General features: G+C 65.3%; 51 protein-coding genes, 2 tRNA genes and 1 other RNA gene. 42 read left to right on the forward strand and 12 right to left on the reverse strand.

The window, feature by feature from the left end; genetic code table 11:
- The 4 genes from V7Z98_RS06520 to tssH all read left to right on the forward strand — a co-directional run.
- A partial coding sequence (locus V7Z98_RS06520; RefSeq protein ID WP_334157407.1) for a DUF2345 domain-containing protein occupies window positions 1-569 on the forward strand: 569 nt, incomplete at its 5' end.
- A gap of 5 nt (window positions 570-574) precedes the next feature.
- On the forward strand, window positions 575-1,903 hold the full coding sequence (locus V7Z98_RS06525; RefSeq protein WP_334157408.1) for a hypothetical protein: 1,329 nt from the start codon (window positions 575-577) through the stop codon (window positions 1,901-1,903).
- Between the two features lie 10 nt (window positions 1,904-1,913).
- Window positions 1,914-2,912 (forward strand): hypothetical protein, encoded by a 999-nt coding sequence (locus V7Z98_RS06530; protein ID WP_334157409.1) that lies wholly within the window; start codon window positions 1,914-1,916, stop codon window positions 2,910-2,912.
- A gap of 165 nt (window positions 2,913-3,077) precedes the next feature.
- Window positions 3,078-5,780 carry a type VI secretion system ATPase TssH gene (gene tssH, locus V7Z98_RS06535; protein ID WP_334157410.1) on the forward strand — a complete coding sequence of 901 codons (2,703 nt, stop codon included), beginning with the start codon at window positions 3,078-3,080 and terminating at the stop codon, window positions 5,778-5,780.
- 66 nt (window positions 5,781-5,846) lie between these two features.
- On the opposite strand, the gene ssrA is transcribed toward tssH, so the two are convergent.
- The 5 genes from ssrA to V7Z98_RS06560 all read right to left on the reverse strand — a co-directional run bounded on the left by ssrA (window position 5,847) and on the right by V7Z98_RS06560 (window position 9,835).
- Window positions 5,847-6,208, reverse strand: a transfer-messenger RNA (tmRNA) gene (ssrA, locus tag V7Z98_RS06540).
- A gap of 69 nt (window positions 6,209-6,277) precedes the next feature.
- Window positions 6,278-6,949: an HAD family hydrolase gene (locus V7Z98_RS06545; RefSeq protein WP_334157411.1), complete on the reverse strand. Its 672-nt coding sequence runs from the start codon at window positions 6,947-6,949 to the stop codon at window positions 6,278-6,280.
- On the reverse strand, window positions 6,942-7,637 hold the full coding sequence (gene ubiG, locus V7Z98_RS06550) for a bifunctional 2-polyprenyl-6-hydroxyphenol methylase/3-demethylubiquinol 3-O-methyltransferase UbiG (protein ID WP_334157412.1): 696 nt from the start codon (window positions 7,635-7,637) through the stop codon (window positions 6,942-6,944). The genes V7Z98_RS06545 and ubiG overlap by 8 nt, the downstream gene beginning before the upstream one ends.
- Window positions 7,638-7,735: 98 nt before the next feature.
- Window positions 7,736-8,413 carry an OmpA family protein gene (locus tag V7Z98_RS06555; RefSeq protein ID WP_442951821.1) on the reverse strand — a complete coding sequence of 226 codons (678 nt, stop codon included), beginning with the start codon at window positions 8,411-8,413 and terminating at the stop codon, window positions 7,736-7,738.
- Window positions 8,414-8,497: 84 nt separating this feature from the next.
- Window positions 8,498-9,835, reverse strand: coding sequence for a TRZ/ATZ family hydrolase (locus tag V7Z98_RS06560; protein WP_334157413.1), 1,338 nt, complete (start codon window positions 9,833-9,835; stop codon window positions 8,498-8,500).
- Between the two features lie 220 nt (window positions 9,836-10,055).
- Between V7Z98_RS06560 and gyrA the strand changes: the two genes are divergently transcribed.
- The 30 genes from gyrA (at window position 10,056) to rpoS (ending at window position 40,150) form a co-directional block, all read left to right on the forward strand.
- On the forward strand, window positions 10,056-12,665 hold the full coding sequence (gene gyrA / locus V7Z98_RS06565; protein ID WP_334157414.1) for a DNA gyrase subunit A: 2,610 nt from the start codon (window positions 10,056-10,058) through the stop codon (window positions 12,663-12,665).
- Window positions 12,662-13,798 (forward strand): 3-phosphoserine/phosphohydroxythreonine transaminase, encoded by a 1,137-nt coding sequence (gene serC, locus V7Z98_RS06570; RefSeq protein WP_334157415.1) that lies wholly within the window; start codon window positions 12,662-12,664, stop codon window positions 13,796-13,798. The genes gyrA and serC overlap by 4 nt, the downstream gene beginning before the upstream one ends.
- Window positions 13,799-13,820: 22 nt before the next feature.
- Window positions 13,821-14,900, forward strand: coding sequence for a prephenate dehydratase (gene pheA / locus V7Z98_RS06575; protein WP_442951822.1), 1,080 nt, complete (start codon window positions 13,821-13,823; stop codon window positions 14,898-14,900).
- Window positions 14,901-15,011: 111 nt separating this feature from the next.
- On the forward strand, window positions 15,012-16,106 hold the full coding sequence (gene hisC / locus V7Z98_RS06580; protein ID WP_334157416.1) for a histidinol-phosphate transaminase: 1,095 nt from the start codon (window positions 15,012-15,014) through the stop codon (window positions 16,104-16,106).
- A gap of 98 nt (window positions 16,107-16,204) precedes the next feature.
- Entirely contained in the window at window positions 16,205-17,071 is an 867-nt protein-coding gene (locus V7Z98_RS06585) for a prephenate dehydrogenase (protein ID WP_334157417.1), read from the forward strand.
- A 67-nt stretch (window positions 17,072-17,138) separates the two neighbouring features.
- Window positions 17,139-19,103, forward strand: a complete 1,965-nt coding sequence (locus V7Z98_RS06590) for a bifunctional 3-phosphoshikimate 1-carboxyvinyltransferase/cytidylate kinase (protein ID WP_334157418.1) — start codon at window positions 17,139-17,141, stop codon at window positions 19,101-19,103.
- A 167-nt stretch (window positions 19,104-19,270) separates the two neighbouring features.
- Entirely contained in the window at window positions 19,271-20,962 is a 1,692-nt protein-coding gene (gene rpsA, locus V7Z98_RS06595) for a 30S ribosomal protein S1 (RefSeq protein WP_293263667.1), read from the forward strand.
- A gap of 76 nt (window positions 20,963-21,038) precedes the next feature.
- The gene (locus V7Z98_RS06600; RefSeq protein ID WP_293263668.1) at window positions 21,039-21,323 is read left to right on the forward strand and encodes an integration host factor subunit beta; all 285 of its coding nucleotides are present in this window, start codon (window positions 21,039-21,041) and stop codon (window positions 21,321-21,323) included.
- A 149-nt stretch (window positions 21,324-21,472) separates the two neighbouring features.
- On the forward strand, window positions 21,473-21,769 hold the full coding sequence (locus V7Z98_RS06605) for a LapA family protein (protein WP_293263669.1): 297 nt from the start codon (window positions 21,473-21,475) through the stop codon (window positions 21,767-21,769).
- 6 nt (window positions 21,770-21,775) lie between these two features.
- Window positions 21,776-22,945, forward strand: coding sequence for a lipopolysaccharide assembly protein LapB (gene lapB, locus V7Z98_RS06610; RefSeq protein WP_334157419.1), 1,170 nt, complete (start codon window positions 21,776-21,778; stop codon window positions 22,943-22,945).
- Between the two features lie 76 nt (window positions 22,946-23,021).
- A complete protein-coding gene (locus tag V7Z98_RS06615) occupies window positions 23,022-24,347 on the forward strand; it encodes a UDP-glucose dehydrogenase family protein (protein WP_293263671.1) in 1,326 nt (441 codons plus the stop codon).
- Between the two features lie 30 nt (window positions 24,348-24,377).
- A complete protein-coding gene (gene rfaE1, locus V7Z98_RS06620) occupies window positions 24,378-25,322 on the forward strand; it encodes a D-glycero-beta-D-manno-heptose-7-phosphate kinase (protein WP_293263672.1) in 945 nt (314 codons plus the stop codon).
- 9 nt (window positions 25,323-25,331) lie between these two features.
- A complete protein-coding gene (gene rfaD, locus V7Z98_RS06625; RefSeq protein WP_334157420.1) occupies window positions 25,332-26,327 on the forward strand; it encodes an ADP-glyceromanno-heptose 6-epimerase in 996 nt (331 codons plus the stop codon).
- Window positions 26,320-27,219: a cysteine synthase CysM gene (cysM, locus tag V7Z98_RS06630; RefSeq protein WP_293263674.1), complete on the forward strand. Its 900-nt coding sequence runs from the start codon at window positions 26,320-26,322 to the stop codon at window positions 27,217-27,219. Before rfaD ends, cysM begins: the two co-directional genes overlap by 8 nt.
- A gap of 11 nt (window positions 27,220-27,230) precedes the next feature.
- Window positions 27,231-28,037 (forward strand): 3'-5' exonuclease, encoded by an 807-nt coding sequence (locus V7Z98_RS06635; RefSeq protein WP_334157421.1) that lies wholly within the window; start codon window positions 27,231-27,233, stop codon window positions 28,035-28,037.
- Window positions 28,038-28,104: 67 nt separating this feature from the next.
- Window positions 28,105-28,181 (forward strand) — tRNA-Val (locus V7Z98_RS06640).
- Between the two features lie 174 nt (window positions 28,182-28,355).
- Entirely contained in the window at window positions 28,356-30,275 is a 1,920-nt protein-coding gene (gene thrS, locus V7Z98_RS06645) for a threonine--tRNA ligase (protein ID WP_334157548.1), read from the forward strand.
- A 46-nt stretch (window positions 30,276-30,321) separates the two neighbouring features.
- On the forward strand, window positions 30,322-30,843 hold the full coding sequence (gene infC / locus V7Z98_RS06650) for a translation initiation factor IF-3 (protein WP_293263866.1): 522 nt from the start codon (window positions 30,322-30,324) through the stop codon (window positions 30,841-30,843).
- A gap of 117 nt (window positions 30,844-30,960) precedes the next feature.
- Window positions 30,961-31,158 carry a 50S ribosomal protein L35 gene (gene rpmI, locus V7Z98_RS06655; protein ID WP_054622068.1) on the forward strand — a complete coding sequence of 66 codons (198 nt, stop codon included), beginning with the start codon at window positions 30,961-30,963 and terminating at the stop codon, window positions 31,156-31,158.
- 17 nt (window positions 31,159-31,175) lie between these two features.
- A complete protein-coding gene (gene rplT, locus V7Z98_RS06660) occupies window positions 31,176-31,535 on the forward strand; it encodes a 50S ribosomal protein L20 (protein WP_293263676.1) in 360 nt (119 codons plus the stop codon).
- A 130-nt stretch (window positions 31,536-31,665) separates the two neighbouring features.
- Window positions 31,666-32,709: a phenylalanine--tRNA ligase subunit alpha gene (gene pheS / locus V7Z98_RS06665; RefSeq protein ID WP_334157422.1), complete on the forward strand. Its 1,044-nt coding sequence runs from the start codon at window positions 31,666-31,668 to the stop codon at window positions 32,707-32,709.
- 78 nt (window positions 32,710-32,787) lie between these two features.
- Entirely contained in the window at window positions 32,788-35,154 is a 2,367-nt protein-coding gene (gene pheT / locus V7Z98_RS06670; protein ID WP_334157423.1) for a phenylalanine--tRNA ligase subunit beta, read from the forward strand.
- 12 nt (window positions 35,155-35,166) lie between these two features.
- Complete coding sequence (locus V7Z98_RS06675; protein WP_054622072.1) at window positions 35,167-35,472, forward strand: integration host factor subunit alpha; 306 nt, start codon at window positions 35,167-35,169, stop codon at window positions 35,470-35,472.
- Window positions 35,456-35,809: a MerR family transcriptional regulator gene (locus V7Z98_RS06680; RefSeq protein WP_334157424.1), complete on the forward strand. Its 354-nt coding sequence runs from the start codon at window positions 35,456-35,458 to the stop codon at window positions 35,807-35,809. Before V7Z98_RS06675 ends, V7Z98_RS06680 begins: the two co-directional genes overlap by 17 nt.
- Before the next feature lie 64 nt (window positions 35,810-35,873).
- A tRNA-Pro gene (locus tag V7Z98_RS06685) sits at window positions 35,874-35,950 on the forward strand.
- 377 nt (window positions 35,951-36,327) lie between these two features.
- Window positions 36,328-36,645, forward strand: coding sequence for an H-NS histone family protein (locus V7Z98_RS06690; protein WP_293263680.1), 318 nt, complete (start codon window positions 36,328-36,330; stop codon window positions 36,643-36,645).
- A gap of 172 nt (window positions 36,646-36,817) precedes the next feature.
- On the forward strand, window positions 36,818-37,558 hold the full coding sequence (gene surE, locus V7Z98_RS06695) for a 5'/3'-nucleotidase SurE (protein ID WP_334157425.1): 741 nt from the start codon (window positions 36,818-36,820) through the stop codon (window positions 37,556-37,558).
- Window positions 37,559-37,581: 23 nt separating this feature from the next.
- Window positions 37,582-38,214: a protein-L-isoaspartate(D-aspartate) O-methyltransferase gene (locus tag V7Z98_RS06700; RefSeq protein WP_334157426.1), complete on the forward strand. Its 633-nt coding sequence runs from the start codon at window positions 37,582-37,584 to the stop codon at window positions 38,212-38,214.
- A gap of 161 nt (window positions 38,215-38,375) precedes the next feature.
- Window positions 38,376-39,161, forward strand: a complete 786-nt coding sequence (locus V7Z98_RS06705) for a peptidoglycan DD-metalloendopeptidase family protein (RefSeq protein WP_334157427.1) — start codon at window positions 38,376-38,378, stop codon at window positions 39,159-39,161.
- Window positions 39,158-40,150 (forward strand): RNA polymerase sigma factor RpoS, encoded by a 993-nt coding sequence (rpoS, locus tag V7Z98_RS06710; protein WP_334157428.1) that lies wholly within the window; start codon window positions 39,158-39,160, stop codon window positions 40,148-40,150. Before V7Z98_RS06705 ends, rpoS begins: the two co-directional genes overlap by 4 nt.
- On the opposite strand, the gene mltB is transcribed toward rpoS, so the two are convergent.
- The 4 genes from mltB to V7Z98_RS06730 are packed head-to-tail and all read right to left on the reverse strand — an operon-like array spanning window position 40,110 to window position 45,383.
- Window positions 40,110-41,288, reverse strand: a complete 1,179-nt coding sequence (mltB, locus tag V7Z98_RS06715; protein WP_334157429.1) for a lytic murein transglycosylase B — start codon at window positions 41,286-41,288, stop codon at window positions 40,110-40,112. The two genes, rpoS and mltB, sit on opposite strands and share 41 nt — an antisense overlap.
- Window positions 41,285-43,330, reverse strand: coding sequence for a transglutaminase TgpA family protein (locus V7Z98_RS06720; protein WP_334157430.1), 2,046 nt, complete (start codon window positions 43,328-43,330; stop codon window positions 41,285-41,287). Before V7Z98_RS06720 ends, mltB begins: the two co-directional genes overlap by 4 nt.
- The gene (locus V7Z98_RS06725; protein ID WP_334157431.1) at window positions 43,327-44,418 is read right to left on the reverse strand and encodes a DUF58 domain-containing protein; all 1,092 of its coding nucleotides are present in this window, start codon (window positions 44,416-44,418) and stop codon (window positions 43,327-43,329) included. The genes V7Z98_RS06720 and V7Z98_RS06725 overlap by 4 nt, the downstream gene beginning before the upstream one ends.
- Window positions 44,415-45,383 carry an AAA family ATPase gene (locus V7Z98_RS06730; RefSeq protein ID WP_442951819.1) on the reverse strand — a complete coding sequence of 323 codons (969 nt, stop codon included), beginning with the start codon at window positions 45,381-45,383 and terminating at the stop codon, window positions 44,415-44,417. The genes V7Z98_RS06725 and V7Z98_RS06730 overlap by 4 nt, the downstream gene beginning before the upstream one ends.
- Before the next feature lie 328 nt (window positions 45,384-45,711).
- Between V7Z98_RS06730 and V7Z98_RS06735 the strand changes: the two genes are divergently transcribed.
- The 3 genes from V7Z98_RS06735 to bamC all read left to right on the forward strand — a co-directional run bounded on the left by V7Z98_RS06735 (window position 45,712) and on the right by bamC (window position 48,888).
- Window positions 45,712-46,638, forward strand: a complete 927-nt coding sequence (locus V7Z98_RS06735) for a histone deacetylase family protein (protein ID WP_334157432.1) — start codon at window positions 45,712-45,714, stop codon at window positions 46,636-46,638.
- Window positions 46,639-46,763: 125 nt separating this feature from the next.
- Window positions 46,764-47,642 carry a 4-hydroxy-tetrahydrodipicolinate synthase gene (gene dapA / locus V7Z98_RS06740; protein ID WP_293263689.1) on the forward strand — a complete coding sequence of 293 codons (879 nt, stop codon included), beginning with the start codon at window positions 46,764-46,766 and terminating at the stop codon, window positions 47,640-47,642.
- 121 nt (window positions 47,643-47,763) lie between these two features.
- Complete coding sequence (gene bamC, locus V7Z98_RS06745) at window positions 47,764-48,888, forward strand: outer membrane protein assembly factor BamC (RefSeq protein ID WP_293263868.1); 1,125 nt, start codon at window positions 47,764-47,766, stop codon at window positions 48,886-48,888.
- Window positions 48,889-49,032: 144 nt separating this feature from the next.
- Here the strand turns inward: bamC and V7Z98_RS06750 are convergent, their stop codons facing one another.
- A complete protein-coding gene (locus V7Z98_RS06750) occupies window positions 49,033-50,661 on the reverse strand; it encodes a HAMP domain-containing methyl-accepting chemotaxis protein (RefSeq protein WP_334157433.1) in 1,629 nt (542 codons plus the stop codon).
- Between the two features lie 317 nt (window positions 50,662-50,978).
- Between V7Z98_RS06750 and V7Z98_RS06755 the strand changes: the two genes are divergently transcribed.
- The 5 genes from V7Z98_RS06755 (at window position 50,979) to V7Z98_RS06775 (ending at window position 56,057) form a co-directional block, all read left to right on the forward strand.
- A complete protein-coding gene (locus tag V7Z98_RS06755; RefSeq protein WP_293263691.1) occupies window positions 50,979-52,325 on the forward strand; it encodes an NAD(P)/FAD-dependent oxidoreductase in 1,347 nt (448 codons plus the stop codon).
- The gene (locus V7Z98_RS06760) at window positions 52,322-53,386 is read left to right on the forward strand and encodes a chorismate transformation enzyme, FkbO/Hyg5 family (protein ID WP_334157434.1); all 1,065 of its coding nucleotides are present in this window, start codon (window positions 52,322-52,324) and stop codon (window positions 53,384-53,386) included. Before V7Z98_RS06755 ends, V7Z98_RS06760 begins: the two co-directional genes overlap by 4 nt.
- A 2-nt stretch (window positions 53,387-53,388) precedes the next feature.
- Window positions 53,389-54,282 (forward strand): MipA/OmpV family protein, encoded by an 894-nt coding sequence (locus V7Z98_RS06765; RefSeq protein ID WP_334157435.1) that lies wholly within the window; start codon window positions 53,389-53,391, stop codon window positions 54,280-54,282.
- Between the two features lie 112 nt (window positions 54,283-54,394).
- Window positions 54,395-55,237: a lysophospholipid acyltransferase family protein gene (locus V7Z98_RS06770; RefSeq protein ID WP_334157436.1), complete on the forward strand. Its 843-nt coding sequence runs from the start codon at window positions 54,395-54,397 to the stop codon at window positions 55,235-55,237.
- Window positions 55,238-55,283: 46 nt separating this feature from the next.
- Window positions 55,284-56,057 carry a glycosyltransferase family 2 protein gene (locus V7Z98_RS06775; protein ID WP_334157437.1) on the forward strand — a complete coding sequence of 258 codons (774 nt, stop codon included), beginning with the start codon at window positions 55,284-55,286 and terminating at the stop codon, window positions 56,055-56,057.
- 37 nt (window positions 56,058-56,094) lie between these two features.
- On the opposite strand, the gene V7Z98_RS06780 is transcribed toward V7Z98_RS06775, so the two are convergent.
- Together V7Z98_RS06780 and V7Z98_RS06785 are read right to left on the reverse strand one after the other, a co-directional pair.
- Window positions 56,095-56,385 carry a cytochrome C oxidase subunit IV family protein gene (locus V7Z98_RS06780; RefSeq protein ID WP_334157438.1) on the reverse strand — a complete coding sequence of 97 codons (291 nt, stop codon included), beginning with the start codon at window positions 56,383-56,385 and terminating at the stop codon, window positions 56,095-56,097.
- 10 nt (window positions 56,386-56,395) lie between these two features.
- On the reverse strand, window positions 56,396-57,004 hold the full coding sequence (locus V7Z98_RS06785) for a cytochrome c oxidase subunit 3 family protein (RefSeq protein ID WP_293263697.1): 609 nt from the start codon (window positions 57,002-57,004) through the stop codon (window positions 56,396-56,398).
- Between the last annotated feature and the right edge of the window lie 365 nt (window positions 57,005-57,369).

Consider the following 57,369-nt stretch of genomic DNA (forward strand, 5'->3'; position numbering starts at 1 on the left):
GGCGGTCGATCTCGCTGTTTGTGCAGGGCGTGAAGGACAAGACCGCCATCAAGCTCTATGCCGCTCAGGGGAAGATCGACGTGCAGGCTCAAAGCGCGAGCGTGGACTTGGTCGCCCAGCAGGAACTGGCCTTCACCGCCGCCACCCAGGACATCACCGCCAGCGCCGGCAAGGAACTGATCGCCACCTCCGGCGGCGGCTATTTCAAGCTAGCCGGCGGCAACGCCAACTTCCATTGCCCTGGCACCCTGTCGATCAAGTGCGCCAAGCTGGATTTGTCGGGAGGGACGAGCATAACGCCCCTCATGCCCCAACTCCCTGGGGCAGCAAAACGCTATGACGAACAGTTTCAGGCACTGGACCTGACCGGTAGCAGAGGCATCGCCAATCTGCCCTACCGCGTCACCCTCAGCGATGGTCGGGTCATTAGCGGCATCACAGACGAGGAAGGGCGTACACAACGTATCTACGGAGGCTCGCCCCTCCCCGTCGAAATTACCTGGGGCGGCCTGGTCGAAGGGCTGATCGAAGAAGACCAGGACCATTCCTCTATTGATGAGTGCTGCTAACTGCCATGAATAAGCCTGAAAAGAAATCACCTGCAGCCAAACAGTGCGATGCCAAAGGGCTGCTCAATGAGCAGGAGAACTCCTGTGTTACTCAGCATCTTCCTGCGCAGGTTGCAGTAACTTACGAAATTCATTTTGATCAGAAATTGCGCCTGCCTTACGCTTTCTATTGGAACGGTGTCAAACAGCCGGAAAACAAGGTGCTCAAACCGAAGCAATCCACTGCAATCCTCACCATCCAGGCACTAGTCAAGGAAGGGGACAAGATTGGCCTTTATCTAGGTAGTGACGCTTCTCCCGAATTCAGGCAGGAACTGCTTTATCCCCTGACTGTGGGCAAAAAAGACATCAAAGCCATTATCAGAACTAAGGCAAAGCCACAGGACGATATCGCCGAACTAAAACCGATAGACACTGAAAAAAATAGCAAGGAAGAACGCTATGAAGGATGGCTCACCGGTGATATTTGGATGCGTTTCAGTCACCGATACAGTACGAAAGAAGCGACTGCTCACCTCCTGAATTCTGGAGAAAAAGATGCTGGCATTGCTAAAGCAATGGTTGATTTGTACGGTGGCTCTGTCAATATCAAAATAGGATATGGCGTGCAATTTGACAATAAAAACAAGTGTCAGATTGTTTTTCAAACAGGATCAGATGCCAATTGCCAGGAAAATATAAAAAAGGGCTATGACTTCGCCCGAGAAGGCCTATCCCGTGTCCATCCTCGTACCTGGATTGCTTTTCTGCAGGCCGCGAGGGATTGCGCCATATCATCTATGGAAATTACATCTGGTTGGCGCCCAATGTTCGGTAGTGCGACACACCGAATCGGTCTTGGTCTGGATATAAAATCTGTCAAAAAAGTCGATGGAAGCACTGCAGTTTTCGATAAAAAAAATAACCAACTTTGGCAAACCGATGAAGAGAGAATGGCCCATGCCGAATGGATGGAATCTGAACGAAAACTAGCGGAAGCAAAAATTTCTCTTGTTAATGCGAGAAATAATGTAAAAAAAGCAAATGGTGAGGTTGGGATTCAGGGTGCGAAACAGCGAGAAGCCCAAGCAAAGGATATATATGATGAAGCAAATAGAGAAACTAACCAAACAAAACAACGGTTTGAAAAAAAACATAAAAACTCTACAACTGGAGATTTTGAGCAGGCATTGACGAAAAATGCTTTAATTAAGCAAATTTTTGATCCGTTACTAATGGATGCCGATACCCATGACCAGCAAGAAGCTGATGCAAACTTAAACCAGTCTGCCAACGAAAAAACGCATCAAAACCACTTGCATATTACTGCAAGTGATACATATTTATTGCCGTGAGGGTTGCTTCATGCGCCTTGTCTTGGTCTCGCTTTTGTTATTGTTTTGTTCATTCAATTCCTGTGGTGCAGCATATGATATTGAATGGTATCGTTGGCTCAATGGTTACCCTTGGCTTGCACGCTACATAATTGTAGTAGCAGAACGCTATGATGGGGTGCTTAATGTTTCCCGGATGGCAAACAAAAAATCAGATGAAAAGAAGTCTCCAGAATTTCGAAGTTATGAAGACTTATTCGATCCGATATTTCCGCTGCAAAATTTGCCGTTTTCCAATCAGGAGCTAAATATCTACGGCGATAACTATGATAAATACGGCCAATTTGGAATCCAGGTCATTGAATTTGATAATACTGGTTTAGTACTGACGCCCAATCGTTCTCCACAGCCACTTCGCGCCAAACAAACTCTGGATGGAGAAAAACAGCGCATGGTTATGTTGGTGGCGGGTGAAGGGAAGCCAGGTGACTACTGGTATTGGCTAGGGCAGTGGTTTGATGGCTTTCCGTCTGGTGACGGTGGTGACTTCACTCCAGCTCTATGCCACCCCCACTGGGACGACGGCCGCTACGCCAAAAATAGTAGTGATGCCTATTTCCATCCCAAGCAGAAGTTCGACCGCAAAAAGGTGGAGGCGGACATCGGTCTTTTCGGCTGCCGCGAGTGGACCTACCAGCTTTACCGTCGGCCGCCCCATATGGGCCTGCAGGAGTTTCCCCCGGGGCCGCCCTATATCGATGTCACCAGCTACGGTGGCAAGTACGGCGAGAAAACCCGTATCGGCGATTTTCTCGGCTGGGCCCAGTTCGACGACCCGCCTCGTCCCGTCATCGGCAAGCACGGCAAATACTGGGTTTGTCTGCACGAATGTCCCGATGGGGAAAAGCCTGGACTGATTCCGGACATCAAGGAGTGGACCGGTAAGCGCGGCTGGCCTATGCCTAAGCCCACGCCCACTTTTCCCGACAGCAAATTCAAGAATCCCTACAAGCCGGAGAACCCAGATTAAGGGCGACTGTATGGATGCTATAGAGGGGTATCCCTTAGGCATTTTGGGCAAAGCGCCCGTAATGAAGTCAGCTACGGGCATCGGTAGATGCGTCACATAGCGATTGCTGCGTTCCATTGAGCGAAGCTCGAAATAACCAAATTTACTTTCATAAAACAACGCTCCATGACCACTAACCTCAAATCCCTGATCGGCAAACTCACTCCTGCCACACGCCGGGCACTGGAATCGGCGGCAAATATCGCCTTGTCCCGCACCCATCATGAAGTCGACATCGAACATGTCCTGCTGGAAATGCTGGGGCAGGCGGAGGGTGATCTATCTCCCATGCTGAAGGCGCTAGGCGTGCAAGAGGAGCGTCTGCGAGAGGAGTTGATGGCTGGCTTGGCCGGCTTGAAGAGTGGCAATACCCGCAATCCGGTCTTGTCGGAGCGCATTCCGCGCTGGTTGGAGGCTTCCTGGCTGCTGGCCAGCGTGGATTATGGGGCGCCGTGCTTGCGCGGGGGATTCCTGCTGCTCGGGCTGTTGGCGACTCCGGAGTTGTTCCGGGCGGTGGAGTTTTCCTGCCGCAGCTTGTCCGGGGTATCGCTGGCCGAGTTGAAGGCCCAGCTTCCGGCACTGCTTCGTCATGCGCCTGAAGGGCGGGATCAGGGAGGGGCGCCTGGCGAGGCGAGTGCCGCCTCGCCAGGCGTTGATAGTGCCGCGGCTGTGGGCCCCATGCCCAATCTGGATCGCTATACCGTTGATCTGACGGCTCAGGCCCGGGCAGGAAAAATTGATCCGGTGCTGGGGCGGGAATCGGAAATCCGCCAGATGATCGACATCCTGCTGCGCCGCCGGCAGAACAATCCGATCCTTACCGGGGAACCGGGCGTAGGCAAAACCGCCGTGGTGGAAGGGCTGGCCCTGCGTATTGCCGCAGGCGAGGTGCCCGAGCCGTTGCAGAACGTGGCCTTGCGCACCCTGGATCTGGGGTTGCTACAAGCGGGGGCTAGCGTGAAGGGGGAATTCGAGAATCGCCTGCGCGGCGTTATCGACGAGGTGAAGGCCAGTCTGGTGCCGATCATCCTGTTCATCGACGAGGCTCACACCATGATCGGTGCCGGTGGACAGGCGGGCCAGAACGATGCGGCCAACCTGCTCAAGCCCGCCTTGGCCCGGGGCGAATTGCGCACCATCGCTGCGACGACCTGGGCCGAATACAAGAAGTACTTCGAGAAGGATGCCGCCTTGGCTCGCCGCTTCCAGGTGGTGAAGGTGGAAGAGCCGGATGAGGAAACGGCGATCCAAATGCTGCGCGGCGTGGTGGCGACCATGGAAGCCCACCATGGGGTGCGCATCCTGGACGAGGCTGTGGTGGAAGCCGTCAAACTTTCGGCGCGCTACATCGCCGGCCGTCAGTTGCCGGACAAGGGGGTGAGCGTGCTCGATACCGCCTGTGCCCGGGTGGCGTTGTCCCGCGCAGCCAAGCCGGCGGCGGTGGAAGACCTGACCCGGTTGGTGGAAAACGTGGACCGGGAAATTGCTGCCCTGAGCCGGGAGCAGGACGAGGCTGCCCACGGTGGCCGGATTGCCGAATTGCAGGCCCGCCGCAGTCTCCTGTCGGCGGAATTGGCGGTGCAGCAGGAGGCGCTTGTCCGGCAACAAGCGTTGATCGACGACATTCAAGCTGCCCGCCAGGCGCTGGCGGCCATGCCGCCGGCTACGGTAGAGCAGCCTGCCGCCAAGGGCAAACGCAAGGGCGGTGAAGTCAGCGATGCTCGCGGTCAGGCCCGGGAAAAACTGCTGGCGGCCCAGGCTGCGCTGCGGGAATTACACCAGTCCGATCCACTGGTCTACGACTGCGTGGATGGGGCGACGGTGGCCGAGATTATTTCTTCTTGGACTGGCATTCCCCTCGGCCGCATGCTGGCCGACGAGATCGATAGCGTCCGCAACCTGCAGTCCCTGCTGGAGCAGCGTGTCATTGGCCAGAACCATGGGCTGGAGTTGATCGCTCGACGTCTGCGCATTGCCCGGGCCAATCTGGAAGACCCGGGCAAGCCCAAGGGGGTTTTCCTCTTGGTCGGCCCGTCCGGCGTCGGCAAGACAGAGACGGCTTTGGCCCTGGCCGACGTTCTCTATGGTGGCGAGCGAAATCTGGTTTGCATCAACATGTCCGAGTATCAGGAGGCCCACAGCGTTTCCGGCCTCAAGGGATCGCCCCCAGGGTATGTGGGCTATGGTGAGGGCGGCGTGCTGACCGAAGCCGTGCGCCGGCGGCCCTACAGCGTGGTTCTGCTCGATGAGGTGGAAAAGGCCCACCCGGACGTGCTGGAGCTTTTCTTCCAGGTTTTCGACAAGGGCGTGCTGGAAGACGCGGAAGGGCGGGAGGTGGATTTCCGCAACACGGTGATCCTGCTGACTTCCAACGTCGGTACCGACCTCATTATGCGGGCAGTGGAGCACGGCGTTACGGTGGAGGGGAAATCCCGGGCGCCGACCCCATCGGACCTGGCCGAACTGCTGCGGGCCGACTTGCAAAAGGCGTTCAAGCCCGCTTTCCTAGGTCGGCTCAATGTGGTGCCCTACTATCCGGTGCAGGACGAAGTCCTGAAGCGGATCGTCCGTCTCAAGCTGGACCGGGTGAAAGCCCGCATCATGGCCAACCACGGTGCCGAACTCGATTATGGCGATGCCCTGGTGGAGCTGGTGGTGAGCCGGTGTACCGAAGTCGACAGCGGAGCCCGCAATGCCGATTCGATCATTGCCGATGCTGTGCTGGCCACCATTTCGGATGCGGTGTTGGAACGGATGGCCAAGGGGGAACCCGTCGGCAAGGTGAGCCTGAAAGTGAAGAAGGGCCAACTCTCGGTTGCCGTTGCCTGATTTGGGTAAAAGGGCTGATATCTTCGGCCAAAGAAAAAACCCCAGCCGGTTGGCTGGGGTTTTTAATGGTGGAGGCGGGGGGGATCGAACCCCCGTCCGCAAGCCCTCTACAGGCAGTTCTACATACTTAGTCCGGTCTATTGGGTTTTAGCCGTGACGCGCCGGCCGAACAGGCTCGCTTCAGGCGATCCGCTAGGTTTTCGTGGTTGGCCATGCGGCAGAGCCGACCCTTATCTGATGTGAATGACTCTGCTGCCCCTTGCGGGGCCCGACCCATCAGCGTGCCGGTGCAGAGCTCGCCGGGTTAAGCGGCGAGAGCGAAACGCTCGTCGTTGGCGTTTAGTTGTTTCCAGATGGATTTACGAGGTCACTGGTCCTCGGTATGCCCTGCTCTGCTTCGCAACCCACGTCGAAGCCAGGTCGCCCCCAGAAAACGCTGGCTGCGATGCTATGCAGCCGTTTCAGGTCGGTTTTGCAGATGAAAACCAATGGATAGTCTAGCACGCCAAGCCGAACAAGGTGGCGATTTCGTCCGGATGATCCACCAGGTGGTCGGCCCCCCATTCGACTGGATTGCCGCCGTCACCCAGGTAGCCGTAGCGGACGGCTATGGTGCCCATGCCAGCCGCCTTGCCGGCCAGGATGTCGCGCAGGTCGTCGCCGACATACCAAGTGGCGGCGGGCAGGGCGCCCACCTGGGTGCAGGCGAACAGGAGCGGATCAGGGGCCGGTTTGGGGCGCTGGGTGGTGTCGCCGGAAACGATGCAGGCAGCTCGCTGGTCCAGTTGCAGCGCTTCGAGGAGGGGGAGGGTGAAGCGGGCGTGCTTGTTGGTGACCACTCCCCAGGGGATGGCGACGGCTTCCAAGGCGGCGAGAAGGTCGGCGATGCCGTCGAACAGTTGGGTGTGGCGACAGATGGCGGCAGCGTAGTGGGTGAGGAAACGGGCCCGGTAACGCTCGAAGCGCGGATCTTCGGCGGTCATGCCGTAGGCGGCGAAGAGCAGGCCCCGGGCGCCCTGGGAGGTGTAGGGGCGCAATGCCTCGTCATCGATCAGCGGCAGGCCGTCCTCGATCCGCAGACGGTTGGCGGCGGCGCCCAGGTCGGGCGCCGTGTCGGCGAGCGTGCCGTCCAGGTCGAAGAGGACGAGGCTAGGGCGCGCTTCAGGCATTCTTGACGGTCCGCACCAAGTAGTTGACTCCGGTATCCGTGCCCAGGCTGTAGCGCTTGGTGAGCGGGTTGTAGCGCATGCCGATCAGTTCGGCCGGCTCCAGGTCGCTCGCTCGGGCCCAGCGGGCCAGCTCGGAGGGGCGGATGAACTTGGCGTAGTCGTGGGTGCCCTTGGGCAGCATCTTGAGAACGTACTCGGCACCGAGCACGGCCAGCAGATAGCTTTTGGGGTTGCGGTTGAGCGTGGAGAAGAACACCTGGCCCCCGGGTTTGACCAGTCGGGCGCAGGCGGCGATGGTCTGGGCGGGGTCCGGGACATGCTCGAGCATTTCCAGGCAGGTGACGATGTCGAAGGCGCCGGGTTGCTCGTCGGCCAGGGCTTCGGCGGCAATCAGCCGGTATTCCGCCTGGCGGCCGGTTTCCAGTAGGTGCAGGCGGGCAACGCCCAGGGCTTTTTCCGACAGGTCGATGCCGGTGACCGTGGCGCCACGTGCGGCCATGCCTTCGGAGAGCAGGCCGCCGCCACAGCCGACGTCGAGCACTTTCTTGCCGGCCAGGCCGGCGGTCCGTTCGATCCAGTCAAGGCGCAGCGGGTTGATGTCGTGCAGCGGCTTGAACTCGCTGTTCGGGTCCCACCAGCGGTGGGCGAGGTCGCTGAATTTCTGCAGTTCGGCGGGATCGGCGTTCATGGTCAAAAACTCATTAGTTTCAACGGAAAGAGCGGGAGCGGGGATGATACAAATAAAAAAGCCCTGCTTGCGCAGGGCTTTTTTTGACCGCCAAGCGATTACTTGGTGCCGATCACTTCGATTTCAACGCGGCGATCGGGCTGCAGGCACTCGATGAGAGCCTTGGTCTTCTTGCTGCCCTTGCACTTGTCACCGGTCACGGGCTGCTTCTTGCCCTTGCCTTCGGTGTACACGCGGTTGGCTTCAACACCCTTGCCGACCAGGTATTCCTTCACGGAAGCGGCGCGCTTCTCGGACAGCTTCTGGTTGTAGGCGTCGGTGCCGATGCGGTCGGCGTGGCCGACGGCGATGATCACTTCCAGCTTGATCTGCTTGACCTTCTCGGCCAGCTCGTCCAGCTTGGCCTTGCCTTCCGGACGGAGGGTGGCCTTGTTGAAGTCGAACAGGGCGTCAGCGGAGAGGGTGATCTTCTCAGCGGCGGGCTTCACGCCAGCAGCGGCGGGAGTAGCGGCAGCGCCAGCCTTCGGCTCGCAGACTTCCTTCGGCAGGATGTCCTTGTCGCAGGTGCAGCCGTTCGGGTCCTGAGCGGCGGCAGCCGGGGACCAGTAGCCGGTGCGCCAGCAGTCGCCGAAGTTGTCACGGGCGACGACGCCGCGGGCGTCGATAGCATAAACGCTGGTGCCAGCGGCGGGAGCCTGAGCCTGGACTTGGGCGGCAAAGCCCAGACCAGCGAACAGAACCGCCACCAAGGAGTGTTTCGCGATTTTCTTCATGATCGATCCTCTTTTTTCGAAAAACCTGCCGGGGAGTCGGTTCGGGCGTCCCGTCCTGTTTGTTGACCTGAGCGAGTGCGCACGGACCTAACCTTGAGTTTTATTCTGCCATACTTGCCCGATAACCCGCAATGAATCATCGCTGGCGTTTCTCAAGACTCCGTTTTCAACACAAAGTTCGCCGCCAACCCAGACGTGGCTGACATTTTCCCGCCCTAAAACATGAACAACATGGGAGGCGGGATCGAAGCAGGGCAGGTGGTCGCTGCTTGTCACGGCCAGGGCGCACAGGTCGGCGTGTTTGCCGGCTTCGATCGAGCCCAGCGCCCGCTCCAGGCCCAGGGCCCGGGCGCCGGCCAGGGTGGCGGAGCGCAGGGCCTGGTGGGCGGGCCAGCAATCGGCCCGGCCGGTCGTGCCCTTGGCGAGCAGGGCGGCCAGGCGCATCTCGCCGAGCATATCGAGCCGGTTGTTGCTGGCGCTGCCGTCGGTGCCGATACCTACATTGACGCCCGCATCGAGGAGGGCGGCGCTGGGGGCGAGACCGCTGCCGAGCTTGAGGTTGGATGCCGGGCAGTGGGCGACGGAGCTGCCGTGGCGGGCGAGCAGGTCGATTTCCCCTGGCGTGAGATGCACCGCATGGACGGCGATCAGGTTCGGGCCGACCAGGCCCAGCCGGTCAAGCCGCTCCAGGGGGCGCAGGCCGTACTGGGCCTGGCTGTCGCTGATTTCCTGGAGCGTTTCGTGGACGTGTAGATGGATCGGGACGTCCAGTTGTTCGGCCAGGGTCAGGATGCGCGTGAAGGTGGCGTCGTTGACCGTGTAGGGGGCATGGGGTGCCAGCGTGAAGGAGAGCAGGGGCTCGTCGCGCAACTCGTCGCGCACGGCCAAGCCCTTGTTCAGGTAGTCCTCGGCGTCGTGGGCGTAGGCATTGGGAAATTCCATCACAGTCATGCCGATGGAGGCCCGCATCCCCAGTTGCAACGCCGCCTGGGCCGTTTCCCGGGGGAAAAAGTACATGTCGTTGAAGCAGGTGGTGCCGCCCCGGAGCATTTCGGCGCAGGCCAGCAGGGTGCCGTCGCGGACGAAGTCCGGCGAGACGAGCCGGGTTTCTGCCGGCCAGATGTGGCGTTGCAGCCAGTCCTGCAAGGGGCGGTCGTCGGCGTAGCCCTTGAGCAGGGCCATGGCGGCATGGGTGTGCAGGTTGATCAGGCCGGGAATCAGGATGTGATCCGGCAGTTCCCGGGTCTGTCGCGGGGCGTAGCGCTGCAAGGCCTCGCCCCGGGGTAGCACGGCGACGATTTTGCCGCTTTCGATGGCGACGGCATGGTCGTCGAGCACGACGTTGGCGGGTTCGACGGGAATCAGCCAGCGGGGCAGCAGCAGGGTATCGATCGGAACGGGGTCTGGCAGGCGGTGATCGGCCATGGGCATCGTGGGGGGGGCAGGCGTAAATGGCCGGCGGGGCGGCGGAACTGCGTATTTATCATATTCGCCTTGCACCTCCAATCGCCGGTCGGCGGCGCTTGCCCGGCCGGCCGGTCGCGGGGCGCACTAGGGCGGGGCGCCGTGGTCGGGGGCGCCGCCATGCTAGAATTCTTCGTTTATTTGCTCACGATGCCCTCGGTGCAGGGCGGGAACCGAACGCATGGAACAATTCGCCAAGGAAACCCTACCGGTCAGTCTCGAAGACGAGATGCGGCGCTCCTACCTCGATTACGCCATGAGCGTGATCGTGGGCCGGGCCCTACCGGATGTGCGGGACGGCCTCAAGCCCGTGCATCGCCGCGTGCTGTTCGCCATGCACGAACTGGGCAACGACTGGAACAAGGCCTACAAGAAGTCCGCCCGTGTGGTCGGCGACGTGATCGGTAAGTACCACCCCCACGGCGACACCGCGGTGTACGACACCATTGTGCGCATGGCCCAGGACTTTTCCCTGCGCTACATGCTGGTGGACGGCCAGGGCAACTTCGGCTCGGTAGACGGCGACAACGCCGCCGCCATGCGTTACACCGAAGTGCGCATGGCCCGCATCGGCCACGAACTGCTCGCCGACATCGACAAGGAAACCGTCGACTTCGGTCCCAACTACGATGGTTCCGAGCAGGAACCCCTGATCCTGCCGGCCAAGATTCCCAACCTGCTGATCAACGGCTCGTCCGGCATCGCGGTGGGCATGGCCACCAACATCCCGCCCCACAACCTGTCCGAGGTGGTGGCCGGCTGCCTGGCCCTGCTGGAAAACCCCGGGCTGACGGTCGACGACCTGATCGAGTACATTCCGGCCCCCGACTTCCCCACCGCCGGCATCATCTACGGCATCAACGGGGTGCGCGAGGGTTACCACACCGGCCGCGGCCGGGTGGTGATGCGCGCCAAGACCCACGTCGAGGATCTGGAAAAGGGTGGCAAGCAGGCGATCATCGTCGACGAGCTGCCCTACCAGGTGAACAAGAAGACCCTGCTCGAAAAGATCGCCGAGCTGGTCAACGACAAGAAGATCGAAGGCATCTCCCACATCCAGGACGAGTCCGACAAGTCCGGCATGCGGGTGGTGATCGAGCTCAAGCGCGGCGAAATGCCCGAGGTGGTGCTCAACAACCTGTACAAGCAGACCCAGTTGCAGGACACCTTCGGCATGAACATGGTCGCCCTGGTGGACGGCCAGCCGCGCCTGCTCAACCTGAAGCAGATGCTGGAGTGCTTCCTCGCCCACCGGCGCGAGGTGGTGACCCGCCGCACCGTGTTCGAACTGCGCAAGGCCCGGGAACGGGGCCACGTGCTCGAAGGCCTGGCAGTGGCCCTGTCCAACGTGGACGAGATCATTGCCCTGATCAAAGCTGCGCCGACCCCGGCGGATGCCCGCCGTGCCCTGCTGGCGCGCACCTGGCGCAGCCCGGTGGTGGAAGAGATGCTGGCCCGCTCGGTGGCCGACGCGTCCCGCCCTGAAGGACTGTCCCCCGAATTCGGCCTGTCCGACCAGGGCTACCGGCTGTCCGAAGCCCAGGCCCAGGCCATCCTGGAGCTGCGCCTGCAACGCCTGACCGGCCTGGAGCAGGACAAGATCGTCGGCGAGTACCGGGAAGTGATGGAAACCATTGCCGACCTGCTCGACATCCTGGCCAAGCCGGCACGCATCACCGCCATCATCGTCGAGGAACTGACCGCCATCCGCGCCCAGTTCGGCGACGGGGCCAAGGACAAGCGCCGCTCCGAGATCGTCACCTATGCCCAGGATCTGGGCATCGAGGACCTGATCACGCCCCAGGACATGGTGGTGACCCTGTCCCATACCGGCTACGTCAAGTCCCAGCCCCTCACCGATTACCGTGCCCAGCGCCGCGGCGGCCGGGGCAAGCAGGCGGCCTCGATCAAGGACGACGACTTCGTCGACCACCTGTTTGTCGCCAACACTCACGACTACATCCTGTGCTTCTCCAACCGGGGCCGGGTGTACTGGCTCAAGGTCTATGAAGTGCCCCAGGGCAGCCGCACCAGCCGCGGCAAGCCGATCGTGAACATGTTCCCGATGGAAGAGGGCGAGAAGATCAACGCTATCCTGCCGGTGAAGGAGTTCGCCGAGGACCGCTACATCTTCATGTGCTCCGTCCAGGGTACCGTCAAGAAGACCCCCCTGTCCGACTTCTCCAACCCGCGCAAGGCCGGCATCATCGCCGTGGCCCTGGATGAGGGCGACTACCTGATCGGCGCTGAACTGACCAATGGCCAGAACGACATCATGCTGGTGTCCGACGGCGGCAAGGCGGTGTGGTTCGACGAAGAGGATGTCCGCCCCATGGGCCGCAACGCCCGCGGCGTGCGCGGCATGAAACTCCAGGAAGGCCAGCGGGTCATCTCCCTGCTGGTGGCCGAGAACGAAACCCAGACCGTGTTGATCGCCACCGAAAACGGCTACGGCAAGCGCACCGCCCTGTCCGAGTTCCGCCACTCCGGCCGCGGCACCCAGGGCGTGATCGCCATCCAGCAGTCCGAGCGCAACGGCGTCGTGGTCGGCGCCAAGCTGGTGGTGGAGTCCGACGAGGTGATGCTGATCACCACCGGCGGCGTGTTGATCCGCACCCGGGTCTCCGAAATCCGCGAGTTGGGCCGCGCTACCCAGGGCGTCACCCTGATCTCCTTGGACGAGGGCGAAAAGCTGGCCGGCCTGGAAAAAGTGGTGGAAACCGAAGGTCTGAACACGGGCGACGGCGATGAGGAAGATGCCGGCGCCGACGGCGAGGTGAGCGAAGAATGACCATGACCATCCAGCAACAACCCTACGGCCGCATCTGGAACTTTAGCGCCGGCCCGGCGGCCCTGCCTCAGCCTGTGCTGGAGCAGGTGCGCGACGAACTGCTCAACTGGCATGGCGCCGGTATGGGCATCATGGAAATGAGCCACCGCGGCAAGGAATTCACCGCAGTGATCGAGCGCACCGAGGCCGACCTGCGCACGCTGATGGGCATCCCCGCCAACTACAAGGTGCTCTTCCTGCAAGGCGGCGCCACCCAGCAGTTCGCCCAGATTCCCCTCAACCTGCTCGGCAGCCGTTCCGCCGACTACCTGGTGACCGGCTCCTGGTCGAAGAAGGCCTACAAGGAAGCCCAGCAGGTCGCTCCCCAGACCGGTGGCCGCGCCCGCCTGGCGGGCAGCACCGAGGCCGGCGGCTTCACCACCCTGCCGGCGCCCGCCGACATCGACTTCGATGCCCAGGCCGCCTACTTCCACCTTTGCACCAACGAGACCATCCACGGCGTCGAGTTGTTCGACGACGCCCTGCTGAACGCGGTGCCGGCCGGCGTGCCGGTGGTGGGCGACCTGTCGTCCCACATCCTCTCGCGCCCCATGGACGTGAGCCGCTACGGCCTGATCTACGCCGGTGCGCAGAAGAACATCGGCCCCTCGGGCATCACCCTGGTGCTCGTGCGCGACGACCTGATCGGCCGCGCCCCGGCGAGCCTGCCGACGGTCCTGGACTACAAGGTGATGGCCGACAACGGCTCCATGCTCAACACCCCGCCGACGTTCGCCATCTACATCGCCGGCCTGGTGTTCCAATGGATGCAGGGCCTGGGCGGCGTGGCGGCCATGGAGGCGCGCAACGCCGAAAAAGCCCGCCTGCTCTACGCCGCCATCGACGCCAGCGGCGGCTTCTATCGCAACCCGGTGGAAAAGTCGGTGCGCTCGCGCATGAACGTGCCCTTCGTGTTGGCCGACGCCGCCCTCGACGCCGACTTCCTGGCCGGCGCCAAGGCGGCCGGTCTGGCCGGCCTGAAGGGCCACAAGTCGGTGGGCGGCATGCGCGCCTCGCTCTACAACGCCACCCCGGTGGAGGCGGTGCAGGCCCTGGTGGCCTACATGGCCGACTTCCAGGCCCGCCGCGGTTGAGGCCTCAGCCATGAACGACGATCTGCAGAAGGAGCTGGGCGCCGTCCGCGGCGAGATCGACAGCATCGACGCCGAGTTGCTCGACCTGCTCAACCGCCGCGCCAAGTGCGCCCAGAAGGTCGGCGAGATCAAGGGGCGCTACGGCGAGGACGGCCACATCTACCGGCCCGAGCGCGAGGCCCAGGTGCTGCGCCGCATCCAGGACACCAATCCGGGGCCCCTCTCCAACGAGAGCGTCACCTGGTTCTTCCGCGAAGTGATGTCGGCCTGCCTGTCCCTGGAGCAGCCGCTGGGCATCGCCTTCCTCGGCCCCCTGGGCACCTTCTCCGAACAGGCCGCAGTCAAGCACTTCGGCCATGCCACCCGGCTGCTGCCCCAGTCGTCCATCGACGATGTGTTCCGCGACGTGGAGGCAGGCCACGCCGACTACGCCGTGGTGCCGGTGGAAAATTCCACCGAGGGCGCCGTGGGCCGCACCCTGGACCTGCTGCTCGGCACCTCGCTGAAGATCTGCGGCGAGGTGGTGCTGCGTATCCACCAGCACTTGCTGTGCAAGGAAGCCGACCTGTCCACGGTGACCAAGGTGGCCTCCCACGCCCAGTCCCTGGCCCAGTGCCACGAATGGCTCAACCGCAACCTGCCCGGGGTGCCGCGCATTTCCGTGGGCAGCAACGCCCAGGCGGCCCAACTGGCTGCCACCGAGCCGGGCACGGCGGCCATCGCCGGCGAAGCCGCGGCGGACCGCTACCAGCTGCCCAAGCTGGCCGCCAACATCGAGGATGAGCCGAACAACACCACCCGCTTCCTGGTGCTCGGTCGCCACGATGCCGGTGCGTCGGGCCGCGACAAGACCTCCCTGATCGTCTCCACCCCCAACCGCTCCGGCGCCCTGGCGGACCTGCTTTCGCCGTTCTCCGAGGCCGGAGTGTCGATGAGCCGCCTGGAATCCCGCCCGGCGCGCCATGCCCTGTGGGAGTACGTGTTCTACGTGGACGTGGACGGCCACCGCGACGATCCCGGTGTCGCCCACGCCCTGCGTCAGCTCGAAGCCCGGGCCGGCTACCTGAAGCTGCTCGGCTCCTACCCGGTGGCGGTGTACTGAGCTGCACCGGTCTTGCCGGCGTCCGCGCCTGGCGGCGTGACCACAGCTTCTGGTGAAGCGGGCTCCGCTTCCGGCGCCGCTTTCTGCTCCCCGTCTAGCGAAAGGATTCTCATGGCTCTGGTGGACCAGTCCCTGCCCTACGTGCGGGCCATCTCTCCGTACCAGCCGGGCAAGCCGATTGCCGAGCTGGCCCGGGAGCAGGGTGTGGACGAGCGCCACATCATCAAGCTTGCCTCCAACGAGAATCCTAGGGGCATGAGCCACCGGGCCCGGGCGGCCATGGAGCGCGCCCTGGGCGACCTGGAGCGCTACCCGGACGGCAACGGCTTCGCCCTCAAGGCGGCCCTGGCCGAGCGCCATGGCGTCGGCGTCGACCAGATCGCACTGGGCAACGGTTCCAACGACCTGCTCGAACTGGTGGCTCGGGTGTTCCTCGCCCCCGGCCGCAGCGCCGTCTTCTCGCGCCATGCCTTCGCCGTCTATCCCCTGGCCACCCTGGCCGCCGGCGGCGAATGCATAGAGGTGCCGGCCCGGGACTATGGCCACGACCTGGACGCCATGGCGGCGGCCATCGGCGCCGATACCCGCATCGTCTTCGTCGCCAACCCCAACAACCCCACCGGTACCCACATCCCGCCGGAAGCGCTCCATGCCTTCCTCGCCCGGGTGCCGGCCGACGTGCTGGTGGTGCTGGACGAGGCCTACCACGAGTACCTGCCCCCCGAATTGCGCAGCGAGACGGTGGGCTGGCTGCGGCAATTCCCCAACCTGCTGATCTCCCGCACCTTCTCCAAGATCTACGGCATGGCCGGCCTGCGCATCGGCTACGCCCTGGCTGCTGCCGAGGTGGTGGACCTGATCAACCGGGTGCGCCAGCCCTTCAACGTGAACAGCCTGGCCCAGGCGGCCGCTCTGGGGGCGCTGGAGGATCACGGCTTCGTCGCCGAGAGCTACGCGATGAACCGGGCGGGCATGGAGCTGCTGGTGGCGGGCCTGAAGCGGCTCGGCCTTGGTCATCTGCCGTCCCAGGCTAACTTCGTCACTTTCAAGGTGGGCAACGGCGTGGCGGTCAATGCCAGGCTGCTGGCCCAGGGGGTGATCGTGCGCCCCATCGCCAGCTACGGCATGCCCGAGTGGCTGCGGGTGACGGTGGGCACCGAGCCCGAGAACGCCCGCTTCCTCGCCGCCCTGGAAAAGGCCCTGTAAGCCGTGTTCATTCCCACGCCGTCGCCATTTCACTGCGAACCCGCACCGAACCCCGCATTGTTTTTCCGGCCATGACCGACCCGATTCCTTCCTTTCGTTTGAATAAAGTCCTCGTCTTTGGCGTGGGCCTGATCGGCGGCTCCTTCGCCGCCGCCCTCAAGGCCGCCGGGGCGGTGGGCGAAGTGGTGGGCTTCGGCCGCACCCGCGCCGGGCTGGAAGAGGCCTTGCGCCTCGACCTGATCGATCGCATCGGCGAATCCATCGCCGCCGAGGCGCCGGATGCGGACCTGGTGCTGCTGGCCACCCCGGTGGGCGGCATGGGGAGCCTGATGCAGGCCCTGGCCCCCCACCTGGGGCCCAATACGGTGGTCACCGACGGGGGCAGCACCAAGCACGACGTGGTGGCCAATGCCTACGCCGCCTTCGGCGGCCGGATCGGCCAGTTCGTCCCCGCCCACCCGATTGCCGGGGCCGAAAACAGCGGTCCAGCAGCCGCCCGGGCCGACCTGTACCGGGAGCGCAAGGTGGTGGTGACCCCCTTGCCCGAGAACCCGCCGGCCGCCGTGGCCCGGGTATGGGACGCCTGGGCGGCCTGCGGCGCGGTGCTGCACACATTGACTCCGGCGGACCACGATCGGGTATTCGCCGCCGTGTCGCACCTGCCGCACCTGTTGTCCTTCGCCCTGGTCCACGATCTGGCGGTGCGCGACGACCGGGACATGTTCTTCACCTTCGCCGCCTCGGGCTTCCGCGACTTCACCCGCATCGCCGCCAGTCATCCGGAAATGTGGCGCGACATCTGCCTGGCCAACCGGGCGGCCCTGCTCGAAGAGCTGGACCGCTACACCGCCCAGCTCGCTGGCCTGCGCGAGGCTCTGGCCAGCGGCGACGGTGCCGCCCTGGAGGCGGCCTTCGAGTCGGCCCGCACGGCGCGGCGTGCCTGGGCCGAGGGCAAGTTGGTCTGATTGACCCCTCGGCCGCTGCTCATTCCTTCGTTTTCGTACCGAATTCCGTCTTTATCTGTCAGGACCCATGGACTTCCTCGACCTGCCCCAACTGCTGTCCTCTTCCGGCACCGTGCGCCTGCCCGGCTCGAAGAGCCTTTCCAACCGCATCCTGCTGCTGGCCGCCCTGTCCGACGGCGAGACCGAGGTGCGTGACCTGCTCGAATCCGACGACACGGCCCGCATGCTCGAAGCCCTGGAGGCCTTGGGGGTGCTGGTCACCCGCCTCGGCCACCACGCCTACCGGGTCAAGGGCATCGGCGGCGAAGGAGCTTTCTCCGGCTTTCCCCATCAGGCCTTGGAACTATTCCTGGGCAACGCCGGCACCGCTTTCCGGCCCCTGACCGCGGCCCTGGCCCTGGCCGGCGGCGAATACGTGCTGAAGGGGGTGGCGCGCATGCACGAGCGGCCCATCGGGGATCTGGTGGACGCCCTGCGCCAGTTGGGCGCCCGCATCGACTACCTGGAAAATCCGGGCTATCCGCCCCTGGCGATCCATCCGCCGGTGATCTCCGACGTGGCCACCGTGTCGGTGCGCGGCGACGTTTCCAGCCAGTTCCTCACCGGCCTGCTGATGGCCCTGCCGCTGCTCGACCGCCAGGTGACGGTGGTGGTGGAAGGGGAGCTGATCTCCAAGCCCTACATCGAGATCACCCTGGCGGCCATGGCCCGCTTCGGCGTCACCGTGCAGCGCGAGGGCTGGTCCCGCTTCACCGTCTCTGCCGGCGCCCGCTACCACAGCCCGGGCATCATCTACGTGGAAGGCGACGCTTCGTCGGCCTCCTACTTCCTCGCTGCCGGCCTGATCGGCGGCGGGCCAGTGCGGGTCGAAGGCGTGGGCCGGGATTCGGTGCAGGGGGATGTGGCCTTCGCCGAGGCCCTGGCTAAGATGGGCGCCCGCATCGACATGGGCGACAACTGGATCGAGGCGCGGCGCCCCGAGGGCGGTCGCATCCTGGCGGTGGATATGGACTGCAACCATATCCCCGACGCGGCCATGACCCTGGCGGTGGTGGCCCTTTTCGCCGACGGCACCACCACCCTGTCCAACATCGCCAGCTGGCGGGTCAAGGAAACCGATCGCATCGCCGCCATGGCCATCGAGCTGCGCAAGCTCGGCGCCGAGGTGGAGGAGGGCGCTGACTACCTGCGCATCACCCCGGTGCCCCGCTTGCATCCGGCCGCCATCGGGACCTACGACGACCACCGCATGGCCATGTGCTTCTCCCTGGCCGCCTTTGCCACGCCGTTGCGCATCCTGGATCCGGGCTGCACCGCCAAGACCTTCCCGGACTACTTCGAGCGCCTGGCTGAAGTGGCCGTGGCGGCGCCGGTGATCGCCATCGACGGGCCGTCGGCCTCCGGCAAGGGCACCGTGGCCGCCCGGGTGGCGGCGGCGTTAGGCTGGGATTACCTGGATTCCGGCGCACTCTACCGGCTCACCGCCCTGGCGGCGCAGCGGGCCGGGGTGGCCTGGGACGACGAAGCCGGCGTGGCCGCCGTGGCGGCCGCCCTGGACGTGAGCTTCGCCGAGGGCGTGGTGCGGCTGGGCAGCGAGGACGTGAGCGACGCCATCCGCGCCGAAGCCATCTCCGGCGGGGCTTCCGCCGTGGCGGCGCTACCCGCCGTGCGCGAGGCGCTGCTCTTTCGCCAGCGGGCCTTCTGCACCGCCCCGGGCCTGGTTTCGGACGGTCGGGACATGGGTTCGGTGGTCTTTCCGGACGCCCATCTGAAGGTGTTTCTCACCGCCACCCCCGAGGTGCGCGCGGAGCGGCGCTATAAGCAGTTGATCGAAAAAGGTTTCTCTGCTAGCCTTGATAAGATTTTGCAGGAGCTGCGCACGCGTGATGAGCGCGACAGCCAGCGCGCCGTGGCGCCGCTCCAGCAGAATGCGGATGCGCAATTGCTCGAAACGTCCGGCCTGTCCATCGATCAAGCGGTGGGCCAGGTGCTGGCCTGGCATCAGGCCGCAGGCGGCACGACCCAGCAGTAATACGCATCCGCGAGGTGCTCGCCGTACCGAGCCGACCGTTCAGCGGTCGGCTTTGTCTTCTGGGTGCCCAGGGGCTGCCCCCGCACTTCTCCTCCCATTGTCGGGATGCGGTGGCGGCAGTGTTTCAACTTCAACCCCGTCACGGTATGTGACACTGGAAATTCCTCATGTCTGAACTCACCATGGAAAGCTTTGCCCAGCTCTTCGAAGAGAGCCTTGCCCGCCAGGAAATGCGTCAGGGCGAGGTCATCACCGCCGAAGTGGTGCGCGTCGACCAGAACTTCGTGGTCGTTAACGCCGGACTGAAGTCCGAAAGCTACGTTCCTGTCGTCGAATTCCTCAACGACCAGGGCGAACTGGAAGTCGCCCCTGGCGATTTCGTGCAGGTGGCCATCGAGCAGCTCGAAGACGGCTTCGGTGAAACCCGCCTGTCCCGCGACCGCGCCAAGCGCATCGCTGCCTGGAACAAGCTCGACGCCGCCCTCGCCGACGGCACCCTGGTGGCCGGCACCATCACCGGCAAGGTCAAGGGCGGTCTGACCGTCATGGTCAACGGCGTGCGCGCCTTCCTGCCGGGCTCCCTGGTGGACATGCGTCCGGTCAAGGACACCACCCCGTACGAAGGCAAGACCCTGGACTTCAAGGTCATCAAGCTGGACCGCAAGCGCAACAACGTGGTGCTGTCCCGCCGTGCCGTGCTCGAAGAGACCATGGGCGAAGAGCGCCAGAAGCTGCTCGAAACCCTCAAGGAAGGTACCGTCGTCAAGGGTATCGTCAAGAACATCACCGACTACGGTGCGTTCGTGGACCTGGGCGGCATCGACGGTCTGCTGCACATCACCGACCTGGCCTGGCGCCGCGTCCGTCACCCCTCCGAAGTGCTCACCGTGGGTGACGAAGTCACCGCCAAGGTGCTCAAGTTCGACCAGGAGAAGAACCGCGTCTCCCTGGGCCTGAAGCAGCTGGGCGAAGATCCGTGGGTCGGCATCTCCCGTCGTTACCCCTCCGGTACCCGCCTGTTCGGCAAGGTCACCAACATCACCGACTACGGCGCGTTCGTGGAAATCGAATCCGGTATCGAGGGTCTGGTGCACGTCTCCGAAATGGACTGGACCAACAAGAACATCCACCCGACCAAGGTCGTCCAGCTGGGCGACGAGGTCGAAGTGATGATCCTCGAAATCGACGAAGACCGCCGCCGCATCTCCCTGGGCATGAAGCAGTGCATGGCCAACCCCTGGGACGAGTTCGCCGCCAACTTCAAGAAGGGCGACAAGGTCAAGGGCGCCATCAAGTCCATCACCGACTTCGGCGTGTTCATCGGCCTGCCCGGTGGCATCGACGGCCTGGTGCACCTCTCCGACCTGTCCTGGACCACCACCGGCGAAGACGCCATCCGTTCCTTCAAGAAGGGCGACGAGGTGGAAGCCATGGTGCTGGCCATCGACGTGGAGAAGGAGCGCATCTCCCTGGGTGTCAAGCAGCTGGAAGGCGACCCGTTCACCTCCTTCATCGCCACCCACGAGAAGAACTCCGTGGTCAAGGGCACCGTGAAGAGCGTGGACGCCAAGGGTGCCGTGGTTGCCCTGTCCGAAGAGGTGGAAGGCTACCTGCGCGTCTCCGAATTCTCCCGCGACCGTATCGAGGACCTGTCCTCCGTGCTGAAGGTGGGCGAAGAGTTGGAAGCCATGATCGTGAACGTGGATCGCAAGTCCCGTCAGATCAACCTTTCCATCAAGGCCAAGGATAGCGCCGAGCAACACGAAGCCCTGCAGAAGATTGCTTCCGAAGGCTCCGGCGCCGCGGGCACCACCAACCTGGGTGCCCTGCTCAAGGCCAAGCTGAACCAGCAAGGCTGATCCCGGTTGATCCGGCGGCGCCCGCAAGGCGCTGCCGGGTCGGCATGGCTATACCATGTTGCTTCATGACTCCGCCATGACCAAATCCGAGCTCATCGCCCGGCTTGCGGCGCGTTTTCCGCAGCTGGTGGCGAAGGATGCCGATTTCGCGGTCAAAATGATCCTTGATGCCATGGCCGGGGCCCTGTCCCGGGGCGATCGCATCGAAATCCGTGGCTTCGGCAGTTTTTCGCTGAATTACCGGCCCCCCCGGGTCGGACGCAATCCCAAATCCGGGGACAAGGTGAGCGTGCCCGAAAAGTGGGTGCCTCACTTCAAGGCCGGCAAGGAATTGCGGGAACGGGTCGATCTCGACGGCTGATTCCTGCGTCCTGTGGTAAATTCCGGGCGGCGAGCTTTTCGCCGCCCGTTTCTTTTCAGCCTGGCGCCCTGGGGATTTCCCCGTGCGGGGCTTGTCGTTGTCCTGCCTCCGTGGCTATCCTGATCACCCCTATCCGCGCGGCCTGATCCATGCGTATCGCCCTCTGGTTGTTCCGCTTCGCCGTCTTCATCCTGCTCCTCGGCTTTGCCATCAAGAATACCGAGCCGGCGCAGCTGAAATTCTTCTTCGGCACCGCCTGGAACGCCCCGCTGATCATGCTCCTGCTGGCATTCTTCGTGGCCGGCGTGGTCATTGGCATGGTGGCCCTGGTGGGCGTGCTGTTCGGCCTGAAGCGCGAGAACGGCCAGTTGCGCCGCCAGATCGCCCGCTCCACCGGCCCGGCCGCCGATGCCGCCGCTCCCGTGATGCCTCCCCGGGAGCTGTAACCTCCCATGCCCGAATTCCAAACCTGGCAGCTGCTGCTCTTTCCCCTCTTTTTCGGGCTGGGCTGGTTGGCTGCCCGGGTCGACATCAAGCAGGTGGTACGGGAATCCCGCTCCCTGCCCGCTTCCTATTTCAAGGGCCTCAACTTCCTGCTCAACGAGGAGCCGGACAAGGCCATCGATGCCTTTAACGAGGTGGTGCGGGTCGCCCCCGAGACCATCGAGTTGCACTTTGCCCTGGGCAGCCTGTTCCGCCGTCGTGGCGAGCTGGAACGAGCCATCCGCCTGCATCAGGGATTGGCGGACCGGGAGGGACTGCCCGCCGAGGTGCAGCTTCAGGCGCTCTCGGAACTGGGTCAAGACTACATGAAGGCCGGCCTGCTCGACCGGGCCGAAGAAGTCTTCACCCGCTTGCGCGGTACGGCCCGGGACGACGAGGCACGCCGCGCCCTGCTGGAAATCTTCCAGCTGGAAAAGGATTGGGAGCGGGCCATCCAGATCGCTGCCGACATGCCCGGCCTGGCGTCGCCGAAGGAAGTGGCCCACTACCACTGCGAACTAGCCGAGCGGGAAATGGCCAATTCCCGCTGGGATTCCGCCCGGGAGCACCTGGAAACCGCCCTTTCCCTTGACCGCGCGTGTGTGCGTGCCACCCTGGCGGTGGGCGAACTGTGCGCTCGGGACGGCGACGATGGTGCGGCCATCGCGCTGTGGCAGCGCATCGAGAATCAGAACCCGGTCTACCTGGCCCTGGCAGCGCCCCGCCTGATGGCGGCCTACCAGCGCCAGGATCGGGTCGAAGAAGGGCTGCGCCTGTTGCGCGGTTACCTGGAGCGCTACCCTAGCCTCGACCTGCTCGATTACGTCTTTCGCTTCGTCTTCGAGCATGAAGGGACGGCTGCAGCCCGCCTGCTGGCCCGGGACGAACTGCAGCGCAACCCGACCCTGCTCGGCCTGGACCGCTTCCTTGAGGCCCGCCTGCAGGAGTTGGACGGGCAAGAGCGGGCCGATGCCGAACTGATGAAATCGGCAGTGTCCGCCCATACCCGGCGTCATGCGCGCAACCGCTGCACCGCCTGCGGCTTCAAGGCGCGCCAGCATTACTGGCGCTGCCCGGCCTGTGGCGGTTGGGAAACCTACCCGCCGCGCCGGGTCGAGGACATGGACTTCACGGCCTGAGCACACGGCCGGTACGATTTTGTTGCCGAGGGCGCGATGTCTCGGCGAAGAATTTTCAAAAGATAAGGTGAATGCGATGAAAGTGACTGTTGTCGGTACCGGCTATGTGGGTCTGGTGACCGGGACCTGCCTTGCTGAAGTGGGTAACGACGTGCTCTGCCTGGACGTTGATCCGGAGAAGATCCGTATCCTCAATGAAGGCGGCATTCCCATCTACGAGCCGGGCCTGCTCGACATGGTCAAGCGCAACGTGGCTGCCGGCCGCCTGCACTTCACCACCGACGTGGACAAGGCGGTGCAGTTCGGCACCGTCCAGTTCATCGCCGTGGGCACCCCTCCGGACGAAGACGGCTCCGCCGATCTCCAGTACGTCACCGCCGCCGCTCGCAGCATCGGTCAGCGCATGACCGACTACAAGGTCATCGTCGACAAGTCCACCGTGCCCGTGGGCACCGCCGACAAGGTGCGCGCCGCCGTGGCCGGCGAGCTGGAGAAGCGTGGCGTCGAAGTGCCCTACAGCGTGGTCTCCAACCCCGAGTTCCTCAAGGAAGGGGCGGCGGTGGAGGACTTCATGCGTCCGGACCGCATCGTCGTCGGTGCCGACGACGAGCGCGCCATCAACCTGATGCGCGCCCTCTACGCGCCCTTCCAGCGCAACCGGGAGCGTCTCCTGGTGATGGACGTGAAGAGCGCCGAACTGACCAAGTACGCCGCCAACGCCATGCTGGCCACCCGCATCAGCTTCATGAACGAACTGGCCAATCTGGCCGAGAAGCTGGGCGCCGACATCGAGATGGTGCGCCAGGGCATCGGTTCCGATCCGCGCATCGGGTACCACTTCCTCTACCCGGGCTGCGGCTACGGCGGCTCCTGCTTCCCCAAGGACGTGAAGGCGTTGCTCAAGACCGCCAAGGATGCGGCCGGCATCGACCTGAAGGTGCTGAACGCGGTCGAGGAGGCCAATGAAGCCCAGAAGCACGTGCTCACCCGCAAGATCAAGGCGCGTTTCGGCGACGACCTGCGCGGCAAGCATTTCGCCCTGTGGGGGCTGGCCTTCAAACCCAACACCGACGACATGCGCGAAGCGCCGTCCCGGGAGCTGATCGCTGATCTGCTGGCGGCTGGCGCCACCGTGAGCGCCTACGACCCGGTGGCGACCCACGAGGCCAAGCGCATTTTCGGCGACGATGCACGCGTTGCCCTCGTCGACAGCGCCAATGCGGCTCTCGAAGGTGCCGATGCCCTGGCCATCGTCACCGAGTGGAAGGAATTCCGCAGCCCCGATTTCGACACCCTGAAGGCCCGTCTCAAGGCGCCGGTGGTGTTCGATGGCCGCAACCTCTACGACCCGGCCTTCCCGCGCAGCTGCGGCATCGAATACTTTCCCATCGGCCGCCTCTGAGCGGGACGCTAACTTTTAGCGAGTCGTTTGATGCAAGGACTTCCTGATTTCTCCGCCACCCGCCTGCTGGTGGTGGGTGACGTGATGCTGGATCGCTACTGGTTCGGCGATGTGTCGCGCATTTCTCCCGAGGCGCCGGTGCCGGTGGTCAAGGTGGAGCGCAGCGAAGAACGCCCGGGCGGGGCGGCCAACGTGGCGCGCAACGCCGCCGCCCTGGGCGCTCAGGTCAGCCTGTTGTCGGTGGTGGGTGACGATGAGGCGGGGCGCCGCCTCGGCGCCCTGATGGCCGAAGAGAGCGTGGCTGCTAGCCTACACGCCGATCCGGCCATCGACACCACGGTCAAGCTGAGGGTCATCGGCCGGCAGCAGCAACTGCTGCGCATCGACTTCGAAACCACGCCGTCCCACGAAGTGCTGCGCGCCAAGTTGGCGGATTTCGCCCAGCGCCTGTCCGGTGTGGACGCGGTGATCCTGTCCGACTACGGCAAGGGCGGCCTGACCCACATCGCCGAGATGATCCAACTAGCCCGCCAGGCCGGCAAGAAGGTGCTGGTGGATCCGAAGGGCGACGATTATTCCAAGTACGCCGGGGCCACCGTGCTGACCCCCAACCGGGCCGAGTTTCGCCAGGTGACCGGCAGCTGGAAGGACGAAACCCAGTTGGTCGAAAAGGCCCAGGCCCTGCGCCAGGAGTTGAATCTGGAGGCCCTGCTGGTGACCCGTAGCGAGGAAGGCATGTCCCTGTTCGGTGCCGACGGTGTGGTGCGCCAGCCGGCGGTGGCCCGGGAAGTCTTCGATGTTTCCGGTGCCGGTGACACGGTGATCGCCACCCTGGCCGCCATGCTGGCCAGCGGCGCCGGCTGGGCGGAGGCGGTGCGCGCCGCCAACCTGGCCGGCGGCATCGTCGTCGGCAAGCTGGGTACGGCCACCGTCACCCGCGAAGAATTGGATGCCGCCCTGCGCGGGGCGGCGTAAGGAGCGTTCATGTACACCATCGTCACCGGTGCCGCTGGCTTTGTCGGCGCCAACATCGTCAAGGCGCTCAACGAGCGGGGTGTCACCAACATCCTGGCCGTGGACAACCTGACCAAGGCCGACAAGTTCAAGAATCTGGTGGATTGCGAGATCGCCGATTACCTGGACAAGCACGAGTTCATCGAACGCCTCCAGGCCGGCGACTTCGACGGCGACGTGGAGGCCGTCTTCCACGAGGGGGCCTGCTCCGACACCATGGAGACCGACGGGCGCTACATGATGGAGAACAACTACCGTTACCCCACCATCCTGCTCGACTGGTGCCAGGATCAGGACGTCCAGTTCCTCTACGCTTCCAGCGCCGCCACCTACGGCGGCAGCAGTGTGTTCCGCGAGGAGCGCCAGTACGAGGCGCCGCTCAACGTCTACGGCTACTCCAAGTTCCTGTTCGACCAGGTGGTGCGCCGCCGCCTGCCCGATGCCGGCGCCCAGATCGTCGGCTTCCGCTACTTCAACGTGTACGGCCCCCGGGAGGACCACAAGGGGCGCATGGCCTCGGTGGCCTTCCATCACTTCCACCAGTACCGGGCCGATCAGAAGGTCAAGCTGTTCGAGGGTTCCCACGGCTATGGTCCGGGCGAGCAGCAGCGCGACTTCGTCTACGTCGGCGACGTGGCCAAGGTGAACCTGTGGTTCCTCGACCATCCGAACGTGTCCGGCATCTTCAACCTTGGTTCTGGTCGCGCTCAGTCGTTCAACGATGTGGCGGTGGCCTCGATCAATGGCGCCCGGGCCCAGGAGGGCAAGCCGGCCATGGCCCTGGACGAACTCCGCGCCGCCGGCAAGATCGAATACGTACCCTTCCCGGAGCAACTGAAGGGCAAATACCAGGCCTTTACCCAGGCCGATCTGACCCGCCTGCGCGAGGCGGGGTACGATGCTCCCTTCGCCACCGTCGAGGAAGGCGTGGCCAACTACGTGAAATGGTTGAGCAGTCGTGTATAAGACCCTAGAGGATTTTGTCGGCAACACCCCCCTGGTGCGCCTGCAGCGCCTGCCGGGTGCCGAGATCGAGGCCCGCGGCAACGTCATCCTGGCCAAACTGGAAGGCAACAATCCGGCCGGCTCGGTGAAGGACCGGCCGGCCCTGTCGATGATTGCCCGGGCTGAGACCCGGGGCGCCATCAAGCCGGGCGACACCCTGATCGAGGCCACCTCCGGCAACACCGGCATCGCCCTGGCCATGGCCGCCGCCATCCGCGGTTATCGCATGATCCTGATCATGCCGGAGAACCAGAGTCTGGAGCGGCGCCAGACCATGCGCGCCTACGGGGCCGAGTTGGTGCTCACCCCCAAGGATGGCGGCATGGAGTTGGCCCGGGACGTGGCCGAGAAGATGGTGGCCGAAGGCAAGGGCGTGATGCTCGACCAGTTCAGCAACCCGGACAATCCAGAGGCCCACTTTCAGGGGACTGGCCCCGAAATCTGGCGCGACACCAACGGCCAGGTGACCCATTTCGTATCCAGCATGGGCACCACCGGCACGATCATGGGTACTTCGCGCTTCCTCAAGGCCCAGAACCCGACGATCCAGATCGTTGGCTGCGAGCCGTCCGAGGGTTCCCAGATCCCCGGCATCCGCAAGTGGCCGGAAGCTTACCTGCCCAGCATCTACGACCGGGCCCGGGTGGACCGGGTCGAGCCCGTCTCCCAGGCCGAGGCCGAGGACATGACCCGGCGCCTGGCGCGGGAAGAGGGCATCTTCGCCGGCATCTCCTCCGGCGGCGCCATGGCCGTGGCCCTGCGCATCGCCAGGGAGGTGGACAACGCCACCATCGTTACCGTCGTCTGCGACCGGGGCGACCGCTACCTGTCCACCGGCGTTTTTCCGGCCTGAGGTAAGGGTTCGTGAAGTCTTCCGTTCCGCCGGTGCTGGTTTTCGACATCGAGACCATTCCCGACGTGGCCGGCTACCGCCGGCTCCACGACCTGTCGAACGACCTGTCCGACGATGAGGTGGCCGAGCTTGCCTTCGCCAAGCGGCGGGCCAGCCACGGCAACGATTTCCTGCCTCTGCACCTGCAGCGGGTGGCAACGATCTCCTGCGTGCTGCGCCTGGGCAACGAGTTCCGCGTGTGGTCCCTGTCCGAGCCGGAGCAGGGCGAGGGCGAGATCATTCAGCGCTTCTACGACGGCATCGAGAAGTTCACTCCCCAGATCGTCTCCTGGAACGGCGGCGGCTTCGATCTGCCGGTGCTGCACTACCGAGGCATGGTGCATGGCGTGTCGGCGCCGCGCTACTGGGACCTGGGCGACGGCGACTACGCCGATTCCCGGGACTTCAAGTGGAACAACTACATCAGCCGCTACCACACCCGGCATCTGGACCTGATGGACCTGCTAGCCCTCTACCAGCCCCGGGCCAACGCGCCACTGGACGAATTGGCCAAACTGATGGGCTTTCCCGGCAAGCTGGGCATGGACGGCGGCAAGGTGTGGGACGCCTGGAAGGACGGCAAGATTGGCGAAATCCGCGACTACTGCGAAACCGACGTGGTGAACACCTACCTGGTGTTCACCCAGTTCCGCCTGCTGCGCGGCGAGATTTCGCGCCAGACCAGGGACGAGGAGGTGGCTTTCGTGCGTACCCAGCTGGAGGCTCTGGACAAGCCCCACTGGCGTGAATTCCTCGCGGCCTGGCCGGCGGAAAAGTGAAAAAAACGAGAAAAATCGAAATCCGGCTTGCGCAAGCCTAAAAGTTAGATATAATGCGCACCTCTTTAGGCGCGTAGCTCAGTTGGTTAGAGCACCACCTTGACATGGTGGGGGTCGTTGGTTCGAATCCAATCGCGCCTACCAGAATTCTTCAGGCGAAAAAAATGTTCTTCCGAACTACCCAGGCCAAAACGTTTCGTTAATGGTCAAGTTCGCCTGAAACCTGGTAGCAGGTTTGTGAAAATAAAAAAGTGCGGCTTAGACCGCACTTTTTTTTTGCCGATTTTTTGAGTGAGGTCGGAAAAGATGTCCAGCGCCGTGGTGAACGTGCAGTTGCCCGACGGCTCCGTGCGGAGCTTCGATAAACCCGTGAGCGTGGCCGAGGTGGCCGCCTCCATTGGTGCCGGGCTGGCCCGTGCGGCACTGGCCGGCAAGGTCGACGGCAAGCTGGTGGATACCTCCTTCGTCATCGACCGCGATGCCAGCCTGGCCATCGTCACCGACAAGGATGCGGACGGCCTGGAGGTCATCCGCCACTCCACCGCCCACCTGCTCGCCTACGCGGTCAAGGAGCTGTTCCCCGAGGCCCAGGTGACCATCGGTCCGGTCATCGACAACGGCTTTTACTACGACTTCGCCTATACCCGTCCCTTTACCCCGGAAGATCTGGAAGCCATCGAGAAGAAGATGGCCGAACTGGCCAAGCGCGACATTCCCGTGTCCCGCGAAGTCTGGTCCCGGGACGAGGCGGTCAAGTTCTTCCTCGGCCAGGGCGAAAAGTACAAGGCCGAACTGATCGAGGCCATCCCTGCCGACCAGGAAGTGTCCCTGTACCGGGAAGGCGATTTCGTCGACCTGTGCCGCGGCCCCCACGTGCCCTCCACCGGCAAGCTCAAAGTCTTCAAGCTGATGAAGGTGGCCGGCGCCTACTGGCGCGGCGATGCCAAGAACGAGATGCTGCAGCGCATCTACGGCACCGCCTGGGCCAAGAAGGATGAGCAGGACGCCTACCTGCACATGCTCGAAGAGGCGGAAAAGCGCGACCACCGCCGCCTGGGCAGGCAACTCGACCTGTTTCACATGCAGGAAGAGGCGCCGGGCATGGTGTTCTGGCACCCCAAGGGCTGGGCCATCTGGCAGGAAATCGAGCAGTACATGCGCAACGTGTACCGGGACAACGGCTACCAGGAAATCCGCTGCCCGCAAATTCTCGACCGCACCCTGTGGGAAAAGTCCGGTCACTGGGAGCACTACAAGAACAACATGTTCACCACCGAGTCGGAGAAGCGCGACTACGCCATCAAGCCGATGAACTGCCCGGGGCACATCCAGGTGTTCAACTCCGACTTGCGCTCCTACCGGGACCTGCCCCTGCGTTACGGCGAGTTCGGCTCCTGCCACCGCAACGAGGCCTCCGGCGCCCTGCATGGCCTGATGCGGGTGCGCGGCTTCGTCCAGGACGATGGCCATATCTTCTGCACCGAGGACCAGATCGAGTCTGAGGTGACCGCCTTCAACGCTCTGGTGAAGAAGGTGTACGCCGACTTCGGCTTCCATCACGTGGCGGTCAAGCTGGCCCTGCGCCCGGACGGCCGGGTGGGTTCCGACGCAATCTGGGACAAGGCCGAAGAGGCCCTGCGCGCCGGCCTGAAGGCCTCCGGGCTGGAGTGGGAAGAACTGCCTGGCGAGGGCGCCTTCTACGGCCCCAAGATCGAGTTCCACATCAAGGACGCCATCGGCCGTTCCTGGCAGTGCGGCACTATGCAGGTGGATTTCTCCATGCCGGGCCGCCTGGGTGCGGAATACGTGGCGGCGGACAATACTCGCAAAGTGCCCGTCATGCTGCACCGCGCCATCCTGGGGTCCCTGGAGCGCTTCATCGGCATCCTGGTGGAAAACTACTCAGGTGCGCTGCCCCTGTGGTTGGCGCCGATCCAGTCGGTGGTGTTGAACATTTCCGAAAAACAGGCCGATTACGCCGAGGAAGTGGTCAAAACCCTGCGCCAGGCGGGCGTCCGGGCAGAGGCGGATTTGCGGAATGAGAAAATTACCTATAAAATTCGCGAGCATAGCGTGAATCACCGCCAACCCTATCAGCTCATCGTGGGCGACAAGGAAAAGGCGGAACGCATGGTGGCCGTGCGAATTCGCGGCGGCCAGGACCTCGGGCAGTTGCCCTTGAACGTTCTGGTGGAGCGACTCCGGGAGGAGATCGCGTCGCGAAAGGGCACGGCTTAGTTTTTGCCCCCGCAGAAAGCGGGGGAAGACTTTCGGAGCGAGAGCCATAGCACTCAACAAGAGTCACCGCATCGGCCATGAGATCAATGTCCCGGAAATCCGGTTGATCGGCGAAGATGGGGAGCAACTGGGGGTTGTCACTACCCGCAACGCAATGCAGATGGCCGATGAGGCTGGTCTTGAACTGGTGGAAATCGCCCCCCTGGCGAAGCCACCCGTGTGCCGGATCATGGATTACGGCAAGTTCAAGTACCAGGAGGCGAAGAAGGCGCACGAGGCCAAGCTGAAGCAGAAGCAGGTGCAGGTGAAGGAAATCAAAATCCGTCCCGGCACCGACGAGAACGACTACCAGATCAAGCTGCGCAACATGGTCCGGTTCCTGCAAGAAGGGGACAAGGTCAAGGTGACGCTGCGTTTCCGGGGGCGCGAAATGGCCCACCAGGAAATCGGTATGCGCCAGCTGGAGCGGTTCAAGGCCGACGTGGACGAGTATGCCCAGGTCGAGCAGATGCCCAAGATGGAAGGGCGCCAGATGGTGATGATGCTGGCGCCGGTCAAGAAGAAATAAGCCCTTCTCGACCATGCAGGATCGGCCCCGGAGCATTGGGGCCTACAAGTGCCTGATAGGCTAGAAAGCGCTCCCGTCGGGGGCCGCCTGGCAGGCATCAAATAATGGAGCATTAACATGCCCAAGATGAAGACGAAGAGCGGCGCCAAGAAGCGCTTCAAGGTCCGCTCGAGCGGGAGCATCAAGCGTTCCCAGGCGTTCAAGCGCCACATCCTGACCAAGAAGACCACCAAGTCCAAGCGCCAGCTGCGCGGGATGTGCCAGGTGCACGATTCCGATACGGCCCAGGTGCGGTCGATGATGCCCTACGCCTAAGCTAAGGAGAACGAAAGATGCCCCGAGTCAAACGTGGTGTGACGGCCCGCGCCCGTCACAAGAAGGTCCTGGCCCAAGCCAAGGGTTATCGCGGTCGCCGCAAGAACGTATACCGCGTTGCCAAGCAAGCGGTGATGAAGGCCGGTCAGTACGCCTACCGCGACCGTCGTCAGCGCAAGCGTCAGTTCCGTGCTCTGTGGATCGCCCGTATCAACGCGGCTGCCCGTGAAGTCGGCCTGAAGTACAGCACCTTCATGAACGGCCTGAAGAAGGCGCAGATCGAAGTGGACCGCAAGGTTCTCGCTGATCTGGCAGTCTTCGACAAGGCGGCGTTTGCCCAACTGGCCAACCAGGCCAAGGCGAGCCTCGCTGCCTGACCCGCAAGGGAACCCGAAAAGGAGGCGTAAGCCTCCTTTTTTTTCTGCTGTCGTCCGTCCTGCCGCCCCGCCGGCCCTGAGCCCCGACAAGTCTCAACAGCCTCACCGTTCTGTCTAGCTGGAACCCGCCATGGAACTCGAAAGAATCATTGAAGAAGCGCGCCTCGCCTTCGCCGGCGCCGAAACCGGGGATGCCCTGGAACAGGCCAAGGCCCGCTTCCTGGGTAAGAGCGGCCAGATCACCGAACTGATGAAGGGCTTGGGCAAGCTCGACCCCGACGCCCGCAAGGAAGCCGGCGCCGCCATCAACCGCGCCAAGACCTCCGTGGAAGAGGCCCTGACCGCCCGCCGCGACGCCCTCAAGCGCGCCGTTCTGGAAGCTCGCCTGGCCGAAGAGGCCCTGGATGTGACCCTGCCCGGCCGGGGCGAGACCCGAGGTGGCCTGCATCCGGTCTCCCGCACCCTGGACCGCATCGAGGCCCTGTTCCGCTCGATCGGTTTCGCCGTGGCCGACGGCCCGGAAATTGAGACCGATTTCTTCAACTTCACCGCGCTCAACACGCCGGAAGACCACCCGGCCCGGTCGATGCACGACACCTTCTACCTGCTCGACGACGCCGGCAAGGTGGAAGAAAACGTGCTGCTGCGCACCCACACCAGCCCGATCCAGGCCCGCTACATGCAGGCCCACGTGGCCAAGTACGCCCACCTGCCGGTGATGCCGGAGATTCGCATCATTGCCCCGGGTCGGGTTTACCGGGTCGATTCCGACGCTACCCACTCCCCCATGTTCCACCAGGTCGAAGGTCTGTGGGTGGGGCAGAACGTTTCCTTCGCCGACCTGAAGGGCGTGATCGCCGACTTCCTGCGCCGCTTCTTCGAGAGTGACGACCTGCAGGTGCGCTTCCGTCCCTCCTTCTTCCCGTTCACCGAGCCTTCCGCCGAGATCGACGTGGCCTTCATGAGCGGCGCCCTGAAGGGCCGTTGGCTGGAGATCGCCGGCTGCGGCATGGTCCACCCCAACGTGCTGCGCCACGCCGGCATCGACCCCGAGGCCTATACCGGCTTCGCCTTCGGCATGGGCCCGGACCGCCTGACCATGCTGCGTTACGGCGTCAACGATCTGCGCCTGTTCTTCGACGGCGACCTGCGCTTCCTCAAGCAGTTCGTCTGATTCCGGTTTTGACCCCGACTCGCTGACCGTTTCACGCTCGATCGCCCATCGCGCCACTCCCGAATATCCCGAGGTCGTATGAAATTCTCCGAATCCTGGCTGCGCAGCCTCGTCAACCCGGCGCTCGACACCGCCGCCCTGTCCCATCTGCTGACCATGGCCGGTCTCGAGGTCGAAGAACTCGATCCGGTGGCGCCGCCGTTCACCCAGGTGGTGGTGGCCCAGGTCAAGGAAGTGGTCAAGCACCCGGATGCCGACCGTCTCAACGTCTGCCAGGTGGACATCGGCGGCACCGTCCAGCAGATCGTCTGCGGCGCGCCCAACGTGGCCGCTGGCCTCAAGGTGCCCTGCGCCCTGCCCGGCGCCGTGCTGCCCGGCGACTTCACCATCAAGGTAGCCAAGGTGCGCGGCATCGAATCCTCCGGCATGCTCTGTTCGGCCAAGGAACTGGGCATCGCCGAAGAGTCCTCCGGCTTGCTGGTGCTGCCCGACGACGCTCCGGTGGGGACGGCTATCCGCCAGTATCTGGATCTGGACGACCAGTGCTTTACCCTCAAGCTCACCCCAAACCGGGCCGACTGCCTGTCCCTGAGCGGCATCGCCCGTGAAGTGGCGGCCCTGACCACCACTCCGGCGCGCCTGCCGGAAGTGGCTTCGGTTCCGGCGACCATCGCCGACCGTCGTGCGGTAGCGCTAGACGCCCCGTCGGCTTGTCCGCGCTACTGCGGGCGGATCATCCGCGGCGTGAACGCCAAGGCGCCGACGCCGCCCTGGATGGTGCGCCGCCTGGAACGCAGCGGCATCCGCTCCATCTCGGCCCTGGTGGACATCACCAACTACGTCATGCTCGAACTGGGTCAGCCCCTGCATGCTTTCGACGATGCCAAGCTTGCCGGCACGGTCCGTGCACGCATGGCCAAGGCCGGTGAGCAGCTGGAAATCCTCAACGGTCAGACCCTGACCCTGGCCGACGACGTGTTGGTCATCGCCGACGACGCCAAGGCCCTGGCCGTGGCCGGCATCATGGGCGGCGAAGAGTCCGGCATCACCCTGGAAACCACCGACCTGTTCCTGGAATCGGCCTTCTTCGCGCCAGCGGCCATCGCCGGCCGGGCGCGCCGCTACGGCTTCTCGTCGGATGCCTCCCACCGCTTCGAGCGGGGCGTGGATTTCAACTTGGCGCCCCGGGCCATCGAGCGGGCGACCCAACTGGTGCTCGAACTGTGCGGCGGCCAGGCCGGGCCAGTGGAAGAGGCGTGCGCCGAACTGCCCCGGCGCGCCCCGGTGCGCTTGCGCCCGACCCGGGTGGCCAAGGTGCTGGGCATCGATCTGGCCCCGGCGGACGTCGCCCGTCACTTGGCGAATATGGGTCTTGAGGTCGTCGAGGAGGGCGGTGATTTCGTCGTCACGCCCCCGTCCTACCGTTTTGACATCGAGATCGAGGAAGATCTGATCGAGGAAGTGGCGCGCCTGCACGGCTACGACAACATTCCCTCGCCGGCGCCTCAGGGCAGTCTGGCCATGCTTTCCGTCACCGAAGACCGCCGCCCGGTGGCGACGGTCAGGCATCTCCTGGCCAGCCGCGGCTACCAGGAAGTGGTGAACTTCGCCTTCGTCGAAGAAGGTTGGGAGGTCGATTTCGCCGCCAACACCACGCCGATCCGCCTCGCCAACCCCATCGCCAGCCAGCTGGCGGTGATGCGCACCACCCTGATCGCCGGGCTGGTGGAGAATCTCGCCACCAACCTCAAGCGCAAGCAGAGCAGGGTGCGCCTGTTCGAAACCGGCCGCTGCTTCTGGCGCGATGCCGGCGAACCGACCGGCTTCCGCCAGCCATGGAAACTGGCCGGCCTGGCCTACGGTGGCGCCTTGGCCGAGCAGTGGGGAGCCCCGGCGCGCCAGGTGGATTTCTACGACGTCAAGGCCGACCTGGAATTCCTGCTCCAGCCGTTGTCCGTCCGTTTCGAAAAGGCCGTCCATCCCGCCCTGCACCCCGGCCGCTCTGCCCGCGTCCTGATCAACGATCAGGAAATCGGCGTTCTGGGCGAACTTCACCCGGAATGGGCGCAAAAGTACGATTTACCGCTGGCGCCCGTGGTATTCGAACTGGATCTCGATCCGCTCACCGCAGCCCGTCTGCCCCAGTTCGCCGAGGTTTCCAAGTACCAGGCGGTGGTGCGCGACCTGGCGGTGGTGCTGCCCATCGATACGCCATTTGCCCAGGTGATGGCGGCCTTGAACCAGGGCCGTCCGGCCATCGTCCAGGACGTCCAGCTGTTCGACGTGTACACCGGCAAAGGGGTCGGCGAAGGGGAAAAAAGCCTTGCATTCCGTATAGTTATGCAAGATACTCAAAAAACTTTGCAGGATGCGGAGGTGGATGCCGCATTCGCCCAGCTGCTTGCTGCGCTGGAACGCGAGGTCGGGGCAAAACTCCGCGCCTAATCAGGGAAGTTCATGTCGACGCTCACAAAAGCAGAACTCGCCGACCTTCTGTTCGAAAAGGTCGGCCTCAACAAACGCGAAGCCAAGGACATGGTCGAGGCTTTCTTCGAGGAAATCCGCGACGCCCTGGAACGCGGCGAAGGGGTCAAGTTGTCCGGCTTCGGCAACTTCCAGCTGCGCGACAAACCCCAGCGTCCCGGGCGCAACCCCAAGACCGGCGAAGAAATCCCCATTTCGGCACGGCGCGTGGTGACCTTCCATGCCAGCCAGAAACTGAAGGGCGAAGTGGAGCAGTCCTACGATGGAAACGAATCCTAAGTCCGTGAGCCAGGACGACCTGCCGCCGATCCCGGCCAAGCGCTATTTCACCATCGGCGAAGTCAGCGAGCTGTGTGGGGTGAAGCCTCACGTGCTGCGCTACTGGGAGCAGGAATTCACCCAGCTCAAGCCGGTCAAGCGGCGTGGCAACCGGCGCTACTATCAGCACCACGAAGTACTGCTGGTGCGTCGCATCCGCGAGCTGCTCTACAACCAAGGTTTCACCATCAGCGGTGCACGCCACCGTCTGGAAGAGGGCGACGAGCCCGCGTCCGGCCTGTCTCTGGCCGCCTTGCGGCAGGAGTTGGCCGTGGTTCTCGAACTGCTGCAAGTTTAAGAAATCGGCGATAACGAAGAAAAAGATGCACAACGCCGGATTTTTGATATAATGCGCTCTGTGTCGGGGCGTAGCGCAGCCTGGTAGCGCACTTGCATGGGGTGCAAGGGGTCGCGAGTTCGAATCCCGCCGCCCCGACCAAAGAAAACGGAAAAGCCCGGTGAGCAATCACCGGGCTTTTTCATTTTCAGTTCCAGCTAACCTGGTGGTTCCGGCAGAAATCAGCCCTTCTTTTTTCTGGCTTTTATCTGGGCGTTGCCGCTCTTTAATCAGGCCGGCGTCAGGGGTCTGATTCCGGAGAATCCCCCACGAAATTCACTAATGTTGAATAGCGGCGCTCCAGCGGCCTAGATATGCACCATCTCGATGCGGGATTTATTACTTGCCGTTCATCGGCTACGGGTTATTCACATGCCTGATCCGAAAAATTCCTGCTTATAATTGTTGCAAGCCATTTTCTGGCTCAAGTATTATCGCGGTTGAAACCTTCCACCCAAAATCATAATCAGGAGAAACACATGGATATTTCCACCCTGTCCCTGGCCGAACTCAAGCAACTGCAAAAGCAAATCCCCGCCGAGATCGGTAAGCGCGAAGAGCAGGAAAAGAAGAAGGTGCTGGACGAGGTGAAGGCCCTGGCCGAAGCCCGCGGCTTTTCCATCGATCAGCTGATCGGCGGCGCCAAGGAAGCCAAGGTGCGCGTCAGTAAGCCGGTGGCGATCAAATACCGTCATCCTGAGAACACCGCTCTGACCTGGACCGGCCGCGGCCGTAAGCCCCAGTGGGTTGAAGCCTGGCTGGGCCAAGGGCGCAAGCTCGAAGAACTGGCCGTCTGAGCGGCCAGAACCAGTCTCTCCGAAGGCTGAAAGGGCGGATCTTTGGATCCGCCCTTTTTCTTTGCCGGTCCTGCTGGATTACCCCGTGGTGAAACGGGTTGTACGGGCCGTGCACAGAACAGGGCGCTCAGGCGATAATGCGCGCTTCGCTTCCCTTGGCTTCACGACTTTCATGCGCATTTTGCTGAGTAACGACGACGGTTATTTCGCCCCCGGTATCGAGGCTCTGGCCAAGGCCCTGGCGGATATAGCCGACATTACCGTGGTAGCCCCGGAACGTGATCGCAGCGGGGCGAGCAACTCCCTTACCCTGGATCGTCCTCTGTCTTTACGGCGTGCCGCCAACGGGTTTTATTATGTCAATGGCACGCCCACCGATTGCGTTCATCTGGCTGTAACCGGAATGCTCGATGAATTGCCGGACATGATCGTTTCAGGAATTAACCATGGCGCCAATATGGGCGATGACACGGTTTATTCGGGAACCGTGGCCGCGGCGACCGAAGGTTATTTACTAGGGATTCCCGCGATAGCGGTTTCCCTGGTCAGCCGCAGCGACAAGCATTTTGAAACCGCGGCCCAGGTCGCCCGGCGTTTGGTCCGGCAATATGCGGAAAAACCTCTGAAAGAGCCGGTTCTGCTCAACGTCAACGTGCCGGATCTGCCGCCCGACCAGCTCGGCGAGGTGCGCATCACCCGCCTGGGCAAGCGCCACAAGGCGGAACCCGTAGTGCGGGCCAAGACCCCCCGGGGCGAGACCGTCTACTGGGTCGGCGCCGCCGGATCGGCCCAGGACGCCGGCGAAGGCACCGATTTCCACGCAGTGGCCGCCGGCCATGTTTCCGTGACCCCGTTGCAGCTCGATCTCACCCATACCGGGCAACTTCCCCTGATTCGCGACTGGCTGACATGAACCGACCCACTCTCGGACTTGGCATGACCTCCGCACGCACCCGCGTGCGCATGATCGAGCGCCTGCGCGAGCAGGGCATCCGCGACGAGGCGGTGCTGGCGGTCATGGGCGACATTCCCCGCCACCTGTTCGTCGAAGAGGCCCTGGCATCCCGGGCCTACGAGGACACGGCGCTGCCGCTGGGCTTTTCCCAGACCATCTCCCAGCCGTTCATCGTCGCCCGCATGATCGAGCTCCTGCGCAGCGGCCGGAGCGGCCTGGGCAAAACCCTGGAAGTGGGGGCCGGTTGCGGCTACCAGGCGGCGGTGCTGGGGCGCCTGACCAGCGAGGTCTACGCCGTGGAGCGGATCGCGCCGCTGCTGGAAAAAGCCAAGGCCAACCTGCGCACCCTCAAGCTCTTCAACGTGCGCCTCAAGCACGCCGACGGCCAGTTGGGACTGCCCGAGGCGGCCCCGTTCGACACCATCATCCTGGCGGCCTCGGCCCCCGCCATGCCCCAGGCGCTTTTGCAGCAGCTGGCGCCGGGTGGCAGAATGGTGCTGCCGATCGGAAGCATCGAGCAGACGCTGCATCTCGTGGAGCGCACCCCCCAGGGGTTTATTGAGACCAAACTGGACGCGGTCCGATTCGTCCCGCTACTTCCCGGAACAGAATGATTTTTCGCCGATTTGTTTTCCCCGTTCTCGGTATTGGCCTGTTGGCCGCCGGTTGTGCCACCCAGCATCCCGCCCCGGTGGTGGACCGTGCCCAGCCCTCCGCGCGGGGGGCGGGTACGCCTGTTGCGGCCACCGGTGTGCCCGGTTGCCCCGAAAACTATATGGTCAAGAAGGGCGACACCCTCTACAGCATCGCCCTGGAACACGGTGCCGATTACAAGGACGTGATCGTCTGGAACCGGATCGACAACCCCAACCGCATTCTGGTTGGCCAGGTGCTGTGCGTGAAGGCGCCAGGCGATTCCGGCGTGGCCGTGGCCAAGCCCATCGGTCCGGGGGCGGCCATCGAGAAACGCTCCCTGGACGGCAGCGCCGCTGCGCCGGTTGCGGCCCCGGTTTCCAGCGACGGCATCAAGCGAGAGCCTCGCGCCGGCAAGGAACCCTATACCGATCAGGCCCTGGCGGCGGCCCAGGCTGGAACAGTGGTAGGGGCGGCGGCCGGGACGATGGCGGCCAAGCCTGAGCAAAAAATTGAACCGAAGGCGGAAACCAAGCCGGAATCCCGCGACTCCAAAGAGGGAGACGAGCCGGCCTGGGGCTGGCCCGCATCGGGAAAAACCCTGTCGGGATTCTCGGACAGCAGCAAGGGTATCGATATCGCCGGCAAGACGGGCGACCCGGTGCTGGCCGCGGCCGAAGGCAAGGTGGTTTATGCCGGTGTAGGACTGCGTGGTTACGGCAAGCTCGTCATCATCAAGCACAACGCCACCTACCTGACCGCTTATGCTCATAACAGCAACGTTCTGGTGAAAGAAGGGCAGAACGTCGTGAAGGGGCAGAAGATTGCCGAGATCGGCAACACGGATACCGATACCACGAAGCTCCATTTCGAGGTGCGGCGTCAGGGTAAGCCGGTGGATCCTCTGAAACATTTGCCGCCACGATGACCATGAACAGCCGCCATTCCGAGTTCGCCGATGATGCCGAGGAGGATTTCTCCGAAGATACTGCCGAACCGGAAGGGGCGGCTGACGGGGAGGGGAGCGACCTGAACGGGGACTCTGCCCCCGAGCCGAATGGCGAGACGGCGGCGCCCGAGGTCGAACTCCTCAACGACGTCACCCAGATTTACCTCAACGACATCGGCGCCAAGCCGCTTCTGACCCCGGACGAGGAGGCGGCTACGGCCCGTTGCGCCCGGGACGGGGATTTCCAGGCGCGGCAGAAGATGATCGAGCACAACCTGCGGCTGGTGGTGAACATCGCCAAGCACTACCTCAACCGCGGCATTCCCCTCCTGGACCTGGTCGAAGAGGGCAACTTGGGGCTGATGCACGCCTTGGACAAGTTCGAGCCCGACCGGGGCTTTCGCTTTTCCACCTACGCAACGTGGTGGATCCGCCAGAACATCGAGCGGGCGATCATGAACCAGTCCCGCACCATCCGTCTGCCGGTGCATGTGGTCAAGGAAATCAACGGTGTGCTGCGGGCGATCCGGCAGCTCGAGGCGAACCATGCTCAGGAATACGGGGTGGAGGAAATCGCCGCCCTGGTGGACAAGCCGGTGGCCGACGTGCGGCGTCTGCTGGCGCTCAACGAGCACACCGCATCCCTGGATGCACCCCTGGACGTGGACCCCAACCACACGGTGGCCGACGCCATCGCCGACGAGAGCAGTGCCGACCCGGTCGGGCTGTTGCAGTCCTCCGAACTGTCGGGCCTGGTCAACCACTGGGTGACCGAGCTTTCCGACCGGCAGCGCCAGGTGATCGAACGCCGCTACGGCCTCAACGGGCTGGAAGTGGCCACCCTCGAATCCATCGCCGCCGACCTATGCCTGACCCGGGAGCGGGTCAGGCAGATTCAGGTCGAGGCCCTGGGCCAGTTGCGCCGGATCATCCGCCGGCGCGGCGTGTCCCGCGAGAGCCTGATTTAGCCGCAGCGGCCGGCTTGGTCCTGGCCGCGGCCGGCGCACCGATGGGCCGGGGCGCCACTGGCACACCGTCCACCGCGCCGGTGCGCAGCGCTTCCGCCAGTTGGAACACCGACATGGCGTAGAAGCTCGAGCGGTTGTAGCGGGTGATCACATAGAAGTTGTCGAAGCCCAGCCAGTATTCGGTGGGTGCTTCCGGCGACACCAGATCCACCAGGGCCGCCTTGTTATCCACCTCTTCCTGGCCGGGGCGCAACAGGCTCGCCGGCACCGCCACGCCCAGCCCGGCCAGTTCGCTCAAGCTGCGTTGGGGGCGGATGCCCTCGTCCACCAGGGACTGGGCCTGGCCGGCATCGACCTGGACGGGCAGTGCGATCGCCGCGCCGCGCCGCCAGCCGTGGGCTTCCAGGAAGGCGGCGACGCTGCCGACCGCGTCCTTGCTGCTGCCGCGCAGATCGATCTGGCCGTTGCCGTCGAAATCCACCGCATAGCGGCGCAGGCTGCTCGGCATGAACTGGGGAATGCCGATGGCACCGGCGTAGGAACCCTTCACGGCCAGATCGTCCATGCCGTTCTCCCGGGTAAACAGCAGGAACTGCTCCAGTTCGCCGCGGAAATAGGCGGCCCGGGGCGGGTAGCGGAAGGCCAGGGTGGCCAGGGCCTCGAACACCTTGAAGCGCCCCGGGTTCACCCCGTATTCGGTTTCCACGCCGATGATCGCGGCGATGATTTCCCGGGGCACGCCGTAGCGCTCTTCGGCCGCCTCCAGCTCCCGGGCGTGTTCGGCCATGAAGGTCAACCCGGCGCCGACGCGGCGGGCGTTTACGAAACGTTCCCGGTAGCGGACCCAGGAGCGCTGCTCCACCCGGGTCGGCGGCGCGATGGCCTTCAGCACCGTCTTGTTCGGGGCGGTCAGGGCAAAGTCCCGGTGCAGGGTGGCCGCATCCATGCCGTACTTGGCTGCCATTTCGTCGATAAAGCTCTCCACGTCGGGATCGCCGAGAAAGGGCCGGGTTGCGGCGATGGCAGCGGCCACCCCTTCCTGGGCGGAAACGGGGGGGGCGGCAAAGACCGACAGGCCTCCCAGCCCCAGGGCAAAGCAGAGGGCGGGCAGGGCGTGGCGGCGGGAATGTGTCTTCAACGGGGTCTCCGGAACAGGGCGGCGCGGGCCAGGGCCCGCAGCCGGGCGAGGGGGCGGCGCTGATCGGCGCCCTCGGGCGGGCGGTAGCGCAGCTGGATGTAGCAGGCGGCGGCCTCGTCCACCAGCGGCCCCCAGGCGGGAAATTGTACGGCGACGCGGCGGGCGAAGTCGGCCGGGCCCTCGTGGGGTGCCCGGGCCACGCCGCGGCGGGAGAGCCGGCGGCAGAGCGACTGCCACAGGCGTTCAGGGACGTCGGCTGGCGCGGCGCGGCGTCCGGGCCAGGCGGCCGCCAGTCCGGCCAGGGCCAGCAGGGCGCCGCAGGCGGCGGCGAGCAGGGGCAGCAGCCGGCGCCAGTCGGCGTCGGGCCAGCCCAGGCGCTCGAGCAGGTCCTGCTGGCGTTGGGAATTGTACCCGAGCACCCACTGGTTCCAGCCGTTCTGGGCGGCCTCCCAGCGGTAGCGTAACTGGCGCAGCAAGGGCCAGTCGACGCGCATCAGCGGGGGCAGGGGCTCGCCCAGTGGTGTGGCATCGGCCAGCCCCGACTCGACCCGGGCCGGCGATACGGCGGCGGTGGGGTCCATGCGCACCCAGCCGTCGCCCGGGACCCAGACCTCGGCCCAGGCGTGGGCGTCCGACTGGCGCACTACCCAGAAATCATCCAGAGGATTTCGCTCCCCGCCCTGGTAACCCGTCACCACCCGGGCCGGCACGCCGGCAGCGCGCATCACCACCACAAAGGCCGAGGCGAAGTGTTCGCAGAAGCCGCGCCTGGTGCCGAACAGGAACTCGTCCACCGGGTTGGCGCCGAGCAGGGGTGGGGTCAGGGAATAGGTGAAGCCGTCATTGCGAAAGCGCTCGAGTAGCAGGGCGGCGATCCGGTAGGGGCGTTCGGTAGTTGGCAGCCGGGCAGTTTCCTGGCTCAGGGCGGCGCCCAGGGCCCGGGCCCTGGGATTGCCGTGCTCCCCGATGGCCAGTGGTAGGCGCAGGGCCCGTTCCAGCATGGCCGGCATTTCATCCGCCGCCAGCCGTGCGGCGGGTTGGGCGCGGGCCTCGTAGCGCAGGCGCTTGACCACCGGCGCACCGCTTTGCAGCTCGCCGGTGGCCGCCAGCCGGGCGTCGCCCTGCCAGGCGGTGGGGTGGTCCAGGGCCAGCAGCCAGCGGTTGCCGTGGGGTTCCAGGGTCAGGGTGTAGGCGTAGTCGGGTTGGCCGGGGACGGCGGCGATGGCCGCCGTGGTGCGGCGCGGCGGAGGCAGGGCGCTCCAGGTGCGCCCGTCGAAGGCCTCCAGGACCGGGCCGCGGAAGTAGAGTAGGGATTTGGCCGGGGTCGGGCCGTCGAAGCGTACCCGGAAGGCGATCTCGCCGGATTGGATCAGCTTGGCGATGGACCCCGGCGCCATGGTGTCGGACAGCCCGCTACGGCCACTGAAGGCGTCCCGGGGCAGCCCCCACAAGGGGCCGTCGATGCGCGGGAAGAGCAGGTAGAGGGCGGCCATGAACGGCAGGGCGAGCAGGGCGAGGGCCAGCCCCCGGCCGACCAGGGCACGGGGCGCCGGGGCCTGGCTGCCGCTGTGCAGGCGGATCAGGGTGACGACGATGGCGGTGCAGCAGGCGAAGGCCCAGGCGCCGGTGACGAGGGACTGGGATTCGAAGAACTGGGCCAGCAAAAGAAAGCAGGCCAGCAGAATGACCACCCAGGCGTCCCGGCCTGGGTAGGGGCGGGGTTTCGGTGGCGGGCGGAATTCATAGAACTTGAGGGCCAGCAGAAAGGCCAGCAGGGCGACACCGGGCCCGCGGCCGAACAGGGTGCGGAATTCCAGCCCGACGGCCGCCAGCACCGCCAGGGCGCCGGCCAGCACCAGCCAGCGCGGCAGCGGGGCGGCGTCGCGGCGCAGCAGCAGGGCGCGCCCGCCCAGCAGGACCGCCACCGCGATGCCGGCCCAGGGCGGCAGTGCTGGAAGCAGGGGCGCGCACACCAGGGCCGCGACCCCGAGTAGCCAGGCCAGTTCGGTACGCTGGCGGCCGGCCGCGGATGGGGCGCTCATGGGGCCATTTCCGGAGCGGGCATCGTCGCCGGCACGCCGTCGTCGGCAAAGCCGAACAGGGCGAGCCGGGCCAGGCAGGCTTCCCGGTGGGCTTCGCCCCGGGACGGAGGCAGGGCCGTGCCGGGCAGGCGCAGCCCGTAGGGGGCGTCTAGGGCGTCGGCGGCGAGCACCCAGGCGCAGAGCACGGCCAGGCGTTCTTCCAGGGCCTGTTCCGGCGCCAGGCCGGTGGCGGGCGGCGGCACGTCCTCCCAGCGCAGCCACAGCTCTCCGGCAGCGTCACTTTCGAACTGTTTGAGGGGCAGTTCGCTCCGGCGCCGCTCGCCGTCACCCTGGCGGGCCACCAACTTCCAGGCCACGTGGCGCAACGGATCGGCGGGGGTGCGCGGGCGCAGCCCGGCGAAATCCTCGTTGCCGGCCTGGGTGCGCCGGGTAGGCCGAGCGCCGCTGCCGGCCGCTTGGGGCGGCAAGGGCGGAGCCGGGTCCGCCGGGGCCGGATAGACCAGGGCGGACACGGTGGGGCGCCAGATCGACCAAGCGGTGAACAGCCCCAGGGGGTAGCGGCTTTCCACCCGGATCGGCGGGATGGGCAGGGGGCCGCGCTTCGGGGCGGCCAGGGGCAGGACTACTTCCGCATCGCTGCCGGCGGCCAGGTCGAGCCAGGCGGTGGGGCCGTCACCATCTGTCGGGGCGAAGCCGAAGCCCAGGCCGGGGCGGGGTTCGCTGCGGCGCTGGCTGGCACGCAGCACGACGCCGAGGGTGGTGCCGGCCATGCCGTTGCCGGTGGGGCCGGCGGTCAGGGTCAGCCCCGCTAGGTTGCGGTAGGTGAGGCCCATGCCCAGGGTGCCGACACCGGCCAGCAGGAAGACCACGGCGTAGCCCAGGCCCAGGTCGTAGTTGACCGCCGCCAGCAGCATGGTGGCCAGGGTGGCGGCGAACCCCAGTCCGGCGCCGCTGGGCAGGATGTAGATACGCCGCTGGCCAAGGGTCAGCGGCACCGTGTCGGGGGCGCGGCCGTACAGCCAGCGCTCCAGGGCGCGGTCCCGCCAGCGGCGCAGGAAGCCGCTTCGTGCCGGCAGGGGCCGGGTCACGGCAGGGGCACCGCCTCGATCAGGCTGCGGGCATCGGTGGCCGACAAGCCGCTCTCGCTACCCCGGTGGTGGAGGCGGTGGCCGGCCACGGCAGGAAACACGGCCTGGACGTCTTCGGGCAACACATGGTCGCGTCCGTCGATGAAGGCGTGGGCACGGGCGGCGGCGAGCAGGCCCAGGGCGGCCCGGGGGGACAGGCCGTGGCGGAAGCGCTGGTCTTGGCGGGTGGTGGCAGTCAGGGCATAGACGTAGTCCACCACCGGGGCGGCGGCATGGACCTGGCCGGCGGCCTGTTGCAAGGCGGCCAGTTCGCCCGGGGCGAGCAAGGATTCCAGTGCATCGACCCGGTCGCGCCGGCTGCCGCCGGCGAGCAGCGCCTTTTCCGCCGCCGGGTCCGGGTAGCCCAGGGACAGGCGCATCAGGAAGCGGTCCAGTTGGGATTCGGGCAGGGGAAAGGTACCGACCTGGTGGGAGGGGTTCTGGGTGGCGATGACGAAGAAGGGCTCGGGCAGCCGCCGGGTTTCGCCGTCCACCGTGACCTGGCCTTCTTCCATGGCTTCGAGCAGGGCGCTCTGGGTCTTGGGGCTGGCCCGGTTGATCTCGTCGGCCAGCACCACCTGGGCGAACACGGGGCCGGGCACGAAGCGGAAGCGGGCGCCTTCGGCATCCCGTTCGTAGAGGCTCACCCCCAGGATGTCCGCCGGCAGGAGGTCGCTGGTGAACTGGAGGCGGGAGAAGTGCAGGCCGAGCAGCCGGGCCAGGGCGTGGGCCAGGGTGGTCTTGCCGACGCCGGGTAGGTCCTCGATGAGCAGGTGTCCCCGGGCGAGCAGGCAGGCCAACGCCAGGCGCAGGGCGTCCGGCTTGCCCAGGATGACCTCGTCGGCGGCGGCGAGGATGCGGACGATGGCGTGGTGGCGGGCAGCGGGCAGGGCGGAATCCATGATGGCCGAAGGGGAATGGAGCATGGCGGTGGGGGCGGGCAGAGCGGTAAAAGGGCGGAAAAGGCTCGAAAAGGCCGGCCAGTGCGGCATTTCAGCACGGTCGGCGAGTTGTGGCGCCCGGTAAAATGGGATGATAATGCCAGAAGAGAACGGCACTACCCCGGCCACGGCGATGGTCCGGGACACAACGATAACGGCCCTTGAGCGCCGGGTAGTCATAACAGCAGCCGGCCCGTCCCCCAACCGGAGCCACGGCGCAGGAATCGTCGAGTCGACGGCCACGAGTCCGCCAGTGCGGGCTCGTTTGCGCCGATAGATTCGCTCCAGACCACTTCAACGCAGGGTAGAAGTTGTGACCACCACCGCCTTCATCAGTCACAAGGATTGCTTTCTTCACGACATGGGGTCGTTCCATCCGGAATCCCCGAGCCGACTGACCGCCATTTCCGACCACCTGATCGCCCAGGGCATCGACGCCTATTTCACCCACTACGACGCGCCCCTGGCCACCCTGGAGCAACTGCGCCGCGTCCATCCGGTGGGCTACCTGGAAAAGCTCAAGCGCAGCTCCCCGGAAAGCGGCATCGTGCACCTGGACCCGGATACGGCCATGAACCCCCACACCTGGCAGGCGGCCCTGCGCTCCGCCGGGGCCGGCGTCATGGCGGTGGACATGGTGATGAAGGGCGAGGCGCCCAACGCTTTCTGTGCCATCCGACCCCCCGGCCACCATGCCGAGCGGGAGACGGCCCTGGGCTTCTGCTTCCTCAACAACGTGGCCATCGCCGCCCGCCATGCCCTGGAAGTGCATGGCTTGTCGCGGGTGGCCGTCGTCGATTTCGACGTGCACCACGGCAACGGCACCGAGGACATCTTCAAGGACGATCCCCGGGTGCTGATGGTGAGCATGTTCCAGCACCCGTTCTTCCCCTACAGCGGCGCCGATTGCACCGCCGAGAACATGTGCAACGTCCCCCTGCCGGCGGGGACGTCCGGGGAAGAATTCCGCATGGTCGTGTCGGACATCTGGATGCCGCGCCTGCGCGAGTTCCAGCCCGAGATGATCTTCATCTCGGCCGGTTTCGACGCCCACTACGAGGACGACATGGGCAGCATGAAGCTGGTGGAATCCGACTATGCCTACGTCACCCGGGAGATCAAGCGCTTTGCCGACCAGGCCTGCAAGGGGCGCATCGTCTCCATGCTCGAAGGCGGCTACGTGCTGTCGTCCCTGGCACGCAGCGTGGGCGTCCACCTGCGCGTACTGGCCGATCTCTGACCGCCCGGGGCGGTAGGGCGCCACGCCGTCCTGCCGCCCAAATCGGGGTTCTCGTTCGAGGACTTCCCGGCAACCGGCGTTCGGGTAGAATCGAACGCTTTAGATTTTCTCCTGCAAACTCCGCCATGATTACCGGATCCCTCGTTGCCATCGTCACTCCCATGCAGGACGATGGCCGCCTCGATCTCGCCGCCCTGCGCCGCCTGATCGATTTCCACGCTGCCGAAGGCACCGACGGCATCGTCATCGTCGGCACCACTGGCGAATCCCCCACCGTGGGCGTGGAAGAGCACTGCGAACTGATCAAGACCACCGTCGAGCACGCCGCGGGCCGCCTGCCGGTGATCGCCGGCACCGGCGCCAACTCCACCGCCGAGGCCATCGAGCTGACCCGCTTCGCCAAGGACGTGGGCGCCGACGCGGTGCTGTCGGTGGTGCCCTATTACAACAAGCCGACCCAGGAAGGGCTGTACCAGCACTTCCGCGCCATCGCCGAGGCGGTGGACATTCCGGTGATCCTCTACAACGTGCCCGGCCGTACCGTGGCCGACATGAGCAACGACACCGCGATCCGCCTGTCCGCCATCGACAACATCATCGGCATCAAGGACGCCACCGGCAACATCGAGCGCGGCACCGACCTGATCCTGCGCGCCCCCGAGGGCTTCGCCGTCTACAGCGGCGACGACGCTTCCGGCTGCGCCCTGCTGTTGCTCGGCGCCCATGGCGTGATCTCGGTGACCAACAACGTGGCCCCTCGCCTGATGCACGAGATGGTGGTGGCCGCCCGGGCCGGCGACGTCAAGACCGCCCGCGAGATCAACGCCAAGCTGCTCGGTCTGCACAAGCACCTGTTCTGCGAAGCCAACCCGATTCCGGTGAAGTGGGCCGTGCAGCAGCTGGGGCTGATCCCCGGCGGCATCCGCCTGCCCCTCACCGCCCTGTCCCCCGAGTACCACGAACGGGTGCGCGGGGCGATGCGCCAGGCCGGCGTCCTGGCCTGACGATCCGGGCGGCGGCGCAAGCCGCCGCCTTCGCCCTTTTTGCACTTCCCCTTTTTCGCCAACCACGAAGCGAGAGCCGACGATTTTGAAGCGCCCTGACATTCATTCCGCCCGCCTGGCCATGGCTGCGGGTGTGGCGATGGCGGTAGCCGCCACTGCCGGCTGCGGCATCATGCCCGACTCGAAGAAGATCGATTACAAGTCCGCCAGCAAGGCCCAGGTTCCCACCCTGGAAGTTCCCCCCGACCTGACCGCGCCCACCAAGGACGACCGCTACGCCGTCCCCGACGTGGGCGGCAAGGGCACGGCCACCTTCTCGGCCTACAACGCCGAGCGGGACACCGCCAAGACCCAGGTGCAGAACACCGCCGTCCTGCCCCAGGTGGAAAAGACCCACATCGAGCGGTCCGGCACCCAGCGCTGGCTGGTGGTGGACCAGGCGCCGGACAAGGTCTGGGACACCGTCAAAGAGTTCTGGCAGGAGACCGGCTTCATCGTCAAGGTGGAGCAGCCCGACGCCGGCGTGATGGAAACCGATTGGGCGGAAAACCGCGCCAAGATCGGCGAGGACTGGCTGCGCAACACCCTGGGCAAGCTGCTCGACTCCCTGTACTCCACTGGTGAGCGCGACAAGTTCCGCACTCGCCTGGAGCCGGGCGCCCAGCCGGGCACCACCGACATCTTCATCAGCCACCGCGGCATGGAAGAGGTCTACATCACGCCCCAGAAGGACCAGACCCGCTGGCAGCCCCGGGCCTCCGACCCCGACCTGGAAGCCGAGATGCTGCGCCGCCTGATGGTGCGCTTCGGCGTCGAGGAAAAGCGTGCCGAGGCCCAGATTGCCGCTTCCAGCACCAAGACCCAGGAGAAGGCCCGGGTGGTCAACGGCGGCGACGGTTCTGCCCAGGTGGTGGTGGACGAGCGCTTCGACCGGGCCTGGCGCCGGGTCGGCCTAGCCCTCGACCGGGTCGGCTTCACCGTGGAAGACCGGGACCGCTCCAAGGGCCTGTTTTTCGTCCGTTACGTGGATCCGGAATCGGATGCCGCCAACAAGGACCCCGGTCTGCTCTCCAAGCTGGCGTTCTGGAAGAGCTCGCCGAAGGTGGAGAACAACGTTCAGTACCGCATTCTGGTGCGGGACGGCGGCGAATCCACCCAGGTCCAGGTGCTCACCCGCGAAGGGGGCTCCGATACCTCGGATACCGCCAAGCGCATCCTGGGCCTGCTCTACGAACAGCTGCGCTGAGTTTGCCGAGCCGTTCCCGACGGGATTCCTCCCGGCAACAAAAAGCCCCGCTTCGGCGGGGCTTTTTGTTGGGCAGTGATGCAGTGGGGAAGGGCGGCGGAGTGTGTCGGCTTTGCCGATACCCCGCCGAAGCGGCCAGGCGGGTCAGAGGCGGAAACGCCCCACCACCTCCTGCATGTTGTGGGCAACGCCGTCCAGGGTGCGCGCGGCGCCGGCGGTTTCGGCGGTGGTGGCGCTGTTCTCCTCGGCGTGGGTGGCGATTTCCTCGACCCGGCGGGCCACGTCGGTGGAGGCCGACGACTGCTCGCGCAGGGCCTCAGCCACGTCCCCCACCAATTGGGCGACGCGCTGGGCCATCTCCTGGAGCTGGGACACCGTGTCGCCGGCTTCCCGGGCCAGGGTGACGCTGGTGTCCACCGAGGTGACGCCGGCCTGGATGCCTGCCACCACCTGGCGGGTCGATTCCTGGATGGCGCTTACCATCTGGGTGATCTCGCTGGTGGATTGGGCGGTGCGTTCCGAGAGCTTGCGCACCTCGTCGGCCACCACGGCGAAGCCGCGGCCATGCTCGCCGGCCCGGGCGGCTTCGATGGCGGCGTTGAGGGCCAGCAGGTTGGTCTGGTCGGCGATGTCGCGGATCACGCTGACGATGTGGGAAATCTGGGCCGACTGGCCTTCCAGCGCCGCCACCTGGGTCGCGGCGGTATTGACCACCTCCGAGACACGGGTGATTTCACCCACCATGCGCAGGAGGGTGTCCCGGCCGGTGCGGGCCTGGGTGTCGGAGTCGGCGGCCAGGCGGCTGGAATCGGTGGTGCTGTCCGAGACGTGGTTGATCGAAACGGTCAGCTCCTCGATGTTGGCGGCGATCGCCGACGCCGCGGCACTCTGGGCGCTGGCACTCTGCTCTAGTTGCGCGGCGCCGCTGTTGAGCTGCTGCGCGGCGCTGGAGATCCGGTCGGCGTTGTCCCGGGTCTGGGACAGGGTCGTGCGCAGGGAGCGCTGCATTTCGGCCATGGCGGCGATCAGCTTGCCCACCTCGTCCTGGCCAGCGGCCGGCACCGGGCCTTGCAGGTCGCCGGCGGCGATGCGCCGGGCGGTCTCGACGGCCACTTCCAGCTGTCGGGACATGCGGTTGGACAGCAGCAGGGAAGCCGCGATCGCGATGCCCAGGCCAAGGGCCAGGGCGACGATGCCGCCGGTCATGGCTTCATGGATGTGGGCGTTGCCATCGTCAGAGGCATGGCTGGCGCCGTCCCGGTTGAAGGCGGTGAGGGCGTCAGTGGCATCGCGCAGCTTGTTGGCCTTGTCCACCCAGGCGCCACGGCGAAGCTGCTGGGCTTCTTCCATCTTGCCTTCGTTCATCAGGGCGATGCCTTCTTCCACTACCTTTCGGTAATCGGCGACGCCCTGCTGCACCTGCTCGACAAGCTTCTGCTCGTCGGGACCGCTGATCAGCGGCTGGTATTCCTTGACGATGGTCTGGAGGTCGCCGTCGAGTTTTTTCAGGGAGCTTTCGATCTTGGCGCGCTCCTCGGGTGAGGTGCCGAGCATGTATTCCAGGCTGCGTACCCGGTAGCGCAGGCGCTCCTGGCTGATCTTGCCGGTGGCCTGGATGGACGGGAGCCAGTTGGTGATGATCTCGTTGGTGCTGTTGCCCAGTTGGCGGATCTGCAACAGGCAGAACAGGATCGCCAGCACCAGCACGCCGCCCGAGATGGCGAAGTTGAGAAAGAGTTTGGTGCGCAGACTCAGGTTGTCGAACCACTGCATTTGGGGTCCCCTCGTTGTTTTCGTCGGCAGGCCTGGCCTGCCGGGTTTGGTGCTACCGTCGCGGCGGGCGCGGTGGTGCTGCGAAAAGGCTAGTGCAGGCTCCCCGTTCCGGCAAGTCGTCGCCGCCCGGCGGTAGGGCGGGAGTGATGTAGTAAAATTTGCCGGCTTGCCTGGGCGGTTGTCATATACGTCGCTCAGATGGGGGGCCGGCGCAGGGCGCCGGATAGAACAACATCATGGGCAGGGCGCAACGATACCAGAGCGTGCTGCACCATGCCTGCCGATCGTCTCCAACGGCCGCGGCCAGGAGGGATGTCATGAATTGGGAAACAACCGCTGCAAATCCGGCCGTACCCTCGTGCGACGTCCTCGTCATCGGCGGCGGGCCGGCGGGCTCCACCGCTGCGGCGTTGCTGGCTGAAAAAGGCCACCGGGTGACCTTGCTGGACAAGGACCGTCATCCACGCTTCCACATCGGCGAATCCCTGCTGCCGGCCAACCTGCCCCTGTTCGAGCGCCTCGGCGTGGCCGACCAGGTGCGCGCCATCGGCATGGAAAAATGGGGGGCCGAATTCGTCTCGCCCTGGCACGATCAGCGGCAGACCTTCTTCTTCGCCCGGGCCTGGGACAAGTCCATGCCCCACGCCTACCAGGTGCGCCGCTCCGATTTCGACAAGGTCCTGATCGACAACGCCGCCGCCAAGGGCGCCACGGTGATCGAGGGCTGCAAGGTGCGGGCGGTGGACTTCCAGCCCGACGGCAGCGGCGCCACCGTCCAGGCCCGCCACGACGACGGCCGGGAAGAAACCTTCGCCGCCCGCTTCGTGGTGGACGCCTCGGGGCGCGACACCTTCCTGGCCAACCGCTTCCAGGCCAAGCAGCGCAACCCCAGGCACAACAGCTCGGCCATGTACGGCCACTTCCGCAATGCCCGCCGCCACGAGGGGCAGGCTGCGGGGCACATCACCATCTTCTGGTTCGAGCACGGCTGGTTCTGGTTCATCCCCCTGTCCGACGGCGCCACCAGCGTCGGCGCCACGGTCTGGCCCTACTACATGAAGACCCGGCAGAAATCCCTCACGGACTTCTTCCTCGATACCATCCAGCTCTGCCCGGCACTGGCCGAGCGGCTCCAGGGCGCCGAGCTGATGGCCGGGGTGGAGGCCACCGGCAATTTCTCCTACGTCACCGACCGCACCCACGGCCCCGGCTACCTGCTGATCGGCGACGCCTACGCCTTCATCGACCCGGTGTTCTCTTCCGGGGTCATGCTGGCCATGAACGGCGCCTTCGCCGGCGCCGAGGCGGTGGACACGGCCCTGCGCGAACCGGCCCGGACCGCCCAGGCCATGGCCGCCTTCGACCGGGTGATGAAGCACGGGCCGAAGGAATTCTCCTGGTTCATCTACCGGGTCACCAACCCCACCATGCGCGACCTGTTCATGGCGCCGAGCAACAAGCTGCGCATGGAAGAGGCCCTGCTCTCGGTGCTGGCCGGCGACATCTTCGGCCGCACGCCGATCTGGCGCTCCCTGCTCGCCTTCAAAGCCATCTACTACCTCATGTCGCTGCGCCACCTGCCCCGTTCCCTGGCGGCCTGGCGCAAGCGGCGCATGAACATTCGCTACGTGGAAATGCCGGAATCCGGCGTCGGAGGACAATGAGCGCTGTACCGCACCATCCGGGCGCAACACCCCTGATCGTCGCCTGTCAGCCCTGGACGGGCGAGCCGGCGGGGGATGCCCGGAACACCGCGCCGCTGCTGGCGCTCCAGGACGACCTCCTCGGGAGCGCCGTCTTTGCCGCCGCGCCGCTGGCCCTGCCCGGCGAGGCCCCCCAGAGCTTCGTTTCCACCCCGGTGCTCGACGGCCATCCGGCCTGGATCGAGGCCTGGCGCGGCGACGCGCCGCTGCGCGCCGGTCGTGCCGGACCCCTGGCATGGCGGGCCGGGCCCAACCTGCTGTTCGGCGCCGTCACCCTGGACGAGGCGGACTTCTCCCCCGGGGATGGCGCCACGCCCCTGCAACAGGCCGCCGAGGCCGCCTACAGGGCCGTCTTCGCCCTGCTTGCCGCCGAGGGCTATCCCTACCTGCTGCGGGTGTGGAATTACCTGGACGACATCAACGGCGAGAGCTTCGGCCTGGAGCGCTACCGCCAGTTCAACATCGGCCGCCAGGACGCCTTTCTCGCCAGTGGCCGGCCCGTGGTCCAGAACGTGCCGGCGGCCTGCGCCCTGGGCACCATCGGCGGCCACCTGGTGGTGTTCTTCCTCGCCGGCCGGCAAGCGCCGATTCCGGTGGAAAACCCGCGCCAGACCAGCGCCTACCACTATCCCCGCGAGTACGGGCCGCGCAGCCCCACCTTCTCCCGCGCCGCCGTGGTGCGCCATGGCGGGCAGGACGTGCTGTTCATCTCCGGCACCGCCAGTATCGTCGGCCACCGGACCCTGCACATGGGGGACGTGGCCGCCCAGACCCGGGAGACCCTGGCCAACCTGGAGGCAGTGATCGCCGAGGCCAACCGGGTCGCGCCCGGCGCCGGCTACCGTCTGGCCGACTGCCTACTCAAGATTTACATCCGCCATCCCGCCGATCTTCCGGCCGTCCGGGCCGAAATCGGCCGGGCGCTGCCGGCGGCCCGGGCTTTCTACCTGCAAGCCGACGTCTGTCGCGCCGATCTTTTGGTCGAGATCGAAGCCAGTACCGGCCATTCCCTGGAGTTCTGAACGTGCCGTTTTCCGTTGCACCGTATTCCACGTTTCCCATCCTGTTACGCTCCCCGCTGCTGGGCCTCGGCCTGACCGCCGCCATCCTCGCCACCGCCTGCGCAGTGCTGGCCCAGCCTGCGGCAGCCGACGAAAAGCCCCTGTGGGAGGCCGGCATGGGCGTCGGCGGCCTGGTCATGCCCGACTACCGGGGCTCCAGCCAGAGCCGCGCCTACGCCCTGCCGATGCCGTACTTCGTCTATCGCGGCGAATTCCTCAAGGCCGACCGCAATGGCGTGCGCGGCACCCTGCTCGACACCGACCGGGTCGAGCTCAACATCAGCGGCGCCGCCTCACTGCCGGTCAACAGCGACAAGAACGACGCCCGCCAGGGCATGACCGACCTCAAGCCCACCGTGGAAGTCGGCCCCTCCCTGGACGTGAACCTGTGGCGCACCACCGACCACCGCACCAAGCTCGACCTGCGCCTGCCGGTACGCGCCGCCTTCACCGTCGAATCGAGCCCCAAGTCCCTGGGCTGGGTGTTCTCGCCGCGCCTCAACCTGGACGTGGAGGACGTGGCCGGCTTCAACGGTTGGAACCTGGGGCTGCTGGCCGGCCCCCTGTTCCAGTCGCGCCGCTACAACGATTATTTCTATTCGGTGGCGCCCCAGTACGCCGCCGCCGGCCGCCCGGCCTACCAGGCGGGCGGCGGTTACGCGGGCACTCAGGTGCTGTCGTCCTTGTCCAAGCGCTTCAAGAGCACCTGGGTGGGCGCCTTCGTCCGCTGGGACACCCTCAAGGGCGCGGCCTTCGAGGACAGCCCCCTGGTCAGGCGCGACCAGTACCTGGCCGCCGGGCTGGCGGTCGCCTGGGTGCTGGGCGAATCGTCGAAGAAAGTGGAGTGGGACTATTGATCGACCCCACCCGCCCGCCGGTGCCGACGTGCCGGCGGGTGGATCGAGCAGTAACCTTCTTCCATCTCTCCCGCGTGGTTCATTGATGTCGTTTTTCCTGCCGCACGAACTCGTGCGCCGCTTGCCCCCGCCGCTGCGCCGCGTCCATGCCGCCGTGGCCGTCGCCCTCGGCTGGGTTCTCCTGGGCGTGCTGTGCCTGGGCTGGTCCCTGCTGGCGGTGCTCCTCTATCCCCTGCTGCCGCGCCGGGCCGGGCTGCGGGTCGGCCGCCTCGGCATCATGGGCGGCTTCCGCCTCTACCTGGCCGGCCTGTCGGCCTTGGGGGCCTGCCGCTTCGACCTGAAGGCCCTGGATACCCTGCGCGATTCCGGCCCCCTGATCATCGCCCCCAACCATCCCTGCCTGCTCGACGCGGTGATGGTGGTGTCGCGCCTGCCCGACGTGGCCTGCATCATGAAGGCCGAGTTGATGGACAACCTGTTCCTCGGCGCCGGGGCGCGGCTCGCCCGCTACATCCGCAACGATTCCCTGTTCGGCATGATCCTGCTGGCGGTGGACGATCTGCACCAGGGCAACCACCTGCTGGTGTTCCCCGAGGGCACCCGTACCACCGGCGGCCCGGTGGGGCCGTTCAAGGGCAGCGTGGCCCTGGTGGCGCACCGGGCCCAGGCGCCGATCCAGACCGTGTTCATCGAGACCGATTCGCCCTATCTGAGCAAGGGCTGGCCGGTGCTGCGCCGGCCCGAGCTGCCCATCACCTACCGCATCCGCCTGGGACAGCGCTTCGACCCGCCCCAGGATCCCCATGCCTTCACCCGGGAGCTGGAAGCCTATTTCGCCGGGACCCTGTCCCCGTCGCCCTCCCGGCCGCAGCCGGACCATGGGCCGGCGGACGGGGCGTCCTGCCGTTGCGCCGACGCGGAGTCGGTACCGGCCCGCTCCCGGGCCGTGTCTTGATTCATTTCTGATTCCCCACATTCTTTCCTCCCCCTTGCCTGTACCCATGACCGAATCCGCCGCCGCACCCTCCACCACCCACCTGGTGCTCATCCCCAGCTACAACCCGGGGGAACAGGTCTATGCCACGGTGCGGGCCGCCCGGGCTTGGTGGAACCCGGTGTGGGTGGTGGTGGACGGCAGCCGGGACGGCACCGCCGAGGGGCTGCTGGCCATGGCCGCCGAGGACCCGGGGCTGCGGGTGGAGGTGCTGCCGGAGAACCGGGGCAAGGGGGCGGCGGTGCTGCACGGCCTGGACCTGGCCGCGGCGGCGGGTTTCACCCACGCCCTGACCATGGATTCGGACGGCCAGCATCCCGCCGATCTGATCCCCGCATTCATGGCCCGCTCCCGGGAAACGCCGGGGGCCATGGTGCTGGGGGTGCCGGTGTTCGACGCCAGCGCCCCGGCGCTGCGCGTCAAGGGGCGCAAGGTGTCCAACTGGTGGGCCAACCTGGAAACCCTGTGGATGGGCATCGGCGATTCGCTGTACGGCTTCCGCGTCTATCCCATCGACCCGCTGCGCGCGGTGATGCGTGGCCAGCGCTGGATGCGCCGCTTCGACTTCGATCCGGAAGCCGTGGTGCGCCTGGCCTGGCGCGGCGTGCCGCCGGTGAACCTGCCGGCCCCGGTAAAGTACCTGCGTCCCGAGGAAGGGGGCGTTTCCCACTTCAACTACCTGCGCGACAACACCCTGCTCACCTGGATGCACACCCGGCTGTTCATCGGCTTCGTGCTGCGCCTGCCGCTCTTGGCGGCGCGGCGCCTGAGCGGCCGCTGAACAACTGGTGAAGGGGGCGGCCCGGGGACGGCCGCGATCAGCCGCCCAGGGACGTCCAGCGCACGATCTGGGGGCCGGCCAGGGCGGTCAGCACCATCAGGGCGGGCATGGCGGCGAAATAGGTGCCCACCACCCGGCGGATGCGCGGGTGGGCCTGGTTCAGTTCCAGGAAATGGACGATCACCAGGCGGCTCTTCACTGCCACCAGCAGGGCGGCGGCCACCGCCAGGACGATGCCGCCGTAGTGGCTCTCGCCGAGAAAGCCCCCGCCCAGGGTGAGGGCGAGGAGGACCAGCCAGGTCCGGGTCAGGCGCTTGTCGGGGTTCATGGCGTGCTCCTCAGTGCAGCACGTAGAAGAGGGGGAAGATGGCCAGCCAGATCAGGTCGGTGGCGTGCCAGTAGCAGCCCAGGGCTTCCAGCCCCTGGTAGTCCGCCGCCGAGTAGGCGCCCATGCGGGTGCGGGCCATCACCCAGAGCAGGCCGAGGATGCCCCAGCTGACGTGGACCAAGTGGTTGAAGGTCAGGTAGTAGTAGGTGGTGAAGAAGATGCCGGCGCTGCCGTCGATGCCCTGGGCGATGTTCCACTGCACCTCGAAGAACTTCACCACCGGATAACCCAACCCCAGCACCAGGGCGGCCCCCAGCCAGCGCAGGCAGGCGCGCTGCTCGTCGCGGCGGATGGCGGACAGCGCCCGGGCGATGGCGTAGCTGCTGCTCAACATGAACACCGTGTTGGCCGTGCCGGCCGCCAGGGACAGGCGCGCCGCGCCGGCGCTGAACGCCTCCGGATGGTGAGCCCGGGCGATGAAATAGACCAGGAACATCAGGCCGAACTCGGTGAGTTCGCAGAAGATACCCACCCAGATGCCCTTGTTGCCGGGAATGCGGGCAACGGAAGCGTCGGCGGGGGGCGAGGGGGGATGGGGCAGGGTCAGGGTGGCGTTCATGGCATCACGCGGGCAAGCCGCTCCACGGCGGAGCAGCCGTCATTGTGCGCCGCCGCCTTGGCCGGGGCAGGTACAGAAAAGTCAAAAAACCGGCATGACAGTTTGTTTGCCCCGGTCTTTGTTTGCTGCACTCGGCCCGGAGTGATGGCCCCGTGCCGGAAATGCGCCGAATGGGTGCCGAAAGCCTGCCAAAAGCGCACTGAATGCAGGCGAGGCGTGCCGCCAGGGGGATGAGTTTCCGCAAGCGAAGACGGTTTCGATCCCCTGTGCCACAGGGGCGCCAGAGGGCGCGGGAATCGGGGGGGGGGCGCACCGCGCGGGATTGGGTGCGGCGGGCCTGCCCGCTTGTCGGCCTGCCAGCCGTT

Source organism: Oryzomicrobium sp. (genome assembly GCF_036820405.1).
Classification (GTDB): Bacteria; Pseudomonadota; Gammaproteobacteria; order Burkholderiales; family Rhodocyclaceae; genus Oryzomicrobium.

Bases quoted from the DNA above. Each gene is read 5' to 3' on its own strand.
- V7Z98_RS06525 (WP_334157408.1), top strand. From the start codon at position 575: ATGAATAAGCCTGAAAAGAAATCACCTGCAGCCAAACAGTGCGATGCC.
- V7Z98_RS06530 (WP_334157409.1), top strand. From the start codon at position 1,914: ATGCGCCTTGTCTTGGTCTCGCTTTTGTTATTGTTTTGTTCATTCAAT.
- tssH (WP_334157410.1), top strand. From the start codon at position 3,078: ATGACCACTAACCTCAAATCCCTGATCGGCAAACTCACTCCTGCCACA.
- V7Z98_RS06545 (WP_334157411.1), bottom strand. From the start codon at position 6,949: ATGCCTGAAGCGCGCCCTAGCCTCGTCCTCTTCGACCTGGACGGCACG.
- ubiG (WP_334157412.1), bottom strand. From the start codon at position 7,637: ATGAACGCCGATCCCGCCGAACTGCAGAAATTCAGCGACCTCGCCCAC.
- V7Z98_RS06560 (WP_334157413.1), bottom strand. From the start codon at position 9,835: ATGGCCGATCACCGCCTGCCAGACCCCGTTCCGATCGATACCCTGCTG.
- gyrA (WP_334157414.1), top strand. From the start codon at position 10,056: ATGGAACAATTCGCCAAGGAAACCCTACCGGTCAGTCTCGAAGACGAG.
- serC (WP_334157415.1), top strand. From the start codon at position 12,662: ATGACCATGACCATCCAGCAACAACCCTACGGCCGCATCTGGAACTTT.
- hisC (WP_334157416.1), top strand. From the start codon at position 15,012: ATGGCTCTGGTGGACCAGTCCCTGCCCTACGTGCGGGCCATCTCTCCG.
- V7Z98_RS06590 (WP_334157418.1), top strand. From the start codon at position 17,139: ATGGACTTCCTCGACCTGCCCCAACTGCTGTCCTCTTCCGGCACCGTG.
- rpsA (WP_293263667.1), top strand. From the start codon at position 19,271: ATGTCTGAACTCACCATGGAAAGCTTTGCCCAGCTCTTCGAAGAGAGC.
- V7Z98_RS06600 (WP_293263668.1), top strand. From the start codon at position 21,039: ATGACCAAATCCGAGCTCATCGCCCGGCTTGCGGCGCGTTTTCCGCAG.
- V7Z98_RS06605 (WP_293263669.1), top strand. From the start codon at position 21,473: ATGCGTATCGCCCTCTGGTTGTTCCGCTTCGCCGTCTTCATCCTGCTC.
- lapB (WP_334157419.1), top strand. From the start codon at position 21,776: ATGCCCGAATTCCAAACCTGGCAGCTGCTGCTCTTTCCCCTCTTTTTC.
- V7Z98_RS06615 (WP_293263671.1), top strand. From the start codon at position 23,022: ATGAAAGTGACTGTTGTCGGTACCGGCTATGTGGGTCTGGTGACCGGG.
- rfaE1 (WP_293263672.1), top strand. From the start codon at position 24,378: ATGCAAGGACTTCCTGATTTCTCCGCCACCCGCCTGCTGGTGGTGGGT.
- rfaD (WP_334157420.1), top strand. From the start codon at position 25,332: ATGTACACCATCGTCACCGGTGCCGCTGGCTTTGTCGGCGCCAACATC.
- rpmI (WP_054622068.1), top strand. From the start codon at position 30,961: ATGCCCAAGATGAAGACGAAGAGCGGCGCCAAGAAGCGCTTCAAGGTC.
- rplT (WP_293263676.1), top strand. From the start codon at position 31,176: ATGCCCCGAGTCAAACGTGGTGTGACGGCCCGCGCCCGTCACAAGAAG.
- pheS (WP_334157422.1), top strand. From the start codon at position 31,666: ATGGAACTCGAAAGAATCATTGAAGAAGCGCGCCTCGCCTTCGCCGGC.
- pheT (WP_334157423.1), top strand. From the start codon at position 32,788: ATGAAATTCTCCGAATCCTGGCTGCGCAGCCTCGTCAACCCGGCGCTC.
- V7Z98_RS06675 (WP_054622072.1), top strand. From the start codon at position 35,167: ATGTCGACGCTCACAAAAGCAGAACTCGCCGACCTTCTGTTCGAAAAG.
- V7Z98_RS06680 (WP_334157424.1), top strand. From the start codon at position 35,456: ATGGAAACGAATCCTAAGTCCGTGAGCCAGGACGACCTGCCGCCGATC.
- V7Z98_RS06690 (WP_293263680.1), top strand. From the start codon at position 36,328: ATGGATATTTCCACCCTGTCCCTGGCCGAACTCAAGCAACTGCAAAAG.
- surE (WP_334157425.1), top strand. From the start codon at position 36,818: ATGCGCATTTTGCTGAGTAACGACGACGGTTATTTCGCCCCCGGTATC.
- V7Z98_RS06700 (WP_334157426.1), top strand. From the start codon at position 37,582: ATGACCTCCGCACGCACCCGCGTGCGCATGATCGAGCGCCTGCGCGAG.
- V7Z98_RS06705 (WP_334157427.1), top strand. From the start codon at position 38,376: ATGGTCAAGAAGGGCGACACCCTCTACAGCATCGCCCTGGAACACGGT.
- rpoS (WP_334157428.1), top strand. From the start codon at position 39,158: ATGACCATGAACAGCCGCCATTCCGAGTTCGCCGATGATGCCGAGGAG.
- V7Z98_RS06720 (WP_334157430.1), bottom strand. From the start codon at position 43,330: ATGAGCGCCCCATCCGCGGCCGGCCGCCAGCGTACCGAACTGGCCTGG.
- V7Z98_RS06730 (WP_442951819.1), bottom strand. From the start codon at position 45,383: ATGCTCCATTCCCCTTCGGCCATCATGGATTCCGCCCTGCCCGCTGCC.
- dapA (WP_293263689.1), top strand. From the start codon at position 46,764: ATGATTACCGGATCCCTCGTTGCCATCGTCACTCCCATGCAGGACGAT.
- bamC (WP_293263868.1), top strand. From the start codon at position 47,764: ATGGCTGCGGGTGTGGCGATGGCGGTAGCCGCCACTGCCGGCTGCGGC.
- V7Z98_RS06750 (WP_334157433.1), bottom strand. From the start codon at position 50,661: ATGCAGTGGTTCGACAACCTGAGTCTGCGCACCAAACTCTTTCTCAAC.
- V7Z98_RS06755 (WP_293263691.1), top strand. From the start codon at position 50,979: ATGAATTGGGAAACAACCGCTGCAAATCCGGCCGTACCCTCGTGCGAC.
- V7Z98_RS06760 (WP_334157434.1), top strand. From the start codon at position 52,322: ATGAGCGCTGTACCGCACCATCCGGGCGCAACACCCCTGATCGTCGCC.
- V7Z98_RS06775 (WP_334157437.1), top strand. From the start codon at position 55,284: ATGACCGAATCCGCCGCCGCACCCTCCACCACCCACCTGGTGCTCATC.
- V7Z98_RS06780 (WP_334157438.1), bottom strand. From the start codon at position 56,385: ATGAACCCCGACAAGCGCCTGACCCGGACCTGGCTGGTCCTCCTCGCC.
- V7Z98_RS06785 (WP_293263697.1), bottom strand. From the start codon at position 57,004: ATGAACGCCACCCTGACCCTGCCCCATCCCCCCTCGCCCCCCGCCGAC.